The organism is Streptomyces sp. NPDC002092, from assembly GCF_053593775.1.
The window spans coordinates 113,250-164,908 of record NZ_JBSFDG010000021.1; the positions used below are offsets into that span (position 1 = coordinate 113,250).

Below are 51,659 nucleotides of genomic sequence, written 5' to 3' on the forward strand. Positions count from 1 at the left end.
ATGCAGGGCCGTTTCATTCTCGGCCCGCGCCTGGCGGAGCTGGCTGCGGCCGCCGGCGAGGACCGTCTCCTCGCGACCGCGGGCCCGGTGCTCACGCATCTGCGGGACGTCACGGGCGAGAGCGCCCAGCTCTACCGCCGCCAGGGCGACATGCGCATCTGCGTCGCCGCGGCGGAGCGCCTGTCCGGACTTCGGGACACCGTCCCGGTCGGCTCGACGCTCACGATGAAGGCCGGTTCCTCGGCGCAGATCCTGATGGCCTGGGAGGAGCCCGAGCGCCTGCACCGGGGCCTGCAGGGCGCCCGCTTCACGGCCACCGCCCTCTCGGGGGTACGACGCCGCGGCTGGGCCCAGTCCATCGGCGAGCGGGAACCGGGCGTCGCGTCCGTCTCCGCGCCCGTACGCGGCCCGTCCAACCGCGTGGTGGCCGCCGTATCGGTCTCCGGCCCCATCGAGCGCCTGACGCGCCACCCGGGCCGTATGCACGCCCAGGCGGTCATCGACGCCGCCGCCCGCCTCTCCGAGGCGCTGCGCCGCACCGGCTGACACCCGGGACCATGGGGAGACGTCAGCAGGGAGAGCCCGCCTCAACGCCGCGGCAGGCCCTCCCCGCTCCCCCGATCCCCCCTGGTCACCCGGTCTTCTCGGCCGCCGCCTCCTGCGGCGAGCGGAAGGCGAGCCGGTCCTTCGCGTACCGGCCCCGCTTCTCCAGCGGGATCTGTCCATGCGCGGCCGCGAGGCCGAAGGCCGGCATGTCCCCGTAGATCGCCTCGTACGAGCCCTCCGGCACGACGTACGTCTCGTGCCAGATCCCCACCTGCCCGCGCAGCTTCCCGCTGCGCTCCTTGCGGTTGATCGCGGCCCACGCCGTGTGGTGGAAGGCGTCCGGCGCGGTCGCGTAGGCGTACAGCTTCTCCTTGGACTCCCAGTACTGCACGACGCAGTACGTGCGGGGCGAGGCCGACAGCAGGACGCGGCTGAGCAGGCCCCGCGCGGGATCTTTCGCCAGCTCCCGCAGCATGCGGAACATCCCGAGCAGTACCGGCAGCCACAGATGGACGGCCCAGAAGCGGTTGATGCGCATACCGATCAGCAGGACGACGACATCGCCCTTCGCGTCGGCCGTCGTACGGGACACCATGGCCATTTCCCCCCTCGTTGGCGAGCAGCGCTATCCGACTGGCAATGATTGGATAGTGCCGGTATCCGAGAAGGGGCGCAAGACATGCGGCTCGCCGAACTGAGCAGACACAGCGGTGTGTCCGCCGCGACGATCAAGTACTACCTGCGCGAAGGCCTGTTGATGCCCGGCCGCCAGATCAACGCGACCACCGCCGAGTACGACGAGGAGCACCTGCGGCGGCTGCGGCTGGTGCGCGCGATGATCCAGATCGGCCGGGTGCCGGTGGCGACGGTCCGGGAGGTGCTGGAGCATGTGGACGACGACTCCCTGCCCCGTACCATCCGCCTGGGCGCGGCGCTCTGGGCGCTGCCGCAGGTGCCGGAGCCGGACGAGGACGACGAGTACGTCCGGGCCGCGCACCAGGAGGTCGACGTGCTGCTGGACCGGCTCGGCTGGGAGAACGCCAAGCGGCTCGCGACCATCTCCCCCGCGTACCGCTCGCTGGTGGTGGCGGTGGCCGCCTTCCGCCGGCTCGGCTATGGCTGGGGGGCCGAACAACTCGTACCGTACGCCGAGTTGATGCACCGGACAGCCGTACTCGACCTGGACCTCATGGAGACGCACCCGTCCCAGGCGGAGCAGACCGAGTTCGCCGTCCTGGGGGCGATCCTCAATGAACCGGCGATGCGGGCGCTGCACCGGCTGGCCCAGGAGGAGGAGTCGTCGCGGCGGTACGGCTTCGAATGAGCCCCGGGCACGACAAAGGCCCTCCGCCGAAGCGAAGGGCCTTCATGACGTACCCCCGACCGGATTCGAACCGGCGCTACCGCCTTGAGAGGGCGGCGTGCTAGGCCGCTACACAACGGGGGCGAGGATCTTGCGAGCGTTGGTACTGCACCGCAGATCCGAGCTGGTCTACCTGGACTCGAACCAAGACTAACTGAACCAGAATCAGTCGTGCTGCCAATTACACCATAGACCAATGTGGTTTAGACCAGTTTGTACCCCCGACCGGATTCGAACCGGCGCTACCGCCTTGAGAGGGCGGCGTGCTAGGCCGCTACACAACGGGGGCCCTAGCGATCCCGAGTTGTTCGAGATCAGTACCCCCGACCGGATTCGAACCGGCGCTACTGCCTTGAGAGGGCAGCGTGCTAGGCCGCTACACAACGGGGGCTTAGCGGATGACATCCGCAGTGCGGATGAGCTCCGCGAGCTGGCCTACCTGGACTCGAACCAAGACTAACTGAACCAGAATCAGTCGTGCTGCCAATTACACCATAGGCCACTGGAACGCAAGCCCCTGCGGGGATCTTGTTCTAGTTCGCTCCTCCGGTTCCCGGCCTTTCGGCCCGCTCTCCGGCGGCGCAGGAAGAACATTACCCGAAGGTGGACGGGGCTCCAAAACGGGTATCGGCGCCGAGGACCGCAGGGAGTTCGGCGAGGGAGACGATCCGGTGCGGGCCCGTGGGTGCATCACCGCCGGCCTGCAGGCCGTTGCGGTCGATCCACACCGACAGCAGCCCGGCGTCGGCGGCACCGCGCCCGTCGATCTGAGGGTGGTCGCCGACGTACGCGACCTGGTGCGGTGCGAGTTCCAGGGCCTCGCAGGCTGCCAGGAAGGCACCGGCCTCGGGCTTGGAGACGCCGAGTTCGGCAGCGCACAGGATGACCTCGAAGCGGTCGTGCACACCGAGGGTGCGCAGCTTGCGGTCCTGGACGGTGAGGCTGGAGTTGGACAGCACCGCGTGCCGGTGGCTGGCGGCGAGGGCGTCCAGGGCGGGCAGGACGTCCGGGAAGAGGGCCCAGGCGGCCTCGTAGTGCGCCATGTAGCGCCGGAACCAGGCGTCGGCCCCGGCGTCGGTGAGCTGCTCGCCGAGGAACACCCGTACGCGGTCGCGGCGCTGACCTTCGAAGGTCACCTCGCCCGCCGAGAACCGCGCCCACTGCTGGTCGGTGATCTCCCGCCAGTGGGCGATCGCCTGCTCCACGGTGGCGTACCCACCGAGCAGCCCCTCGGCGGCGAGATGCGCGCCCATGCCGACGCGGTCCGCGGTGGTGTAGTCGAAGAGGGTGTCGTCTACGTCCCAGACCACGGCGCGGATGCTCATGATCCGACGGTAGCCCCCGGCGCCGTGACGTGTCTCTCCGTTGACCGGGGTGGGTGCAGGGGAGGCGCGGGCGGCAGGAGGGCGGCTCCCCGACGGAAGCCGCCCTCCTGTGAGTTCACCGGGCCGGTGTCACCCTGCGGTGAGCCTGACCAGCGCCGCGTCGATGCGGGCCAGGGTCTTCTCCTTGCCCAGGATCTCCAGGGACTCGAACAGGGGCAGGCCGACCGTGCGGCCGGTGACGGCGACGCGGACCGGGGCCTGGGCCTTGCCGAGCTTGAGGCCGTAGGTCTCGCCGGCGGCCAGGACGGCCTCCTTGAGGGACTCGGGGGAAGTCCAGTCGGCCGACTCCAGCTTTTCGCGGGCCGTGCGGAGCAGGGCGTCCGAGCCCTCCTTCATCGCCTTCGTCCAGGACGGCTCGTCGAGGACCGGCTCGGCGAGGAACAGGAAGTCCACGTTGTCCGTGATCTCCGAGAGCACCTTCAGACGGGTCTGCGCGTGCGGGGCGACCGCCTGCCACTTGGCCTCGTCGAAGTCCTCCGGCGCCCAGGGGGCGAAGGGGGCCCTGAGCCAGGGGGCGCAGCGCTCCGTGAAGTCCTTCACATCCAGCAGGCGGATGTGGTCGGCGTTGATCGCCTCGCACTTCTTGAGGTCGAAGCGGGCCGGGTTGGGGTTCACGTCCGCGATGTCGAAGGCCGCCACCATCTCCTCGATGGTGAAGATGTCCTGGTCCGCGGAGAGCGACCAGCCCAGCAGGGACAGGTAGTTGAGCAGGCCCTCCGGGAGGAAGCCGCGCTCGCGGTAGAGGTTCAGCGAGGACTGCGGGTCACGCTTGGACAGCTTCTTGTTGCCCTCGCCCATCACGTACGGCAGGTGGCCGAACTGCGGGATCTCCTTGGCGACGCCCAGCTCGATGAGCGCCTTGTAGAGGGCGATCTGGCGGGGCGTGGAGGACAGCAGGTCCTCGCCGCGCAGGACGTGGGTGATCTCCATCAGTGCGTCGTCGACCGGGTTGACGAGCGTGTACAGCGGGGCGCCGTTCGCGCGGACGATGCCGTAGTCCGGGACGTTCTCCGGCGTGAAGGTCAGCTCGCCGCGGACCAGGTCGGTGAAGGTGATCGTCTCGTCGGGCATCCGGAAGCGGACGATCGGGGTGCGGCCCTGGGCCTTGTACTCCTCGACCCGCGCGGCCGTGAGGTCGCGGCAGTGGCCGTCGTAGCCGGACGGCTTGCCTGCGGCGCGGGCGGCCTCGCGGCGGGTGTCCAGCTCCTCCTGGGAGCAGTAGCAGTGGTACGCGTGCCCGGCGGCGAGGAGCCTCTGCGCCACGTCGGCGTAGAGGTCCATGCGCTGCGACTGGCGGTACGGCGCGTGCGGGCCGCCGACCTCGGGGCCCTCGTCCCAGTCGAAACCCAGCCAGCGCATCGAGTCGAGCAGCTGGTTGTACGACTCCTCGGAGTCGCGGGCGGCGTCGGTGTCCTCGATGCGGAAGACCAGAGTGCCCTGGTGGTGCCGGGCGAACGCCCAGTTGAACAGGGCGGTGCGGACCAGGCCCACATGAGGGTTACCGGTGGGCGAGGGGCAGAAACGGACGCGTACGGGGGAGCCGGGTGCGCTAGCCACGCTTGACAACCTTGTTGGTGAGAGTGCCGATGCCTTCGATGGTGACGGCGACCTCGTCGCCGACGGTGAGCGGCCCGACGCCTGCCGGGGTGCCCGTGAGGATCACGTCGCCGGGGAGCAGCGTCATGGCCTCGGAGATGTTGACGATCAGATCCTCGATGGGGTGGATCATCTCGCTGGTGCGGCCGAGCTGGCGTTGTTCGCCGTTGACCGTGAGCTGGACGGTCAGGTCGGACGCGGTGGCGAGGTCGATGCCGGTCTCCACCCAGGGGCCGAGCGGGCAGGAGGTGTCGAAGCCCTTGGCCCGGGCCCACTGCTTCTCGCGCTTCTGCACATCGCGGGCGGTGACGTCGTTGGCGCAGGTGTAGCCGAAGATCACGTCGGCCACGCGCTCGCGCGGGACCTCGCGGCACATACGGCCGATGACGACGGCCAGTTCGGCCTCGTGGTGCAGGTCCTCGGAGAAGGACGGGTACTGGATCTCGTCACCGGGGCCGATCACCGAGGTGGAGGGCTTGAAGAAGGCGAACGGGGCGTCGGGCACCTCGTGGCCCAGTTCGCGCGCGTGCTCCGCGTAGTTGCGGCCGAAGGCCACGACCTTGTTCGGGAGCACCGGCGGGAGCAGCCTGACCTTGCTGACCGGCACCTTCGTCCCGGAGAGCTCGAAGTCCGCGAACGGGATGCCCTTGATGATGTCGAGGACGAGCTCGTCCGGCTTGTCGCCCTCGACCGCGCCGAAGGCGACGTTCCCGTCGATGGAGAACCTGGCGATGCGCACGGGATCCTGCGCCCCTCACTTGAGCCGGCTGGAGTCTGACGCTCCAGGCTAACGCGGTGAGGGGGCTGCACTTCGCGCATTTGATCCGTGTGCGGCCGCGGTGAGTGATCTACGGCCGGTGTGCGTACTACTGCGCGACGGAGGCCGTGGCGGGGGCCTCCATCAGGATGGTGCGGCGCGGATTGGCCGTCTGGGACGGGAGGTCGACGGAGTGCTCCGGCTGCTGCGGCGTCTGCAGTGCGTCGGCGTCCTCGAGGTGCGCCAGCGTGGTGCGCCGCGGGTTGGCTATGTTGCGGAACATCATCGTCGTCTTCACTGTTGTACGTGACCTTGTCGTCTACGGGCGCCCGGCCGGGACCTCGGGCCCCTCGCGCAGGCGCGGTTGTCGAAGTGTTACGTCCTGTAAAGCGTCAGGCTAAACATGCAATTCCCTCCCCGAGAGGTGGAGAGCCCATGATCAGCATGTGAGTTTGCTCACGACGTGACAGGCAAAACGGTCAATTCAGGCTTGTGGGCGACCTCTACGAAACGGACATTGACCCCCTGAAGCCATCATTCCGCTCCTGATCATGGCGACTGGGACACCGCTCCCACCTGGGCGACTCGCTCGCATAAGTCCGTTATGGACGCAATCACTTTCTACGTCCGGTAATCCCGCACTCACGTGCAGTCACGTGCCTCACGGCATAGTGCTCGGCCCTTGTTGGAGATCCGGCACTGTGCTGGAATTCCACGGACCGCCGCAGGATCGAGCCGGCGCACAGGGGGCGCGACGAGCGTCGCGTGCGGCGAGAAGGGGGAGCCAGCGCCGGTCACTTCACGACCCAGGGGGCGCATTCAGGGCGCCGCCTAAAACGCCGACACCGTGTCTTTCCGTTCACGCGGAGGGGCGCCTGGTCCAGAGGTTGCGACGCTAGTGCAGGGACGTTTCAAGAGGGATGGCAGTGCTTCGGCGGAGCCGGAGCCGCACGGCGGGACTGGCCCCAATGCCGGCAGTCCCTCCCCCCAGCACGCCCAGAACCCGGGCCCGGCACCGTCCGGCGACGGCCAAGAGCGCTCCGGGCGCTCCGGCGCGTCGGCACCTCCCGGGTCCCCCGGCTCCGCCGCTCCGGCGGTCAAGCCGCCCAGCGGTCCGAGCGGTCCGGGGTCCCGTGTGGCCCTGCGCAACTGGCGCATCTCCACGCGCCTGGTGTCGCTGCTCGCGCTTCCCGTGGTGGCGGCCACCTCGCTGGGCGCCCTGCGCATCAGCGACAACGTGAACGAAATCCAGCAGCTCGACAACATGAAGCTGCTGACGGACATGACCAAGCAGGCCACCGAGCTGGCCGACGCGCTCCAGAAGGAGCGCGACCTGTCCTCCGGTCCGCTGGCGCACGGCTCCAAGGCGAGCGACTACACGGTCAAGGGCTACCGGGACAAGACGGACCGGGCCAAGACCAACTTCATCGACTCCGCCGAGCAGATCGACACGTCCAGCAAGGACGGCTCGCTCCAGGGCGTCCGCGAGAGCCTCGTCGGCGTGGTCGGCGACCTCGAACAGCTGTCGAAGATCCGCTCCAGCGCCTACCAGGCCAAGAACAACTCGACCCAGACCGTCGAGGCCTACCACCGCCTGGTCACGCACCTGCTGAGCCTCTCCCAGGACATGGCCGAGGCCACCAGCAACCCCGAGATGATCCAGCGCACCCGTGCCCTGGCCTCCTTCTCCTCCGCCAAGGAGTACGCGTCGATGCAGCGCGCCGTCCTGGCGGCGGCGCTCCCCGCGAACAACACCACGGTCGGCGACCTGTCGGAGAACGACCGGCTCTACGCGCAGTCGGCGCTGGAGAGCCAGAAGTCCGAGCTGCGCAGCTTCCGGAGCATCTACGGCACCGACAAGGCCACCGCTCTCCTCAAGCCCATCGAGGAGAACAACACGACGATCACGGCCAGCGACAAGTACGCCAGCCGTGCCCTCGCCTCCCAGAACGCCCTGGACGACCTGCCGAAGCGCTCGTACCAGGACTGGGTGGACGACAGCTCGACCAAGATCGAGCAGATGAAGAAGATCGAGCACACGCTGCTCGAGGACATGGAGCAGAAGGCCCGCGAGCTGCGTTCCGCCTCCGAGCGTGAGGCGATCATCTCCGGTGCGCTGATCCTGCTCGTGCTCGGTGTCTCCCTCGTCGGCGCCTTCGTCATCGCGCGCTCCATGATCCGCTCGCTGCGCCGCCTGCAGGAGACCGCCAACAAGGTCGCCCAGGACCGGCTGCCCGAGCTGGTCAAGCAGCTGTCGGAGTCGGACCCGCAGGACGTCGACACCTCCGTCGAGTCGGTCGGTGTGCACTCCCGGGACGAGATCGGCCAGGTGGCCGCGGCCTTCGACGACGTGCACCGCGAGGCGGTCCGCCTCGCCGCCGAGCAGGCCCTGCTGCGGGGCAACGTCAACGCGATGTTCACCAACCTCTCGCGCCGCTCCCAGGGCCTCATCCAGCGTCAGCTGTCGCTGATCTCCGAGCTCGAGTCCCGTGAGGCCGACCCGGACCAGCTGTCCTCGCTGTTCAAGCTGGACCACCTCGCGACGCGTATGCGCCGTAACGGTGAGAACCTCCTCGTCCTCGCCGGTGAGGAGCCCGGCCGCCGCTGGACCCGCCCGGTCCCGCTGGTCGACGTGCTCCGCGCCGCCGCCTCCGAGGTGGAGCAGTACGAGCGCATCGAACTGGCCGCCGTGCCGACCACCGAGGTCGCCGGCCGCGTGGTCAACGACCTCGTGCACCTGCTCGCCGAGCTGCTCGAGAACGCGACCTCCTTCTCCTCGCCGCAGACCAAGGTCAAGGTCACCGGTCACGCGCTGCCCGACGGCCGCGTCCTGATCGAGATCCACGACACCGGCATCGGCCTCTCCCCCGAGGACCTCGCGGCGATCAACGAGCGGCTCGCCTCGCCGCCCACCGTGGACGTCTCCGTCTCCCGCCGCATGGGTCTGTTCGTGGTCGGCCGGCTGTCCCAGCGGCACGGCATCCGCATCCAGCTGCGCCCGTCCGACTCCGGTGGTACGACCGCGCTGGTCATGCTGCCCGTCGATGTCGCCCAGGGCGGCAAGAAGCCGCAGCCCAAGCCGGGTCAGGGCGCCGGTGGCTCCGGTGGTCCCGCCGCCGCGCAGGCCGCCGCGGGTGTGGCCGCCGCACGGCGTCAGGCCGGTGCCGGTGCGCCCGGTGGTGGCGCCCTCGGTGCCGGTGCTCCCTCCGGTGGTGGTCTGCTCGGTGCCGGTCAGGGCCCGCGGGCCGCGCTGCCGGGTGCCGGCGACGGCCGTCCGGGTGCGCCCGGCGGAGCGCGTGGACCGCAGTCCCCGGCAGCCCCGCAGCAGGGCCGGCCCGCTCCCGCGGGTGCGGGCGGCTTCGGTCAGGCGCCGGGTGCGCCGCAGGGTCTGCAGGCCGCGGGCATGAGTCAGGACAGCTTCGGCGGCGCTCGCGGCGCCTCCCCCAACGTCGAACAGACTCGGCCGGGGGCCCCATCGCCGCAGTCCTCCAACAACGCCGACGCGGGCAACGAGCAGGGCCGCGGCCGGCGTGGCCGTCAGCCGCAGCTGCCGGGCCGTGGCGGTCCGCGTGCCGAGCTGCCGGGCGGCAACCCGCAGTCCAGGCCGAGCTGGAGCGACGAGAACGCGCAGCCGCCGGTGCCGCGGGCCTCGCTCGACACCCCGCGCGGCCACGACGAGACCTCCCGGATGCCGCGCATCGACGCGACGTCCGAGATGCCGGCCATCCCGCGGTCCGACGACCGTCAGGGCCCCGGTTCCACCTCGGAATTCGCCCGCCCCGACTTCGGTGCTCCGGCGCCGGGCAACCCGCAGCACACCGGCCAGTTCGCCGCCCAGGACTTCGGGGCGCAGCAGCCGGGCAGCAACGGTTCGCAGAACACGGGCCAGTTCGTCCGCTCGGACGTCTTCGGCGCTCCGTCCGGCCAGAACGGGCGAGGCGGCCAGAACAACCCGAACCACCAGAACAACCCGAACAACCCCGCCAACACGGGCCAGTTCGCGAGCCCGCAGGCGTACGACGGCAGCTCGACGGGCCAGTTCGCCACCCCGGGCTACGACAACGGCTCCACCGGGCAGTTCGAGCGTCCGGCCGGCGACTTCGGTGCTCCGCGGCAGCCGGCTCCCCAGCGTCCGCAGCAGCGTCCTGTCCGCCAGGAGCCCGAGGCACTGCCGCCGGCGCCGGGTCCGGGCGACGGCCGTACGCCGCTGTACGACACGCTGGAGACCAACTGGTTCCACGGCCAGCAGGGCGGTCAGCAGAGCAACGGCTCCGCACCGGCCCCGCAGCAGCCGCAGGCTCCGGCCGCTCCCGCGGCCCCGCAGCACTCCGCGGCTTCACAGCGTCCCGCCACCTCTTCCTGGCGCACCTCGCCGAACGACGATCTCGTCCGGCAGGCAGAGCGTGTCAGGCAGCCGGCGGCGGGCGGCGTCACCACCTCCGGCCTGCCGCGCCGGGTGCCCCGGGCGAACCTCGTTCCGGGCACGGCTCAGCAGCAACAGCACCAAGCCGGTCCGCAGGTCTCGCGTGCGCCTGACGACGTACGCGGCCGGCTGACCAATCTCCGTCGGGGCATCGCGCAGGGTCGCCAGGCCGGTACCGGCCAGACCGGCAGTTTCCCGAGCCCCACTCACCAGCAGGAGCGTTAGTTGAGCCAGATGAGCCAAGCGGCACAGAACCTCAACTGGTTGATCACCAACTTCGTGGACAACACCCCGGGTGTGTCCCACACCGTCGTCGTGTCCGCCGACGGTCTCCTTCTGGCGATGTCGGAAGGCTTCCCCCGTGACCGCGCCGATCAGCTGGCGGCCGTCGCATCCGGGCTGACCTCGCTGACGGCCGGGGCCTCCCGGATCTTCGAGGGCGGCAACGTGGCGCAGACGGTCGTCGAGATGGAGCGGGGTTTTCTCTTCCTGATGTCCGTCTCGGACGGCTCGTCCCTGGCCGTGCTCGCGCACCCCGAGTGCGACATCGGCCTGGTGGGCTACGAGATGGCGCTGCTCGTCGACCGGGCAGGTGCGGTCCTCACGCCGGATCTCCGCGCCGAACTACAGGGCAGTCTGCTCCACTGACCCGCCCAGGATCCACCCCCGTCACCACATCACCGTCCGGCCGCCACAATCCCCCCACGGCCAATAAGACGGCCAGCCCGACCGACTTGCTGTCCCGCCCGGAGGATTCATGACCCCGCCCACCGCCTCTCATGATCCGTACGCGGAGCCGTACGAGGACGAGGGCGACCAGCCACTGGTACGTCCGTACGCGATGACCGGTGGCCGGACCCGGCCCCGCTATCAGCTGGCCATCGAGGCGCTGATCAGCACCACGGCCGACCCCGCAGCACTCATGGGGCTACTCCCGGAGCACCAGCGCATCTGCCACCTGTGCCGTGAGGTGAAGTCGGTCGCAGAGGTGTCGGCGCTTTTGTCCATGCCGCTGGGCGTGGCCCGGATCCTTGTCGCGGACCTGGCCGAGGCCGGGCTCGTCGCCATCCACCAGCCTGGTGGCGACGAGACGACCGGTGCGCCGGACGTGACCCTGCTCGAAAGGGTGCTCAGTGGACTTCGCAAGCTCTGAACCGAGTCGTGCCACCACCTCCGCCAAGATCGTGGTGGCGGGCGGCTTCGGCGTGGGCAAGACCACGTTCGTCGGCGCCGTCTCGGAGATCAACCCGCTGCGCACCGAGGCCGTCATGACCTCCGCTTCAGCGGGCATCGACGACCTCACCCACACCGGGGACAAGACCACCACCACGGTGGCCATGGACTTCGGCCGTATCACCCTGGACCAGGACCTGATCCTGTACCTCTTCGGTACGCCGGGTCAGGACCGGTTCTGGTTCATGTGGGACGACCTGGTACGCGGTGCGATCGGCGCGGTGGTGCTCGTGGACACCCGGCGCCTGGCGGACTGCTTCCCCGCGGTCGACTACTTCGAGAACAGCGGCCTGCCCTTCGTCGTCGCGCTGAACGGCTTCGACGGGCACCAGCCGTATGCTCCCGAGGAGGTGCGCGAGGCGCTGCAGATCGGTCCGGACACCCCGATCATCACGACGGACGCCCGGCACCGCGCGGATGCCAAGAGTGCGCTGATCACGCTGGTCGAGCACGCTCTCATGGCACGGCTGAGGTAACACCCAAATCAGCCATGCCATACGGCAGTTGTCGTAGACGCATCGGAGCCGGCTGTGGCCTTTGACACGGTCGGCCCCGGTGTTCATAACGTTTCGGCAGAGGAATCGGGTGGCACGGCCACGCGTCGTTGCCAAACGGTCTCACTGCGCTCACATCAGCCCCGTCTTTTGGCGGGGCTCGTTCTTTATGACCGTTTTATCTGGGGCTTACATCACACGGAATCCTCGCTTTCCACTGTTTGGAAGAGCGCAGGTCGTCGTGCTGGAATGCCTGAACTGCCCAATAGTCAAAGACGTACTCGGTAGTACTGCGTACTCAATGGCGTACTGGGCTCTGAGACACTGCGGCACAACGTTGGTGCCCGCCGCCGAGAGGTTGTTGGTCGAGTGAGGCGAAGCAAGAACGGTCCCGAGCCGTCGGCCCGGGGCAACTTCACCCCGCCGCCGCGCGGAGCGGCGCCCGCCCCTGTGCCCGGTTCGGAACCGACGGCCGTACCCGCTCCGAGCGGCGGTCGTTTCTCCCCCCGCAACTGGCGGGTGCCGACCCGGCTGAACGCGATCCTGCTCATACCCGTGACGGTCGGGCTCGTCATGGGCGGCTTCCAGGTGAAGAGCTCGATCGACACCTGGCAGGAGGCACAGGACGCGGAGAACACCGCACGACTGGTGCGGGCCTCGCTGACCTATGCCAACGCGGTGAACAACGAGCGCGACATCACCGCGGCACCGCTGCTCAAGGGCAAGAGCGCGACCGCCAAGGACAAGGCGACCGTCGACGCGGCCCGCAAGGCCACCAACGACGCAGCCGACGCCTTCGACGCGGCGGCGCAGCACATGCCGCAGAAGTCCGGCCTGCTGCGCCGCCTCAAGCTGTTCCGCCAGGCCGAGCCGCAGCTGGCCACCCTGCGCGCGACCGCGTACTCCTCCAAGGTCCACGGAGTGCAGACCGAGGAGGGCTACGTCGCCGTCGCCCACCCCCTGATGGAGTTCGCCAACGAGCTGGGCCTGGGCACGGGCAACATCACCAGCTACGGCCGGACCGTCTACGCCATCTCGCTCACCCAGGCCGCCCTGTCCCTGGAGCGGTCGATCGGCATGCATCTGCTGATCGCGCCCGGCCCCAAGAAGGACGACCTCGCCAAGCAGCGCGTCGCCCTCTCCTCCTACGCCTACCTCGAAGGCATCGCCATCGAGGAGTACAAGGCGGGCGGCACCGAGGCGGACGCGCAGAAGCTCGTCGACCTCGAGACGAAGGCCAAGGCCGAGGGCGTCGCCCAGGCCAAGCAGGCCGCCGCGCAGGCAGCCGCCAACAACCAGGCGTACGTGCCGCCGCCGTCCGACCCGACCGCCATGGTCACGGCCCTGTCGTCGCTGCAGTCCACCGACACCGCCGACCGCGCCGTGCTCGCCGCGAAGGGCATCACCGCCGAGAACTGGTGGGGGGTCACCACCCTCCGGGCCGACGTGTACCGCAAGATCCAGGCGGACATGGCCGACAAGGCCGTGAACGAGGCCTCGAACATCGCCGACAACGCCAAGCGTGACGCCCTGATCACGGGTGCCGCCGTCATTGTCGCCCTGCTTCTCGCGTTCATCCTGGCCGGTGCCGTGGCCCGCCAGATGTCCCGCTCGATGCGCCAGCTGCGCAACGCCGCCTTCGGCATCGCCGAGCAGCGGCTGCCGATGCTGGTCGACCAGCTCTCGCGCACCGACCCGGGCCGTGTCGACACCCGCGTACAGCCCATCCCGATCAACACCCGCGACGAGATCGGCGAGGTCGCCCGCGCCTTCGACCAGGTCCACCGCGAGGCGGTCCGGCTCGCCGCCGAGCAGGCCCTGCTGCGGGGCAACATCAACGCGATCTTCACCAACCTCTCGCGCCGCAACCAGTCGCTGATCGAGGGCCAGCTGACCCTGATCACCGACCTGGAGAACAACGAGGCCGACCCGGACCAGCTGGAGAACCTCTTCCGCCTGGACCACCTCGCGACCCGTATGCGCCGCAACGGCGAGAACCTCCTGGTCCTCGCCGGCGAGGAGCCCGGCCGCCGCTGGGACCAGCCGGTCCCGCTCATCGACGTGGTGCGCGCCGCCTCCTCCGAGGTGGAGCAGTACGAGCGCATCGAGCTGTCGGGCGTGCCGGAGGCCGAGATCCACGGCCGCGCGGTCACCGACCTCGTGCACCTGCTCGCGGAGCTGCTGGAGAACGCGACGACGTTCTCCTCCCCGCAGACCAAGGTCCGCGTCACCGCGACCCGGCTGCCCGACGGCCGCATCATGATCGAGATCCACGACAAGGGCATCGGCCTGACCGCCGAGGACTTCGCGGACATCAACCACAAGCTCGCGAACCCGCCCACCGTCGACGCGGCGATATCCCAGCGCATGGGCCTGTTCGTGGTCGGCCGGCTGTCCGACCGGCACGGCATCCGGGTCCAGCTGCGCCCCTCCGGCGAGCAGGCCGGCACCACCTCGCTGGTCATGCTGCCGGACGCGATCACCCACGGCGGTGGCGGCGAGCAGCAGCAGCCGCGCGACGAGTTCACGGTCTCGCAGATCATCCCGGAGCAGAGCTACCAGGGTGAGGACTTCAACAACGGCCTGCCGATGCGCACGGCCGCGGAGCTCGGCTTCGACGACACCCGCTACGCCGACGTCCCGGACGACATACGCGAGCTGGACCCCGTCGGCCGCTCGCTGATGCGCGAGGAGCGCCGTGCGGCCCTGGAGGCCCAGGCGCAGGACCAGCCGGCCCAGGAGTCCCCCGAGAGCCCCTACGCCGACGCGTTCGACCAGCCGTCCTACGACAACGGCCTCGGCGGCTTCCCCGAGCAGCAGCCCGGCGGCTACGACCCGCGCCCGGCCTACGACGAGCCGCAGCAGACTCCGTACGAGGAGCAGCAGCGCCCCGCGTATGACGAGCCGGCGCCGCGCCCGTCGTACGACGAGCCGTACTACGCGCCGAACGGCGGGCTTCCGCACAACGACACGTTCTCGTCAAACGGCGGCTACCCCGAGCCCTCCTATGCGGAACCCGTCCGCGAGGAGCGCGCCTCCGCCCCGGAGTCCTTCCCGGCCTTCCAGGAGCGCCGCCAGCAGGACGACTGGCCGCAGCAGGACGGCTACCAGAACGGCTACTCGTCCGAGTACGCTCCGGAAGCGGAATCTGCGCAGGCCGCTGACGTGAGCGAGCGTGACCGCGTAGGCTTCGACCGTCCGGGACCGGCCTCTTCCGCCGCCCACGCGCTGACCGACGCCGGACTGCCCCGCCGGGGATCGTTCGCGGGAGGTGCGAACGGCACGAGCGGTGCGAGCGGTCCGAACGGCGCGCGGCACGTGAGCCAGGATGCGCCGGCCCCCAAGCCGGAGAGCAACGGCGACGGCACCCGCGACTGGCGTTCGGCGAACGACGAGCGCTGGCAGCAGGCCTCCGCGCTCCGGAAGCCCAAGGCGGGCGGGGTCACCTCCTCCGGCCTGCCGCGGCGGGTGCCCAAGGCCAACCTGGTCGAGGGAGCCGCCGAGACCACCCCCCAGGGCGGCCCACAGGTCTCCCGCGCCCCGGAGGACGTCCGGGGCCGGCTGAGCAACCTGCGTCGGGGCGTCCAGCGCGGACGCAACGCGAGCAGTGAAACGAACGGTCAGGGCTTCGGTCCTGACAGCACCTACAACCAGGAGCGTTAGTGTGAGCCCGATGAGCCAGGCGGCACAGAACCTGAACTGGTTGATCACCAACTTCGTGGACAACACCCCGGGGGTGTCCCACACCGTGGTGGTCTCCGCCGATGGACTCCTTCTGGCGATGTCCGAAGGGTTTCCGCGCGACCGCGCCGACCAGCTGGCGGCCGTCGCGTCGGGTCTGACCTCGCTGACCGCGGGTGCCTCGCGCATCTTCGAGGGCGGAAGCGTGAACCAGACGGTTGTGGAGATGGAGCGGGGATTCCTCTTCATCATGTCCGTATCCGACGGTTCCTCGCTCGCGGTGCTGGCCCACCCCGAGGCGGACATCGGCCTCATCGGGTACGAGATGGCTCTTCTGGTGGACCGTGCCGGTACGGTCCTCACACCGGATCTTCGTGCGGAGCTCCAGGGCAGCCTGCTCAACTGACAAACAGACGGTGCGTTTTGGCGTCCCGGGGCCGTAAGGTTTCGGGACGCGGCTCCACAGGCATTGGGTGCCCGGCACGGTCGGAGGAGGAGAAGAGAGTGGCAACACCCCCAGGCGGTTCGAATTCGGGCAACTGGTCGTACGGCCCTGCCCAGGGCCAGGGCGGCGGTTCCCAGAACCCGAACCGCTACAACTTCCCCTCCACCCCGAGCCAGCGGCGTCAGCACCCGTATGCGCCCCAGGGTCCGCAAGGCCCCGGGCCTTCACCGTACGACCAGCCGCCGGCGCCGCGTATCCAGCCCGTGCAGCCGCAGCGACGCGCTCCCGAGCCGGCGCCCGCAGGGTCGTCGAACAATCCCCTGGTGCGTCCGTACGCCATGACCGGCGGCCGGACCCGCCCGCGCTACCAGCTCGCCATCGAGGCGCTGGTGCACACCACCGCGCAGCCGCACCAGATGCAGGGCCAGCTGCCCGAGCATCAGCGGATCTGCAACCTCTGCCGCGAGATCAAGTCGGTGGCGGAAATCTCCGCCCTCCTGACGATCCCTCTCGGCGTGGCCAGGATCCTCGTCGCCGACTTGGCGGAGGCGGGACTGGTCGCCATCCATCAGCCCGGCGGCGACGAGAACGCCGGCGGCCAGCCAGACGTGACACTGCTCGAAAGGGTGCTCAGTGGACTTCGCAAGCTCTAGCGGCGGTCCTTCCCGCTCCACCACCTCGGCGAAGATCGTGGTGGCGGGTGGCTTCGGCGTGGGCAAGACCACGTTCGTCGGGGCCGTCTCGGAGATCAACCCGCTGCGTACCGAGGCCGTCATGACGTCTGCTTCGGCAGGCATCGACGACCTCACCCACACCGGGGACAAGACCACCACCACGGTGGCCATGGACTTCGGCCGTATCACCCTGGACCAGGACCTGATCCTGTACCTGTTCGGCACCCCCGGTCAGGACCGGTTCTGGTTCATGTGGGACGACCTGGTGCGCGGTGCGATCGGTGCCATCGTCCTGGTTGACACCAGGCGCCTTGCCGACTGCTTCCCGGCGGTCGACTACTTCGAGAACTCCGGTCTGCCGTTCGTGATCGCGCTGAACGGGTTCGACGGGAATCAGCCGTACAACCCGGACGAGGTCCGTGAGGCGCTGCAGATCGGGCCTGACACGCCGATCATCACCACCGATGCCCGGCACCGGGCGGATGCGAAGTCGGCGCTGATCACGCTTGTGGAGCATGCGTTGATGGCTCGCTTGCGGTAAGTATTTCCTTTGCGGCTACCGGGCTGCCCCGGACGGTTGTCGGCCGTCTGCGGGCAGTCTGTGGTTTGTCGCGCAGTTCCTCGCGCCCCTGAAAAGCAAAAGCACGCTGAAGGGCCCCTCTCTGCGAGAGGGGCCCTTCAGCGTGCTTACCGGCTCAGTGCCAGCTGTGCGGGGCCCTGAAGCCGGGCTCCCGCTCCAGGCGGCGCCAGCCGGCCTTGGGGCGGGTGTGGGGCTGGGCCTCGGAGGGGGCGGCCGCGGCGCGGGCCAGGAGGACGGCCGTGATGGCGGCGACTTCCTCGGGCTCGGCGTGGCCCTTCTCGACACGAATGTCAGGGGTGTTCATAGGTCTCAGTCTCCGTGAGAGAGGTTTCCGCGAGGGTGTCGCGGAGGGTCCGCTGGGTTACTGCGGGGGGTTGCCGTGCTTGCGGGACGGCAGATCGGCGTGCTTGGTCTGCAGCATCGCCAGGGAGCGGATGAGGATCTCGCGGGTTTCGGTCGGGTCGATGACGTCGTCGACAAGGCCGCGCTCGGCCGCGTAGTACGGGTGCATCAGCTCGGACTTGTACTCCTTGACCATGCGGGCCCGCATGGCCTCGGGGTCCTCGGCCTCTGCGATCTGTCGCCGGAAGATGACGTTGGCGGCCCCTTCGGCGCCCATCACGGCGATCTCGTTCGTCGGCCAGGCATAGGTGAGGTCGGCACCGATGGACTGGCTGTCCATGACGATGTAGGCACCTCCGTACGCCTTGCGCAGGATCAGCGAAATCCTCGGCACGGTCGCGTTGCAGTAGGCGTAGAGGAGCTTCGCGCCGTGGCGGATGATTCCGCCGTGCTCCTGGTCGACACCGGGGAGGAACCCCGGGACGTCCAGGAAGGTGACGATCGGGATGTTAAAAGCGTCACACATCTGGACGAAACGCGCAGCTTTTTCGGATGCCTCGATGTCCAGGACGCCGGCGAGGGTCTGCGGCTGGTTGGCGACGATGCCGACGACCTGGCCGTCCAGGCGGCCCAGCGCGCAGATGATGTTGCGGGCCCAGCGCTCGTGGACCTCCAGGTACTCGCCGTCGTCGACGATCTCCTCGATCACCTTGGCCATGTCGTACGGCCGGTTGCCGTCCGCCGGGACCAGGTCGAGCAGCACGTCGCTGCGGCGGTCCACGGCGTCCGTGGACTCCACCCGCGGCGGGTTCTCCCGGTTGTTCTGCGGGAGGAGGGAGAGCAGGTAGCGGACCTCGGCGATGCAGGTCTCTTCGTCGTCGTAGGCGAAGTGGCAGACGCCGGAGGTCTCCGCGTGCACGTCCGCGCCGCCCAGCCCGTTCTGGGTGATCTCCTCGCCCGTCACCGCCTTGACCACGTCAGGGCCGGTGATGAACATCTGCGAGGTGTCGCGGACCATGAAGACGAAGTCCGTCAGGGCCGGCGAGTACGCGGCGCCGCCGGCGCAGGGGCCGAGCATCACCGAGATCTGCGGGATGACGCCGGACGCCTTGGTGTTGCGCTGGAAGATGCCGCCGTAGCCGGCGAGCGCCGAGACGCCCTCCTGGATACGGGCGCCCGCGCCGTCGTTCAACGAGACCAGCGGGGCACCGGCCGCGATGGCCATGTCCATGATCTTGTGGATCTTGGTGGCGTGGGCCTCGCCCAGCGCGCCACCGAAGATGCGGAAGTCATGGGCGTAGACGAAGACCGTGCGGCCCTCCACCGTTCCCCAGCCGGTGATCACACCGTCCGTGTACGGCTTCTTCGCCTCCAGGCCGAAGCCGACCGCACGGTGCCTGCGCAGCTGTTCGACCTCCTGGAAGGAGCCCGGGTCGAGGAGCAGCTCGATGCGCTCCCGGCCGGTCAGCTTGCCCTTGGCGTGCTGCGCCTCGGTCGCCTTCTCGCTCGGGCCGGCCAGTGCCTGCGCACGGATCTCGTGCAGTTCGGCCACTCGCCCGCGCGCGTCCGTCGGCTCACCCGGCGCCTCATCCAAAACGGTCATGTAGTGACCTTACGAAGCCCACCCGAGAAAGCGAGCCGTCGACTCCGTACAGTCTCCGGCCCGTTTTCCTGGTGCCACTGAACAGAACCCCGGCGGCATGCAGGCCTTCCGACTGCTCAGAGGGCCTGCGGCTTGTAGGAGTCACACAAAGCCGTCAGCTGAGAGCCAGCTCACATCGGTGGGTCGCACATGACACGCCTGGGGTAATCCGGACGGTCGTGCGGCGGCCGGTACCGAGGACTTCGACGGTGTCGTCGGCCCGCACCACCCCCCGCACCGGGTGGTTCCAGGTGATCTCGAACGGCTCACCCGTTCGGGGGGGCTCGCTCACACAGAGGGTAGCGGTGCGGCGGTGACGGCGTACGAGGACGCTCGCGGCCGCGGAGGCGGTCAGCGGGCCCGCTGTGCCGGGCGCCCAGAAGTTGGCGGCCGTCAGGCCGAGGGAGGGGACCTGGACGGCCTGGCGGGTGCTGTCGTTGGCGAGGATCGACAGCCAGTGGCGGTCGGCGGCGCGGGAGGCGACGGCTCGGCGGGAGGCGCCGGGCATGAGCAGGTAGACGTAGGTGGCGTCGGCGGGGTCCGTGCCGTGGTCCAGCCAGAGGGTCTGCCAGCGGCGGGTGGCCCGCTGGGCGGTGCTGCTGGTGTTGATGTCCGACCAGGCGCCGGTGCGGTCCTCGCGGAGGGCGTGCAGGTCGCCGCCGGGGACGACCCAGCCTCCGTGGCCCTCCAGATGGGCCCAGCCCCTCCCCCGTACGAACTCCTGCGTTCCGCCCTCCCCCAGGTTGCGGTTGTCCACGACGGTCTCGACCGGGACGCCGTCGGTGCAGGTGATGCCCGCGCCCAGGCAGATCACCGCGTCCGTGAGGCAGAACCACGACTTGCGGGCCTGGAGCGTCGAGCCGAGGCCCTTGAGGTGCTGGCCGACGGCCGCGTACTCGCCGTCCGTCGTGCCGCCGACCCAGCGCACGTCCGGTTTGGGCGTACCCCACTCGCCGCCCGCCCTGTCGGGCAGCGGAAGGGTGGAGACGGTGGTGCCGGGCAGGCGGTACCAGTCGACGGTGGGCCAGAACCAGTCTGTGTACTGATCGGACCGGCCGCTGCGCCCCTGCGGCCACCAGTAGAGCATTCCGGCGCCCGTGTGCCAGCCGCGCGGGTTCTCGCCGTTGCCGCACTCGTAGTAGGCGATGCGGTCGCTGCACATGGCGATGCCCGCCGTGAAGCCGGATCCGCGGTGGACGGCGCGGTCCATGGCCGGGAAGAGGCGGTGGCCGACGGGTTCGGGGGCGGCCGGGACCGGCGCGGCGGCGACCGTGTGCAGCCGGGCCAGGTCGGCGACGTCGAACTGACGGGACGTCAGGATCGGTGTCACCGTGTCCCGTTCGATCCAGCCCTTGATGTACCCGTACCAGCGGTCCCGTTCGGCTGCGCTCGCCCCGCCGGCCAGCAGGGCGACGGCCGCGATGATGCCCTGCCCGTGGAAGTGGTCGCTGCGCATGACCTGGCGGTCGTCGCTCCTGAGGTAACCCCGGCTGATCCCACGGCCGTTGACGCTGTCCATCACCAACCCGTCGTGGATCAGGGGCGCGTAGGCGTGCTCGACGCTGTCGAGGACGATCTGCCGGTCGGGGTCGGTCACCTCCCACGCCGATCCCGCGAGGAGCGTGAAGAGGCGGCCGAGACCGTCGAGCATGACCTGTCCGTACGTCCCCGAGTACGCGACCCGGGTGTGCTGCACGAACGAGCCGTCCGCATACAGGCCGTCCCCCTTGGTGACGTACGGGAAGACCGGGGAGAGGGCGTCGCGGGCGAGGGCGAGCTTGGCGTCCGCGCGGCCGAGGATGCCGCGCAGCGCGACCGAGCGGCACAGGTCGACCCGGTTGGCGCCGGTGGAGGTGCCGGAGTAGTCGGTGAGCATCGCGTCGGGGATGAAGTGGTCCACGGCGGCGCAGGCCGCTGCCCGCCGGCCCTCGGTGAGGTCGTCGTAGAGGACGGCCGTGATGTCCATCAGCAGGCGGGGGCTGCCGATCTGCCATTCCCACCAGTTGCCGTAGCGGGTGGTGGAGGGGTTGTAGATGGTCGCGGAGAGGTGGTCGAGGCCGCGCAGGACGGCCGCGAGGAGGGCAGGGTCGCCGGTCGAGCCGGTGCCCTGCTGGACGTAGGCCTGGGTCATGGTCCACAGGCGGCCGTAGCTCTGGGTGATGCCGGAGGGCGGGTCGTAGGGGCAGCCGGGCCAGAGTGAGGTGGGGGTGGGGGCCATGGCGGCCCGGGCGGCGCGGGCGAGTTCGCCGGTTTCGGCGAGCCGGGAGGCGTATGGCTCCGCGGTGGGGTCGTAGCCGGTGCCGAGGGCGAGGTCGAGCCAGCGGCGGCGGAGGGCGTCGTAGGGGTCGGGGGCGGCGGCGCGGGCGGGCGGTGCGGCCGTGGCCAGGAGGGCCGCCGCGAGTAAGACGGCTCTGCGGGTGGGTCTCATGGAACCCCTGCGGTGTGTGGTCATGCCATGGGCATCTACCACCTCAGCGTAACCACGCCAACACTTTGCGGATGACGTTGAAACGTGAAGGGAATAGGTCTACGGTCGCTTCCGTTGAGTAGTTCAACGTTCAACATACTCACCCAGGGAGCACTGTCATGGCGAACACCGACCTGACCGCACTGACCGGCGACTACACGATCGACACGGCCCACTCCACCATCGGCTTCACCGTCCGCCACGCCATGGTCACCAACGTCAAGGGCAAGTTCCTCGACTTCAGCGGGTCACTGCACCTGGACGGCGGCAACCCGGCCGCGTCGTCGGCCTCCATCGACGTCAAGATGGAGAGCATCGACACGGGGTCGGCCGACCGCGACGGTCACCTGAAGAGCGCGGACTTCTTCAAGATCGACGAGTTCCCGACGATGACCTTCCGCTCGACCTCGGCTCAGGCCCTCGGCGGCGAGGACTACCGCATCACCGGTGATCTGACGATCCTCGGCACCACCAGGCCGCTCACCATCGACCTCGAGTTCAACGGCGCCGCGAAGGACCCCTTCGGCAACGAGCGCGTCGGCTTCGAGGGCAAGGCGGAGATCCTGCGCTCAGAGTGGGGTCTTACGTGGAACGCGGCGCTGGAGACGGGCGGGGTGCTGGTCTCCGACAAGATCAAGCTGAACTTCGACATCTCTGCGATCAAGAACGCCTGATTCCGTCGCGCCCGAGCAGCTCAGCCGCATACGGCCCGCGCCCCCTGGGGCGCGGGGCCGCTTGCGTCCCGGCCGGCGCAAGACGCGGTCACCGTCGGCAGATCTGCTGCACGGCTCGGTCGATGCCGGCGAGTTGCGCCGCGGTGGGCACGACCGGTGCCCGGCCCTCGCGGCGGGCGTTGCGCACGGTCACGAACAGCAGGGGCGTTCCCTGCGGTGGCAGGGGCAGTTGGCAGTAGACGTTCAGGCGGGTGTGCAGGATGCGGACCTGACCGGGCAGGAGCGGGGCGCCGGACACGGGCAGGGTCTGCAGGAAGCCGTCGTAGCCCTGCCTCGTCCCCGTGAGGGTGACGGGAACGGCGGAGGCGACGCGGAGGGTGATGCCGAGGTCCAGGGTGTAGCGCTGCGGCATCTCCACAGCGGCGATCCGGACAGTGGTGGCGGCGACCGGGTCGGGCGGCGGGCGCGTGGCGACGACGTATCCGAGCAGCACGCCCAGCAGGACCGCGCAGAGCGATGCGACGACCGTCACCCGGACCCGGCGCGACAACGCCCGCCACCGCTCACCGAGCAGCGGCCGATCGTCGCCGAAGCCCTCGACGAGTTCCCGTTCGTCCCCATCGGGCGCGGTCACCACTCCCCAAGAGTAGGAGCGTGCGCGGCCGTTGGACATCGGTCGGAGCAATCTGTGCCGCCGTCGCCCGCCTGCGCGGCACCGGCAGCAGCCACCACGCCGACGCCACCGAGAGCACCGCGCCGACGGCGATGCCCTCCAGGCGGGTCGGCAGCAGGTGCTGGGCGTTCTGGCCGAAGTAGCCGAGGAGGAGGGAGAGGGCGCAGGTCATGCCTGCCGCCCAGTAGGCGTAGCTGAGCGGGCGCAGCCACAGCGCGACCGCGAGGACGGCGAACATCAGGGCCACGGAGGCATGGCCGGTGACGCCGGCCGTCGCCACGCCCGTCGCCAGCAGCGTGCCGACGCAGGCCCCGGCGAGACGCTCGACTCCCTTGCGCAGCACGTCGGTGCGGCCGCGGTTGCCGCTCGCCGCGACGTACGCGGTGAGGACCACCCAGGGCCAGTGGTCGTCGAAGAGCAGGCGGCCGAGGGCGAAGGCGATGGCGACACCGGCCGCCATCTGCAGGGCCATGCGGGTGCTCGGACGGGGGTGGAGACGGGAGCGGCGCGCCGGCTGCTCGGGGACCGGCTCGGCGCGCCAGGGCCCGTACCGGTCCGCCAGCCCGTGGACCAGCCAGACCGAGCAGCACGCCAGCGCCCCGATCAGCGCCGACCAGAACCAGGTCACCAGCCCGCTCTGCGCCTCGGGCGGCAGCGTGGGGCCCGGGACGACCAGGAGGGCGATGAGCGGGAGGGTCAGCAGGGTGCCGGCCTTCGAGGCGGCCGGGCCGTAGCGGCGGATCCAGATGGCGAGCGAGAGGCCCGCGGTGAAGACGGCGGCCCCGATCACGTAGTGGGCGGCGATCAGCCGGCCGAGGAAGATCGACGCACCGGCCGTCACGGGCAGCATCACGAGCGCGGTGAGCCGACGGCGGGTGTCCGCGGTGCGCTGGGTCGAGGACAGGGTGAGCGTCAGGGCCACCGCGAGGACGAGCACGTCGGTGTGCAGTCCGGCGGCGCCCTCCAGCACGAGAGCGGCGGCCCAGCAGAGCAGCATGGCGGTCATCGTCAAGGCTGCTTCGTACGCATTGCGTATCAGTTTTGCGGTCACCTCCCGCATGCTACGGCCATTTACGAGGCTCAGGTAGTAAGCATTTGCGTAATAAATGTTCGCGTACGATCTCCGTCATGGAGCACCTCCCCGAAGCCGCCCGCATCCGCCGCGGTGTCATGCGGCTCAACCGCCGGCTGCGGCACGAGCGCGGCGCCGGGAGCCTCAGCCCCAACCAGCTGACGGTGCTCGGCCATCTGCACCGGAACGGTTCGGCCACGCCCGGCGAGGTCGCCGCAGCCGAGCACCAGCGGCCGCAGTCGCTGACCCGGGTCTTCGCGGAGCTGCAGGCGGAAGGACTGATCGCGCGGGAGCCGGACACGGTCGACCGGCGGCAGTCCGTGCTGTCGCTGACCGCGGAGGGACGGCAGGCGCTGGAGCGGGACATGGCCGACCGGGACGCCTGGCTGTCCGTGGCGCTGGCCTCGCTGAGCCCGACGGAGCGTGGGCTGCTGGAGCTGGCGGCGGCGCTGATGGAGCGGCTGGCGGACGCGGAGGTCTGACGACTCAGAACCCTCCGCCGAAGTCCCCGCCGCCCCCGAAGTCCCCTCCCCCGCCGTCACCGAAGCCGCCCCCGAAGTCACCCGGGTCGAAGTCCGCGCCGGAGGTGTCTCCGCCCTCGTATCCGCCGCCGAAGTCCCCGTAACCGGTGCCGTAGTCGGCCGCGTACGACGGGGTCGCCATCATGCTGCCCAGCAGGGTGCCGACGAGCAGGCCGGGCAGCAGGCCGCCGCCGAAGTAGCCGCCCGCCCAGGGGCCGTAGGCCGGGCCCGCGTCCCAGTACGGGCGGCGGCCGTGGTCGGTGTCGACCTCACGGACGACGGGGTCGCGGCCGTCGGCGAGGCGGGTGGCGTCGGCCGCGCAGACGGGAACCTCGCGCGGGGCGCCGCCCGGAGGAGTCCAGTGGGCGTCGGCGACGGAAGGGCCGTGGCGGGGGTCGAAGAAGCAGGGCGGCCGGCGTTCCGGCATCGGGCGGCCCTCGCGGCGGGCGGCGAGCAGGGCCAGCGAGAAGCGGCCGTCCTCCAGGGCCTGGGTGACCGCGCGGACGTCCTCGGGCTTACGGGCCTCGGCCATGGCCGACTTGGCCTGCTCGTAGGCGTCCAGCGCCCGTTCGTAGTCGGCGCGCATCGCGTCGTCGGCGCCCGCCTCCGCCGGGTGGAAGTCGAGGCGGTCCAGCTCCTCGCCGAAGGCCGTGATGTCCTCGTCGACCACGACCCGCAGCCGGTCCAGTGCCGCCTGCTGCTCCGCGGCCCTGCGGCGCCGGCTCCGCCGTACCAGCGTGTAGGCGCCCGCGCCGCCCGCCACCAGCACCGCGCCCGCGGTGATCAGCGCGGTGTACGACACCCCGCCGCCGGAGGAGGAGCCCCAACTCGACGGGGCGGAGCCTCCCATGTTGGTGACGGCGCTGTTCGTGAAGTCGGTCAGCTGGGTCCTGGCCGACGTGTCGCCCTGGACGCTGCTGACGAGGTTCTGTACGGCGGTGCGCGGCAGGACGGAGGAGTCGGCCCTCGCGTCGAAGCGGTCGCCGAGCCGGATCGCGTACAGGCCCGTGATGCCGGTGGCGGTGCGGAGGTTCCGGAAGAGGTCGGTCGTGGGGTAGCCGGCGGGGAGGACGGCGACGAAGAGCGGTTTGTCGGCGCCCTTGATCTGCTTCGCGAGGGCGTGCGCGTCCGCGGACGACAGCTGGGCGCTCGCCGCCGGGTCGACGTAGACCGGACTCTTGCGCAGGGCCTCGGCGATGGTCGAGACGCTGGTGGCGGCGGAGGCCGGCGGGGAGCCCGCCGACAGTACGGTCAGGGCGGCGAGCAGCAGGGCCAGGAGCAGCCCCGGGAGGCTTCGGGTCCGTACGACGGCCTTCATGGTTCGAAGCTACCCGAAGCCTCCCAAAACTGGTCATCCGTTCAGGTGAAAGAGACGGGTGATGTCCTCCTCAGGTGGCCCGGTAGGCCGTGATCAGCTTCTCCACGGCCGCCCCGTACCGTCCGGTGAGCGAGAGATGGTCCGCGTCGGCGAAGGGTTTCGCCACCGCCTCCGTGATGTCCGTGCCCGCCTTCTGCTGGACGATCAGCCGGGCCTTGGTGACGAGCGCGCGGCCGGTCTCGTCCGCGCCCTTCTTCTCGGCGACGGCGGCGGCCACCGCGAGCGCCTTCAGCGTCGCCGCGCCTCCCTCCGGCGCCTTGGCCAGGGTGGTCAGACCCCAGCCGTACGGGAACTGCGCGTCGTATGCCGTGTCACCGACGTTGATCGGCAGCTGCGCCTCGGACCTGGGCCAGGTGACCGGGAGTCGGCCGGTGAAGGGGCGTTTGCCGTACAGCACGTCGGCCACCCCGTCGCCCTCCGTGCCCGGCAGCCAGGAGGCGACCAGGCCGTCGATCTCGCCGAGCCGGTCACCGATCAGCTGGGGGCGCCCGGAGACGATCAGCACCGCGCACTTCATGGCCGCGCACACCTTGTCGACGGCGGCCTTGTCGGCGGCGGAGAGTTGCAGATCGTGCCCGTTGCCGACGTCACCGACACCCTCGGCGTACGGGGTCTCGCCGACGACGACCACGCCGACGTCGTAGCCGGCCGTGGGCGCGGAGGCGTCCTTGGAGTAGGTGACGTCTCCGTCCTTGCGCATCCCGGCGAGGATCGTCGTGCCCTGGGTGTGGGTGCCGGACGCGCCCTGCCAGGTGACGGTCCAGCCGCCGGTCTGGTTGCCGAGGTCGTCGGCGTTGGACCCGGCGACGTAGACCTTCTGGTTCTTCTTCAGCGGCAGCACGCCGTTCGCGTTCTTCAGCAGGACCTGCGACTCGGCGGCCGCCTGCCGCGCCACGGCCCGGTGGGCGGCGGATCCGATCGCCGGGGCGCCGCTCGTGTCGGCGTACGGCTTCTCGAAGAGCCCCAGCCGGAACTTCTGCGTGAGGATGCGCGATGCGGCGTCGTCGATCCGCTGTTCGCTGATGCGGCCGGCCTGCACCTCGGCGACGAGCTGCGCGGTGAAGTCCTTGTACGAGTACGGAACCATCATCATGTCGACACCCGCGTTGACGGCTGTGCGCACGTGGGAGGAGTAGTCGCCGGGGAGCTGGTTGATCGCGTCCCAGTCGCTGATCACGAAGCCGTCGAAGCCCATACGGCCCTTGAGCACGCCGTTGATCATGTCGGCGCGGGCGTGCATCTTCACCGGGCCTTGTCCGTCGCCGAGGATGTCGAGGGAGGAGTACGAGGGCATGACCGTGCCGATGCCGCGGTCGACGGCCGTCTGGTACGGCGCCAGGTGGACGGCCTCCAACTGCTGCCGGGTGACCTTGGTGACACCCTGGTCGATGGTGTACGTGCCGGTCGTGGACGAGCCGTACCCGGTGCCGCCGTCGCCGACGAAGTGCTTGGCGGTGGCGAGGACCTTGTCGTTGTCCTTCAGGTCCCGGCCGTCCGCGCGGCCTTGGAGGCCCTGGATGATCGTCTCCATGGACTCGACGAGGGCCGGGTCCTCGCCGAAGGACTCGTAGGAGCGGCCCCAGCGTTCGTCGCGGGAGACGCAGAGGCAGGGGGCGAAGTCCCAGGGGACGCCGGTGGCGCGGACCTCGGACGCGGTCACCGCGCCCGTCCGCCGGGCGAGCCGGGGATCGCGGCTGGCGCCGAGGCCGATGTTGTGCGGCATGATCGTGGCGCCGACCAGGTTGTTGTGGCCGTGGACCGCGTCGACGCCGTAGATCAGCGGGATCTGGAACCGGGTTGCCTGTGCGCGGAGTTGGAAGCCGTCGATCATTTTCGCCCAGCCGGCGGGCGTGTTGGGCGTGGGGGTGGAGCCGCCGCCGGACAGGAGCGAGCCGAGGGCGTACGTCGCGATGTCGCCGCCGTCCCCGACGGCCCCGCGCTCGCCCTGGGTCATCTGGCCGGCCTTCTCCGCCAGGGACATACGGGAGAGGAGGTCGGCGACGCGCTTCCTGACCGGCAACTTGCCGTCCAGATACGGCAGTCCGTGGGCGTCGATCACCACCTGCGGGGTCTCGGTGGGAGGCTTGGCGCCGGTGACCGTGAGCTTGAGCGGGATCGTCTCGGCGGACTCGGGCGACTTGTCGCGCAGGGTCGGTACGTGGATGGTCCGCGTCGCCCCGGAGGCCGTACCGGCGGGGAAGGTGAGGGTTCCGGTGACCGGTGTGTAGTCCTTGCCGGGGGCCGCGGTGCCGCCCGTGGTCTCGTACGTGACGGTGACCGGGTCCGCAACTGGGGTGGAGCCGGTGGTGGCGAGGTTGACCTTGACCGTGGCCGTACCGCCCTCCTTCACCGGGTAGACGGCGGAGTCGGTCGTGACGCTCGCCCGTAGCGACTGGTCGGCCTTTCCGTACAACTCGACGTCGTCCATGGCGAATCGGCCCTTGACGCCGACGGGGAGGGTGACGGAGTAGCCCCACATCTGTGTCAGGCCGAGGACGTGGTCGATGCCGCCGACGGGCTGGTAGTCGGTCCGGTAGACGAAGTCGGTGAAGGGGAGCTCGACCTGTTTCCAGCCGGTGAAGTCGTCGGTGAAGGAGGTCGTCCAGAGTTCGGAGGCCTCGCCGTTCGCGCCGCCGTCCTTGATCTCGAAGGCGATCTTCTTGTTGTCGTCCTGGCCGTCCCACCAGAAGCGGATGCCCTTGTGGGCGGACCAGTCGTGGGCGGGTTCGTTCGCGGCGAAGTCGTGGGTGAAGCCGCCGTAGCCGCTGATGTCGTAAGTGCCGGTGAGTACTTTTTCGCCCTCGGGGGCGTCGGATCTGGTGGTCAGTTGCAGCGTGGGCGGATCGTCGCTGTCGCCGCCCCAGGTGAAGATGCCCTCCGCGGGCTGGGAGGCGAAGGGGACCTCGCCCTCGAAGCGGTCGACGGGCGTGGGGGCCGGGGCGTCGACCGCCCGGGCGACGGCGAAGGGTAACAGGGCGGTGAGCAAGGCGGTTGAGACGAGCAGGGCGGTTCTTCGCATGACCTTCCCTCAACTCTCTTGTTCTTCTTACGACTTAGTTCACCTCATAAGAAACTCGCACCAGACAGCTTTGCCAGGATCTCGCTCTCGCACACCCCAGTCGTCGGCGAGTGCGGCAACGAGCAGCAGTCCTCGGCCATGTTCCGACTCCAGGCCCGGTCCTGGGCCGTCGGTGCGGATCTCGCCCGGACCGCTGTCCTGCACCTCGATGCGGAGGATTTCGGCGGTGTCGAGGCCCAGATCCAACCGGAAGCAGCGGCCCGGCGGGACGCCGTGCAGGAGGGCGTTGGTGGCGAGTTCGCTCACGCAGAGCAGTACGTCGTCGCACCGCCGGGTCAGGCCCCAGTCGGCGAGGGTGATGCGGGTGAGGTCACGGGCCACGGCCACGTTTCTGCGGTCGCGGGGGTAGAGGGCGGTGCGGGCGCGGAGGAGTTGGGGATGGGCGTTCATGGGGCGACTGTCACAGGGAGTGACTATCGTTGGGCAGTGAGTGAGGTCGTAGTTTTGATTCCTACGACCTCACTACGAGGAATTCCGATGCGTACGGGGGAAGAGGTCGGCCATGTCGAAGAAGGTCACTGCGTGGCAGGTGGTTGGTGCACTCATGGCGCACTTCCGGAGGGAAAACCGTCTGACGCAGGAGCAGTTCGCCGAGATGGCGAGCATTCACGTCGACACGGTGGGGTCGATCGAGCAGGGAAGGCTGGCTCTCCAGCCGGATCGCGCGGAACAGTTCGACGAACTGCTGGAGACCAAAGGGGCGTTGGCGCTGCTTGTGGCGCGGATGCCGGTGCGGGAGAAGGTGGTGCAGTTCGCGCAGGGGTACGTGGATCACGAACAGGAGGCGCTGAGCATCCTGTCGTACCAGAGTCTGATGGTTCACGGACTGCTTCAGACCAGGGCATACTGTCGCGCCGCCTTCGACGCCCGCTACCCCGCTCTCGGCAACGAGACGGCCGAGCAATGGGTGAACGCCCGCATGGAGCGGCAGTTGGTCTTGGAGCAGGAGCGGCCTCCCGTATGCCATTTCGTCCTGGAGGAGAGCATCCTCAAGCGCCAAGTCGGAGGACCGGAAGTGATGCGGGAGCAGTACCGGCGGATCCTGGAATGCACGGAACCCGTCCACATGAGCTTTCAGATCATGCCCATGGACCGGATGCCCCACGCTGGACTCGCCGGACCCATGACCCTGCTGAAAACCCGCGAGCATGCGGACCTCGTCTACCTGGAGGTACAGCGCGCCAGCTTCCTGGTCGACGACCCCAACGAGGTCAATGACTATCAGCTGAAGTATGGAATGCTGCGGTCACAGGCGCTCTCGCCGGATGAGAGCGTGCGCCTCGTCGAGGGATTGCTAGGAGACCGATGAGCACCGCACTGCAGTGGTTCAAGTCCAGCTACAGCAGCAATGAGGGCGGCGAATGCATCGAGGTCGCCACGCAACCCTCCGCCGTCCACATCCGCGACTCCAAGAACACCGGCCCCAACCTCACCGTGTCGCCCCGCACTTGGGCGGCCTTCGTCGGGCTTGCTCGGCAGGAGTGGCACGGGGCCTAGCGGGGGTCTTCGCGGACGAAGGCCCCCGCACGTCCGACGGAGTCACTCCGCGGGCTCCACCCCGGCCCGCAGCAGTCCGTAGGTGTAGGCGTCCTCCAGTGCCTGCCAGGACGCGGCGATCACGTTCTCCGCGACGCCGACCGTGGACCACTCGCCGGAGCCGTCCGACGTCGAGATGAGGACCCGGGTCGTGGACTGCGTGCCGTGGACGCCCTCCAGGATGCGGACCTTGTAGTCGACCAGGTCGAGCTTGGCGAGCTGGGGGTAGATCTTCTCCAGCGCCACGCGCAGGGCGCGGTCGAGGGCGTTGACCGGGCCGTTGCCCTCCGCGGTGGCGACGATGCGCTCGCCCTTGGCGTAGAGCTTGACGGTGGCCTCGTTGGCGTGGGTGCCGTCGGGGCGGTCCTCGACGATGGCCCGCCAGGACTCGACCTCGAAGTAGCGCAGCGGCCTGCCCTGGACCTCGGCGCGCAGGAGCAGTTCGAAGCTCGCGTCGGCCGCCTCGTAGGTGTATCCCTTGAGCTCGCGCTCCTTGACCCGCTCGACGACCCGGCCGACCAGCTCACGGTCGCCGCCCAGGTCGACGCCGAGCTCCTTGCCCTTGAGCTCGATCGAGGCGCGGCCCGCCATGTCGGACACGAGCATCCGCATGGTGTTGCCGACCAGCTCGGGGTCGATGTGCTGGTACAGGTCCGGGTCGACCTTGATCGCGGAGGCGTGCAGTCCGGCCTTGTGGGCGAAGGCCGAGACACCGACGTACGGCTGGTGCGTGGAGGGGGTGAGGTTGACGACCTCGGCGATGGCGTGCGAGATCCGGGTCATCTCGCGCAGTGCGCCTTCGGGCAGGACCTGCTTGCCGTACTTGAGCTCCAGGGCGGCGACGACCGGGAAGAGGTTGGCGTTGCCGACGCGCTCGCCGTAGCCGTTGGCCGTGCACTGGACGTGGGTGGCGCCGGCGTCGACGGCGGCAAGGGTGTTGGCGACCGCGCAGCCGGTGTCGTCCTGGGCGTGGATGCCGAGCCGGGCGCCGGTGTCGGCGAGGACGGTGGAGACGACGGCCTGGACCTGGGCGGGGAGCATGCCGCCGTTGGTGTCGCAGAGGATGACGACGGACGCGCCGGCCTCCGACGCGGCCCGTACGACGGCCTTCGCGTACTCCGGGTTGGCGCGGTAGCCGTCGAAGAAGTGCTCGCAGTCGACGAAGACCCGACGGCCCTGCTCACGCAGGTACGAGACCGTGTCGCGGACCATCTCCAGGTTCTCGTCCAGCGTGGTCCGCAGGGCCAGCTCCACATGCCGGTCGTGAGACTTCGCGACCAGGGTGATCACCTCGGCGCCCGAGTCCAGGAGCGCCTTGACCTGCGGGTCCTCGCTCGCCTTGGCACCGGCGCGGCGGGTGGCGCCGAAGGCGACGAGCTGGGCGTGCCGGAAGTCGATCTCCTGCCGGGCGCGGGCGAAGAACTCGGTGTCCCGCGGGTTGGCGCCGGGCCAGCCGCCCTCGATGAAGCCCACGCCGAAGTCGTCCAGGTGCCGTGCGATGGCCAGCTTGTCCGCGACGGTGAGGTTGATTCCCTCGCGCTGCGCGCCGTCGCGCAGGGTGGTGTCGAAGACGTGGAACGAATCGTCGAGCTCGCTGGTTGCGGTCATGGTGTCAAGGCTCCTGCTGTTGGATCCCGTCGGATCACGGTCGTTACCGGAATGACCGGCTCCACCGTCCTCAATGATCCCTCGCGCTTTGCTCCCGGCTGAAGGTGGGCCAGAAAAGCGAAAAACCCCTCGCGGGTGCGAGAGGTCTGCGCGCGGGTCGAGGACGACGGTGTCCACCCGTACCTGGTCGTACGTGGCGGTCACTGCGGACCGGCGCGCCTGCTGCCAATAATCATGGCGAACGAGAGCACGGGGGCAGTCTGGCACAACCCGCCCCCGTGTTCACTGTCCGTCTCAGGATGCGAGCACTGTGCTGATCACGGCAGGTCCGCGAGCAGGCTCTCGTCGAGGAACTCCCGTACATGGCCGAGAACTTGCGCCCGGTCCGTGCCGCGCAGCCCGATCGCCACATGGATGGAGAAGCCGTCCAGCAGGGCCCGCAGCCGGGTCGCGTACCGGTCGGGGTCGACGCGGCGGAACTCCCCCCGCGACACCCCCTCCGCGATCAGCGCCACCAGGTCGCGGTGCCAGACGCCCTCGATGGCGGCCTGCCGGTCGCGGGCGGCCTCGTCGGCGTTCTGCGAGCGGTTCCAGACCTCCAGCCAGAGGGTCCAGTGCGGGTCGCGGTGCCCGTCGGGCACATACAGGTCGACGTAGGCGTCGAGCCGCTCGCGGGCCGTGCCGCCGCGCGCCAGCAGCCGTCCGCGCTCGGCGCCCAGCCGGCCCTCGCTCCACTCCAGGGCCTGCAGCAGCAGCTCGTCCTTGGTGCGGAAGTAGTAGAGGAGATGCCCGCTGCTCATGCCGACCTCACGGCCGAGGGCGGCCATGGTGAGCTTCTCCAGACCGCGCTGGGCGATCATGTCCATGGCGGCAGCGAGGACGTGCTCGCGCGGCGGGGCGGGGGTGCGGCGGGGTGCGCTCATGCGGTGGCCGCGCAGACCAGGACGTTCACCCGTATGTTCTACCTGACTGAGCTGCCCGGCGCGGGCCGTCAGCGGACCTTCGGCTGCTGCTGGGTGATGCAGTGGATGCCGCCGCCGCCCGCGAAGATCGTCCGGGCGTCCACCAGGGTCACCGTCCGCTCCGGGCAGAGCCGCCGGAAGATCCCGGCGGCGATCTCGTCACGCGGGTCGTCGAAGCCGCAGAGCACGACGCCGCCGTTGCAGAGGTAGTGGTTGATGTAGGAGTAGTCGGCCCAGTGGCCGTCGGCCTCCAGCACGGTGGGCGCCGGGACCTCGACGACCTCCAGGCTGCGGCCCCGCGCGTCCGTCTGCGCCCTCAGCAGCCCGATGACCTCCTTGGTCACCTCGTGGTCCGGGTGCGCCGGGTCCGGCTGGGAGTGCGCGACCACGACACCGGGGCGTGCGAACGCGGCGACGATGTCGACATGGCCGAGGGTGCCGAAGCCGTGCGGGGGGTAGTCGCCGGTGAGGCCGCGGGGCAGCCAGATGGCCTTGCGGGTGCCGAGCTGGGCGTGGATCTCCGCCTCGACCTGCTCCTTCGTCCAGCCCGGGTTGCGTTCGGCGCCGAGCTGTACGGTCTCCGTGAGCAGGACCGTCCCCTCGCCGTCGACGTGGATCGCGCCGCCCTCGTTGACCAGCTTCGAGGCGTACGTCTTCGCCCCCGCGAGGTCCGAGACATACGCGGCGATCTTCGCGTCGTGCTCCCAGCGGGCCCAGCCCTGAGCGCCCCAGCCGTTGAACGTCCAGTCGACGGCGGCGAGTTCACGCCCGTTCGTGAGGAACGTGGGCCCGATGTCCCGCATCCACGCGTCGTCCAGCTCACGCTCGACCGTGTCGACGTCCGGGCCCAGCAGTGCCTGCGCGTGCGCCGACTGCCCCGGCCCGCACACCACCGTCACCGGCTCGAAGCGGCGGACCGCACGGGCGACCGACGCCCAGGCCGCGCGCGAGGCGGCGAGGTCCTCCGGGTCGTCGAAGGTCGTGTTGGGGCCCGGCCACGCCATCCAGGTGCGCTCGTGCGGGGTCCACTCGGCGGGCATGCGGAAGCCGTCGGCGGCAGGGGTCATGGCGAGTCCTTCGCTGAAAAAGACGTAACACTTTCCGCAAATCTGTTACAGAAAGTAGAGGCGGTTGAGGGAGACGGAGTCGGCCGGCTGCGAGCGGACCGGCTCGCCGTCGAGGGTGACCAGACCCGTGCGCTGATCGACGTCCACCGCTCCGGTACGGGAGTTGAGCCGCAGGTCGGCCGGTCCGATGCCGCGGGTGCCGCGCACGGCGACCCTTCTGCGCCGGGTCGGCATGGTGTCGTTGCCCTGGTCCAGGGCGGCTTGGGCGACGAAGGCGACGGAGATCTCGGCGGGTGTCGCGCCGTGCGCCCCGAACTGCGGTCCGAGGACCAGCGGTTCACAGGTGTCGGTCGCCGCGTTCGGGTCGCCGACCACGCCGTACGCCGGGAAGCCGGACTTGAGGACGAGCTGCGGCTTCGCCCCGAAGTACTCCGGCCGCCACAGCACGATGTCGGCGAGCTTGCCGACCTCGATCGATCCGACCTCGTGCGAGAGCCCGTGCGCGATCGCCGGGTTGATGGTCAGCTTGGCCATGTACCGCAGGACGCGCTCGTTGTCGTGCTCGTCCGGGGCGCCGAACTCGGCCTTCATCTTCCCGGCCATGGCGAAGGTACGGCGGACGGTCTCACCGGCCCGCCCCATGCCCTGCGCGTCGGACGAGGTGATGCCGATGGCGCCCAGGTCGTGCAGCACGTCCTCGGCGCCCATGGTCCCGGCGCGGATGCGGTCGCGGGCCATGGCGGCGTCGCCGGGCAGGTCCGTCTTCAGGTCGTGGACGGAGACGATCATGCCGTAGTGCTCGGCGACGGCGTCCCGACCGAAGGGGAGGGTGGGGTTGGTGGAGGAGCCGATGACGTTCGGGACACCCGCCATCTTCAGGACGTTGGGGACGTGCCCGCCGCCGCACCCCTCGATGTGGAAGGCGTGGATGGTCCGGCCCTCCAGCACCCGCAGGGTGTCCTCCACCGACAGGCATTCGTTCAACCCGTCGCTGTGCAGGGCGACTTGGACATCGTGCTCCTCGGCGACGCGCAACGCCGTGTCCAGGGCACGCGTGTGGGCGCCCATGTCCTCGTGCACCTTGAAGCCGCTCGCGCCGCCCTCGGCCAAGGCCTCCACCAGGGGCGCGGAGTGCGAGGACGAACCGCGGCCCAGGAAGCCGATGTTGACCGGCCAGGCGTCGAAGGCGTTGAACGCGTGCCGCAGCGCCCACGGCGAGTTGACGCCGACCCCCCACACGGGCCCGAACTCCTGCCCGATGATCGTGGTCACGCCGGACGCCAGCGAGGCCTCCATGACCCGCGGCGACAGCAGATGGACGTGGGTGTCGACGGCCCCGGCGGTGGCGATGAGCCCCTCACCGGACACGATCGACGTGCCCGTGCCGACGACGACGTCGACCCCGTCGAGGGTGTCGGGGTTCCCGGCGCGTCCGATCGAGCAGATCCGCCCCTCGCGGATGCCGATCGACACCTTCCGGATCCCCTGCACGGCATCGATCACCACCACGTTGCTGATGACGACGTCACAGGTCTCCCGGACGGCCGCCGCCTTGAGGTGCAGCCCGTCACGGGCGGTCTTGCCGAAGCCGGCGAGGAACTCGTCGCCGTACCGCTGGGAGTCGGACTCCACGCGGACGGTCAGCCCGGAGTCACCGAGCCGGACCCGGTCGCCGGCCCGGGGCCCATGGGTGGCGGCATAGGCACGAGGGTCGATGCTCGCGTAGGAATCGTTGCTCATCGGTCTGCTCCCAGATATCCGCAGGCGGCGGCCGTGCGCAGGGCCTCTTCCTTCGCCCCCGGCGCGTCCAGCGCACCGTCGACGAGCCCCGCGAACCCGATCGCGACCCGCTCGCCCCCGATCGGCACCAGAGCGACCTCGACGCTCTCCCCCGGCCCGAACCGCACCGACGACCCGGCGGGCACGGCGAGCCGCATCCCATAGGCCTGTTCCCGTACGAAGTCGAGGCGCGGGTTGGCCTCGAAGAAGTGGAAGTGGGAGGTGACGGATACCGGCACGGTGGCGGTGTTGGTCACCGTCAGCCGCACGGCCGCCGCGGGCTCGGCATGCTCAGGTCCGGGCAGCAGCGCGCCCGGCGCCTGCTCCCCCAGCCCGCCCCCGCCGATCGGATCGCTCACCACCGCGAGCCGCGAACCGTCGTCGAAGACGGCCTCCACATGCACCTCGGTGACGACGTCCGCGACGCCGGGCAGCACATCGGCCGGGCCGAGCACGGACCGGGCGCGTTCGATGGCCTCGGCGAGCCTGGCGCCGTCGCGGGCGGCCTCGCAGACGGTGTCCGCTATGAGCGCGGTGGCCTCGGGCACGTTGAGCCGAAGGCCCCTGGCTCGCCGCGCCCGGGCCAGCTCGGCGGCCCCGAAGAGCAGCAGCCGGTCGCGTTCGGTCGGTGTCAGCCGCATGTCCATCCCTCCATTTAGAGCGACACTCTAAACATGGAAACGCTTAGGGGGAAGGCCTTGACGCCTACATCGTCAGGAGTCACATTGAGTGCCGCTCTAACCAACCGAAAGGGCCGCCATGCCGATCTCGATAGAACAGCGCGGAGTGGACACCGTCCCCGACGAGGAACGCACCAGCGGGCCCCGCGACCTCGTCTCGATCCTGCTGGGCTCCAACCTCTGTCTGGGCGTGATCATCTTCGGTTGGCTGCCGCCGTCGTTCGGCCTGGACTGGTGGTCGTCGCTCAGCTCGATCGTGGTCGGCACGCTGGCGGGCACGGCGCTGACGGCACCCCTGGCCCTGATCTCCCTGCGCACCGCGACGAACCTCTCCACCTCCTCCGGCGCCCAGTTCGGCGTGCGCGGCCGGCTGGTGGGCTCGGTGGTCGGTCTGCTCCTCGCCCTCGGCTACACGGCGCTGACCGTGTGGATCGGCGGGGACGTGATGGTGGGCGTGCTGCGCCGACTGTTCGGGCTGCCGGTGGACGGAGTGGCGTACGCCCTGGTCTACGCGGTCCTCGCCGGCGCGACGGTCGCGGGCGCGGTGTACGGGTACCGGGTGCTGCTGGCCATGTCCCGGGTCCTGGCGATCGGCATGACGGCGCTGCTGGCACTGGGCGTCCTCGCCTATGCCCCGCACTTCACCACGTCGCCGATCCCGGAGACGGGCGGCTATCTGCTGGGCGGCTACTGGCCGACCTGGTTCCTGGCGACGGTGGCCGCGGGCCTGTCCGGCCCGATCGCCTTCATCACCCTCCTCGGCGATTACACCCGCTACATCTCCCCGGCCCGCCACTCCTCCCGCCGGGTCCTGCACGCGACCTGGCTCGGCCTGATCCTGGGCCTGCTGGTCCCGCAGCTCTTCGGCACCTTCACGGCGTACGCGGCCCGCGCGGCGGCGGACTACGCGGGCCCGCTGGTGACGGCGTCCCCCGCCTGGTACCTGATCCCGCTCCTGCTCTCCGCCTCCGCGGGCTCGGTCGGCAACGCGGGTCTGATGCTGTACTCCATGGGCCTCGACCTGGACGCGATCCTGCCGCGGGCGTCGCGCGCCCGCGCCACGTACACCGTCGCGATCGCCGCCACGGCCTGCGTCTTCGTCGGCCACTACACCTGGAGCGCCCAGTCGGCGATGACGTCCTTCGTCCTCCTGCTGACGGCCATCGGCACCCCGTGGGCGGTCATCACCCTCATCGGCTTCATGCGCTGCCGCGGGGTGTACGACGCGGACGCCCTGCAGGTCTTCAACCGCCGCGCCCGGGGCGGGATCTACTGGTACCGGGCGGGCTGGAACGTACGGGCCACGGTGTCCTGGGCGGTGGGCGCCGGATTCGGCCTGCTGGGGGTGTCACTGCCGTCGTACCAGGGCCCACTGCTGTCGCTGACGGGCGGGGTGGACTGCAGCTTCGTGTTGTCGGGGCTTGTGGGTGGCGTGGTGTATCTGCTGCTGCAGCTGAGGGTGCTTTCTCAGCCCGGGTCAGCCACTCCAGCCCGTCCGGCGTTTGAGGACGAGGCCGTCCAGGCCGAAACGGGGGGCCTGGGGGGCAGAGCCCCCCAGTAGGGCCCCTAGGCCAGAGGGTGCATCCAACCGTGCACATCCTCCGCCGTCCCGCGCTGAATGTTCAGCAGCGCCTCGCGGAGCTTGAGCGTGACCTCACCCGGCTCGCCGCCCGCCTGCTGCCACTCCGCGCTCTCGCGCTTCACCGTGCCGACCGGAGTGATCACGGCGGCGGTACCGCAGGCGAAGACCTCGGTCAGCGTCCCGTTCTCGGCGTCGCGCTGCCACTGGTCGATGGAGACCCGGCCCTCCTCGGACTCGTAGCCGAGGTCGCGGGCGACGGTCAGCAGCGAGTCACGGGTGACGCCCTCCAGGATGGAGCCTGTCAGCGACGGCGTGATGATCTTGTCGCCGTAGACGAAGTACAGGTTCATGCCGCCGAGTTCCTCGACCCACTTGTGCTCGACCGCGTCGAGGTAGCAGACCTGGTCGCAGCCCTTGGCGGCGGCCTCGGCCTGGGCGAGCAGGGAGGCCGCGTAGTTGCCGCCCGTCTTCGCGTCGCCCATGCCGCCGGGGACGGCGCGGACGCGGTCCTCGGAGAGCCAGATGGAGACCGGCTTGACGCCGCCGGGGAAGTAGGCGCCGGCCGGGGAGGCGATGACCAGGAAGAGGTACTCGTTGGCGGGCTTCACGCCCAGGCCGACCTCGGTCGCGATCATGAACGGGCGCAGATAGAGGGACTCCTCGCCGCCGTGCGCGGGCACCCATGCCTTGTCCTGCTGGACGAGGACGTCACAGGCCTCGATGAAGGTCTCGACCGGAAGCTCGGGCATGCCGAGGCGGTGCGCGGAGCGCTGGAAGCGGCGGGCGTTCATCTCGGGGCGGAAGGTGGCGACCGAGCCGTCCGGGCGGCGGTAGGCCTTGAGGCCCTCGAAGATCTCCTGGGCGTAGTGCAGGGTCATGTTCGCCGGGTCGAGCGAGAGCGGGCCGTACGGGACGAGCTGGCCGTCGTGCCAGCCGCGGCCCTCGGTCCACTTGATCGTCACCATGTGGTCGGTGAAGTGGCGGCCGAACCCGGGGTTCGCCAGGATCGCCTCTCGCTCCGCGTCGGAGAGCGGCGAGGCCGAGGGCTTGAGCTCGATCGTGGGCGTCGTCATGAGTGGTTGTCCTTCACCGGTTGTGTGTGACGGGCCGCGCTCACGTCCGTACGGCCGGTGGCCAGTGCTAGGACGTCCGAGCATTCCCTCAATCCGCGGCTCCGCGTTCGATTATCGCAAGGCGGGGACCGTGGAAGAAACGGCGTGAAATGCGGCCCAGAGGATGATGGTGGCACCCGGCGGGGACACAGCGGAAGCCGCCGGGTGCTGATGCGACCCGGCGGCTTCTGGGGATCCCCCCGCTCGAGCGAAGTCGAGAGTGGGGGAGGTTCGAGGAGCGGCGGGGTCAGCCGGCTACTCGTACGGCCAGCGCGTCGCCGATCTCCGACGTGGAGCGGGCGGGCTTGCCAGTGCGCTCGGCGAGGTCGGCGGAGACCGCCTCGTCGATACGGGCGGCCTCGGCCTCGTAGCCGAGGTGGCGCAGGAGCAGCGCGACGGACAGGACCGTGGCGGAGGGGTCGGCCTTGCCCTGGCCCGCGATGTCGGGCGCCGAGCCGTGCACGGGCTCGAACATCGAGGGGAACTCGCCGGACGGGTTGATGTTCCCGCTCGCGGCGACGCCGATGCCGCCGGAGACGGCCGCGGCGAGGTCGGTGATGATGTCGCCGAAGAGGTTGTCGGTGACGATCACGTCGAACCGGCCCGGGTCGGTGACCAGGTAGATGGTCGCCGCGTCGACGTGGATGTAGTCGGTGGTGACCTCGGGGAACTCCTTCGCCACCTTGTTGAAGATGTTCGTCCACAGGTGGCCCGCGAAGGTCAGCACGTTGTTCTTGTGGACCAGCGTGAGCTTCTTGCGGGGGCGGGCCTGGGCGCGGGCGAAGGCGTCGCGGACCACGCGCTCGACACCGAAGGCCGTGTTCACGGAGACCTCGGTGGCGACCTCGTGCTCGGTGCCCTTGCGGATGGTGCCGCCGTTGCCGGTGTACGGGCCCTCGGTGCCCTCGCGGACCACGACGAAGTCGATGCTCGGCTCGCCGGCCAGCGGGGTGGCGACACCCGGCAGGAGCTTCGACGGACGCAGGTTGACGTGGTGGTCGAAGGCGAAGCGGAGCTTGAGCAGGAAGCCGCGCTCCAGGACGCCGGAGGGGACGCTCGGGTCACCGATGGCGCCGAGCAGAATGGCGTCGTGCTTCTTCAGCGCGTCGAGGTCGGCGTCGGTGAGGGTCTCACCGGTGGCGTGGTAGCGCTGGGCGCCGAAGTCGTACTCCTTGGTCTCCAGCTTCACATCCTGCGGAAGGACGGCGGAGAGGACCTTCAGACCTTCGGCCACGACCTCCTGGCCGATGCCGTCACCGGGAATCACTGCGAGATTGATGCTGCGAGACATGTCGGCACCCTACTCCGCGTCCCATGGAATGACACCGGCAGTCCGCCATACGGACATCCGATCGGGCGGTGGCGCAGTGGCGATGCCCTCCATTCACCCCTACGTATGGCGGGCGTTGGGATTCGCTGGGAAATTCCCTCCCATGGAGATACCCGACTGCGGCATCCCGCCGCTGCTCGCAAGCCGGATGAGCATGGCCGAGCAGTACGAGTACCTGCGTACGAAGCTGATCCGGCGCCGCACGCTGGTGACGGCGGGCGCGGTGGCGGCGGGCGGAGTGCTGAGCGGCTGCGGCGGCGGATCGGGAGGGCAGGGCACGAGGACCTCGGCGCCCGGAACCCCGGCGGTGCACGGCTCGGTGGTCTCCCCCTTCGGCCGGCATCTCGCCTTCGGCGCCGACCCGAGGTCGCAGCTGCGGATCTCCTGGCAGGTCCCGCTCGCGGTGCGGAAGCCGTACGTCCGCATCGGGCTGACCCCCGAGGATCTGGGCCGGAAGATCGAGGCCGAGGTCCGCGATCTGCACACTCCGGGTGTGACGGGCGTGCGTCCGGCGCTGGAGCAGTACTACCTGCACGTGGCCCTCGACGGCCTGCGCCCCGGCACGACGTACTACTACGGCGTGGGGCACGAAGGCTTCGATCCGGCGGACGCGAAGCACCGCTCGACGATCGGCACCCTCCGCACGGCGCCGGCCTCCCCGGAGAAGTTCGTGTTCACGGCCTTCGGCGACCAAGGCGTCAGCCGGGCAGCGGCCGCCAACGACCACGTCATCCTGCGCCAGAAGCCCGCCTTCCATCTGCACGCGGGTGACATCTGCTACGCCGACACCAATGGCCGGGGGGAGAAGTCGGACGGCTACGACCCGGCGTTCTGGGACCTGTTCCTCAAGCAGAACGAGCCGGTGGCGAGGTCGGTGCCGTGGATGGTGACGACCGGCAACCACGACATGGAGGCCTGGTACTCACCGGAGGGCTACGGCGGCCAGCTGGCCCGCTTCTCCCTCCCGGAGGGCGGCTTCGACGCCCGCACGGCGCCCGGGGTGTACGCGTTCACCTACGGCAACGTCGGCTTCGTGGCGCTGGACGCGAACGACGTGTCGTACGAGATCCCCGCCAACTTCGGCTACAGCGGAGGCAGGCAGACGAAGTGGCTGGACGAGAAGCTGGCCGAGCTGCGGGCGGCCAAGGACGTCGACTTCATCGTAGTCTTCTTCCACCACTGCGCCTACTCCACGTCGACGCACGCCTCCGACGGCGGGGTACGGGCGGAGTGGCTGCCGCTGTTCGCCAGGCACCAGGTGGACCTGGTGATCAACGGGCACAACCATGTGTACGAGCGGACGGACGCCATCAGGAACGGCGGCGTCGGCAGGCCCGTGCCCATCGGCGCCTCGACCGACCCGACACGGGACGGGATCGTGTACGTCACGGCGGGCGGCGGCGGCCGTGATCTGTACGGCTTCCCGGCGGGCGTGAAGGAGAGCTACGAGGGACACGTCACGCACCACGACTCCGTCGGCACTTTCCAGTGGGCGAAGTCGAAGGCCTCCGCGGCGGAGACCGTGGAGTGGTCGCGGGTGCGCTACCGGGGCTTCTCCCTGCTCAGGGTGGAGGCGGAGAGCGGTGCCCGGCCCGCCCTGAAGGTGTCCGCGCTCACGGACAGCGGCGAGCGCATCGATCACTTCGAGGTGCGGCGCGGCGCGTGAGTCCGCGCCGCACCTCATGCGGGTGCGGCTCCCGGCTCAGTGGTGATGCCCGGCTCAGTGGCCGGTCGAACCACCGTTGTCCCTGCGGTCCAGGGCGCGCTGGAGGGCGGCTGCGGCGTTCTTGCGGTCGGACTCGCTCGTACGGGAGAGGTGACGGACTCGGCGGCGTGCGGTCGTCTCGGCCATGGGAAATCGACTCCTTCGACATCCGGGAGTGCGGAAAGGGGTTACGAGACGCCGGATGGGGCGGGGAGCGGTGCCGCAGGGGTTGCCTGCACGGGGCACGCTCACGACCGCCATTCGCTTGGTCGAGCGAGACGTTCGGCTCCTACAAAAGTAAGCGAGCGGGCCCGGTCTGTCTCCACAATTACTCGGACTTCCTACTATCTGAGACGGTGGATCGGGCCACACCCTTCTGAGCTGGGGTTTCGCCCACACGGCTGATCCTGGGCACGGCGTGCGACAACGGCCGCCGGTGGCGGGAACGGTGAGGTCATGAGCGACAAGGCCAAGGCACTTCTCGAGGGCGGCCCGCAGGATCTGCCCGAGCGGATCGTCCCGATCGCGACCCCCGGAGCGGACCTGAAGATCGAGCTGCGCAACGGCTACGAGCACTTCAGGCAGACCACCCGCCAGGCGGAGACGCCGGAGGGCACCCTCCCGGTGTACGAGTGGTGGGAGCGCACGGAACTCCCCGGCTAGCTCCGGGGTCGCAGCGCCGCGGCCGGGGTTCCCGCGTGCCGTCGACCAACTCCCGCCAGCATGCCAGCCGTTCGGGGCGCTCGCCGGGGCGCGTGAGGAGGGTTTCCCGGGGTTCAACGCCAGCTGCGCACCCCACGAGCGACCCAGCAGGGCCATCCGTCCAAGCCCGAAGTGCCGCCGTACGGCCTCGAGATCGGAGACGAAGCGGTCGCCCACAGGCCCGGGCCGCCGTGGCATAGCACCAGAGGGTCGCCGCTGCCCGACCGTGCCGCCCACAGACGTATGCCGTCGTCGGCCACCACGGTCGGGCTCTCGTGCTGCGTCGCCGTCATGAGGGGCGGTCTGCCCCGGTGACGGGTCAGCCCATGTGCGGGTACGTGTAGTCGGTCGGCGGGACCAGCGTCTCCTTGATGGCGCGGGTCAGGGTCCAGCGCTGCAGGTTCTGCGGGGCGCCGGCCTTGTCGTTGGTGCCGGAGGCGCGGCCGCCGCCGAAGGGCTGCTGGCCGACGACGGCGCCGGTCGACTTGTCGTTGATGTAGAAGTTGCCCGCCGCGTAGCGGAGCTTCTCCATCGTGTACGCCGCAGCAGCGCGGTCGTTGGCGATGACCGAGCCGGTCAGCGCGTAGTCGGACACCGACTCCATCTGGGTCAGCATCTCCTCGTACTTGTCGTCCTCGTAGACGTACACGGCGAGGAACGGGCCGAAGTACTCGGTGCGGAAGACCTCGTTCTCCGGGTCGTCGCACTCGACGACGGTCGGGCGGACGAACCAGCCGACCGAGTCGTCGTAGCTGCCGCCCGCGACGATCGTGCAGGCCGGGTCGGACTTCGCGCGGTCGATGGCGGCCTTGTTCTTGGCGAAGGAGCGCTCGTCGATGACGGCGCCGATGAAGTTGGCGAGGTCGGTGACGTCGCCCATGGTCAGGTAGTCGACCTCGGCGGCGAACTCCTCCTTGAAGCCGGAGTTCCAGATGGACGCCGGGATGTAGGCGCGGGAGGTCGCACTGCACTTCTGGCCCTGGTACTCGAAGGCACCGCGGGTGAGCGCCGTCTTCAGGACCGCGCGGTCGGCGCTGGGGTGGGCGACCAGGAAGTCCTTGCCGCCGGTCTCGCCGACCAGGCGCGGGTAGGAGCGGTACTTCTCGATGTTGTTGCCGACCGTCTTCCACAGGTACTGGAAGGTCTTGGTCGAGCCGGTGAAGTGGATGCCCGCGAGGTCACGGTGTTCGAGGGCCACCTTGGAGACCTCGATGCCGTCACCGGTGACGAGGTTGATGACGCCCTTGGGCAGACCCGCCTCCTCCAGCAGCTGCATCAGCAGGACGGCCGCGTGGGTCTGGGTCGGGGACGGCTTCCAGACGACGACGTTGCCCATGAGCGCGGGCGCGGTCGGCAGATTGCCCGCGATCGCGGTGAAGTTGAACGGGGTGATCGCGTAGACGAAGCCCTCCAGCGGACGGTGGTCCAGGCGGTTCCAGACGCCCGTGGAGTTGGCCGGGGGCTGCTCGGCCAGGATCTGGCGGGCGTAGGCGACGTTGAAGCGCCAGAAGTCGATCAGCTCGCAGGGACAGTCGATCTCGGCCTGCTGGGCGGTCTTCGACTGGCCGAGCATGGTGGACGCAGCGAGGGTCTCGCGCCACGGCCCGGACAGCAGCTCGGCGGCGCGCAGGATGATCGCGGCACGGTCGTCGAAGGACATCGCACGCCAGGCGGGCGCGGCGGCGAGGGCCGCGTCGATGGCGTCCTGGGCGTCCTGCTGGGTGGCGTTGGCGTACGTGCCCAGGCGGGCCTTGTGGTTGTGCGGCTGCACGACGTCGAACCGCTCACCGCCGCCCATCCGCTTCTCGCCGCCGATCGTCATCGGCAGGTCGACCGGGTTCTCGGCCAGCTCCTTGAGCTTGGCCTCGAGCCGGGCACGCTCGGGCGAGCCGGGGGCGTAGCCGTGCACCGGCTCGTTGACGGGGGTGGGGACCTGGGTCACAGCGTCCATGGGATCCGTAACTCCTTGATGTTGAGCGGGTGTTGCGAGCGGGGTGCGGGCTCAGCCCTTGCTGATCATGCTTCGCACGAAGAACCGCAGGTTGGCGGGCTTCTCCGCCAGGCGCCGCATGAAGTAGCCGTACCAGTCGGTGCCGTAGGCGGTGTACACGCGCATGCGGTGGCCCTCGGCGGCCAGCCGCAGGTGCTCGTCGCTGCGGATGCCGTACAGCATCTGGAACTCGTACTCGTCGAGCTTGCGCCCGGCCCTGCGGGCGAGTTCCTGCGCGATGGAGATGAGGCGAGGGTCGTGGGACCCGATCATCGGATACCCCTCGCCCTCCATCAGGGTCCTCAGGACCCGGACGTACGCCTTGTCGATCTCCTGCTTCTGCTGGTACGCGACCTCGGCGGGCTCCTTGTACGCGCCCTTCACCAGCCGCACCCGGCTGCCGGCCGCGGCGAGGCGGCGGGCGTCGGCCTCGGTGCGGAACAGGTAGGCCTGGATGACGCAACCGGTCTGCGGGAAGTCCTTCCGCAGCTCCTCGTGGATGGCGAACATCGAGTCGAGGGTGGTGTGGTCCTCGGCGTCGAGCGTGACCGTCGTACCGATGGCCGCGGCCGCCTCGACGACGGGCCGGACATTGGCGAGGGCCAGCTCGTGGCCGCCGTCCAGCGCCTGCCCGAACATCGACAGCTTCACCGACATCTCGACCCGCCCGCCGAGGCCCAGGTCGCTCAGCCGGTCGACCAGCGTCAGGTAGGCGTCGCGGGCCGCGGCGGCCTGCTCGGGGGTGGTGATGTCCTCGCCGACGACGTCCATCGTCAGCTCCAGGCCGCGGCCGGTGAGGTCCTTGATGATCGGCAGGATGTCGTCGACGGACTCACCGGGGATGAAGCGGTCGACGACCTGCTTGGTCACCGGGGCCGCCGAGATCAGGCGTCGCATCCGGTCGCTGCGCGACGCGGCAAGAATCACGGGACCCAGCACGGGGCACCTCCACAAACCAGCAGATAGAACCACCGTGAAACCTAAGGATCCCTCCGATCCTCAGCCATCGACAGCTGTCACGCATCCGTGCCGCAGATCTCAGACAGATGTATGAAGCGGGCCCGGAAATGCGGGAGAATGCCCGAGTGACGTCCGAAGTCTTCAGCCATGCGGGTGACTACCAGGAGCTGGTCGACGAGATCTCCGAGCTCCTCGGCGTCCCCGCGACCCTGGAGAACCGGGACTTCGAGCTGATCGCCTTCGGTGCGTACGACAGTGAGGGCGATCTCGACGCCTCCGCGCTGGACCCGGTGCGCACCCGCTCGATCCTGACGCGGCGCTCCACGTCCGCGGTCCGTTCGTGGTTCGAGGGCTTCGGCATCACCCGGGCGACCGGCCCGGTCCACATCCCGCCGACGCCCGAGGCGGGCGTCTACCGGGGACGCATCTGCCTTCCGGTACGCCATCGGGGTGTCGTCCTCGGCTATGTCTGGCTGCTGGACTCCGACCCGGGCCCGACCGAGCGGCAGCTGAGCGCGGCCATGGACGTGGCGGCCCGCATCGGCGCGCTGCTGGCGGACGAGGCGCAGCACGGCGCCGACCTCACCCGGGAGCTGCGGGCCGTGCTCACCGCCGAGCGCGGCTGGCCGCAGGACATGGCGGTGGCGGAACTGCGCACCGCGCTGGGCTCCCGCGCGGACGGCCCGCACACGGTGGTCTGCGTGACCCCCTGGCCGTCCGCCGACCCGGACGACGCCCCTTCCGTCCGTACGGTGCCGGGGGCGACGGCGCTGTGCACGGTGCCGTGGGGTGCGGCCTCCCACTCCCTCGCCCTGCTGGTACGGCTGCGCTCGGCGGACGTCCTGACACCGGCCACCTCGGCGGCGGGGCGGCTGCTGGAGCGGGCGCGCCAGATGGAAGGGGGCGCCACGGCGGCGTGCGGCATCGCGGCCGCGCGCGCCGGGCTCGCGGAACTGGCGACGGCCTGGCACGAGGCCCTGGCGGCGGCGCGGGCCGCGCTGGCGGAGCCCCGGCTCGGTCCGGTCGCCGAGTGGGCGCACATCGGCCCGTTCCGCCTGCTGACCGCGCTCCCGCCGGAAGTCGCCCACGACCCTGCCGTACGCACCCTGTTGTCCCCCGCCTACCGCGAACTCGCCCGCACCGCCGAGATCTACCTCGACTGCGCGGGCCAGGCCGCCCGCACGGCCGCCGAGCTGGGCATCCACCGCCAGACCCTGTACTACCGCCTGTCCCGAGTGGAAAAGCTGACGGGCCTCGACCTGGACGACGGCGAGGACCGGCTGCTCCTGCACATGGCGTTGAAGGGCGCAAGGCTGTAGCCATACGCGTGACCAGCCGCCAGGGGTCAGCTCTCCTTGACGCCCGCGGCCACGCGGCGCAGGCCCTCGGTGAGCTGCGCCGCGTCCGTCGCCGTGTCGGGATTGAAGAGCCACTGCACCATGAGCCCCTGGAGGAGCGTCTGGTAGAACCGCCCCTCGGTGTCGATGGCCTCCTTGCCCTGCGCCTCCTCCGGGATGTCGTTGAACAGGGGCAGGAGCCCCGAGCGGCCCTGCTCCTCCGCCTCGACCAGCATCCGGCGTACCTCCGGCATGCGATCGCCCTGAAGGATCAGCTCGAAGCTCAGCATCCAGATCGCACGCGATTCGCCGACCGCCTCGACGATGTTCGTCCACACCGCCTGGAAACGCTCCAGCGACCCGGCGGGCGTCGACTTCTCAGCCTCCCCGTCTCCGCCGGGCTCGAACCGATGCCCCGTGGCCTCGATCAGCGAGACGTACGCCTGCACCAGCAGCGCGTCCTTCGACCCGTAGTGGTAGCCGATCGACGCCAGGTTCGTCCCCGACTCCTTGACGATGTCCCGCGCGGTCGTACGCAGGAATCCCTTCTCCAGCAGGCAGCGCTTGGCGCCTTCGAGCAGATCCTCACGGTGTCCCATGCCCCCACCCTACTCCGATCCATACAACCGTCCTAGGCGCATGACTTATACAATCGTTCTAGACATTCGTTTAAGACGCCCGTACAGTCGCTGTCATGACGAACCCGACGAGCACCACCACAACCCCGCCCGGCCACCTGGCCGGCCGCCGCGAATGGACCGCAGTGGGCGTGCTGATGCTCCCGTTGCTGCTGGTCTCGATGGACGTCTCGGTCCTGTACTTCGCCATCCCGGCCATCAGCGCCGACCTGCAGCCGAGCGGCACCCAGCAGCTGTGGATCTTCGACATCTACGCCTTCGTCCTGGCCGGCCTGCTGATGACGATGGGCTCCCTGGGCGACCGCATCGGCCGCCGCAAGCTCCTCCTGATCGGCGCGGCGGCCTTCGGCATCGCGTCGCTCACCGCGGCCTACGCGAACAGCGCCGAGACCCTGATCGCGGCCCGCGCGGTCCTCGGCGTCGGCGGCGCGACCCTGATGCCGTCGACGATGGCGCTGATCCGCACGATGTTCACCGACCCGGCCCAGCGTGCGAAGGCGATCGGCCTGTGGTCCGGTGTGATGACGGCCGGCATCGCGCTCGGCTCGGTGCTGAGCGGTGTCCTCGTCCAGTACTTCTGGTGGGGCTCGGTCTTCCTGGTCAACCTGCCCGCGATGGCGCTGCTGCTGATCCTGGGCCCGTTCCTGCTGCCCGAGTCGCGCGACCCCGCCCCCGGCCGCTTCGACTGGCTGAGCGTCCCCCTGTCGATGGCCGCGGTGCTCCCCGTCATCTACGGCCTCAAGGAGATCCCCTCGCAGGGCTGGCACGTCCAGTACGTCGTCTCGATCACCGTCGGCCTGCTCTTCGCGACCGCCTTCGTCCACCGCCAGCGCACCGCGGCCTCACCGATGATCTCGCCGGCCCTGTTCCGCGGCCGCGGCTTCGCGCCCTCGGTCGTCCTCAACCTCATCGGCTCGTTCGCCATCATGGGCTCGGCGTACTTCACCACGCAGTACCTGCAGTCGGTGCTCGACAAGAGCGCCATGGAAGCCGCCCTGTGGGCACTGCTCCCCTCGGTGCCGATCGGCATGGCGGCGCCGCTGGCCGCCTCCCTGGTGCAGAAGGGTGTCGACCGGGCCTATGTGGTCACCGCGGGCTTCGCGATCGGCGCGGCCGGCTACGCACTCCTGGCCTTCGCGGACACGGACTCCCTCTGGCTGGTCCTTCTCGCCTGCGGCGTGCTCGCCTCGGGAGTCGTCATGGTCATCTCCCAGATCACGGACCTGGCGCTGAGCAGCGCCCCGGTGGAACGGGCGGGCTCGGCGTCCTCCCTGATGGAGACCGGCGCGGAGTTCGGCGGCGCGCTCGGGATGGCGATCCTCGGCTCCATCGGTACGGCCCTCTACCGCCACGAGATCCCTGCCTCGGCCCCCGCTCCGGCCCACGAAACACTGGGCGGCGCACTGGCGGTGGCCGCTCGGCTCCCGGGGCGCGCGGGAGACGCCCTGGCGACGACGGCCCGCGAGGCGTTCACCGGCGGAATGCACGGCGCGGCCATCGCCGGGACGGTGGTCCTGCTGGGGGCGGCGGCGCTGGCGGCGAGGGCGCTGCGGGGGATCCGCGTCAGCGACAAGTAGGGCAACGCGAAGGGGCCGGGCCGACTCACGTCGGCCCGGCCCCTTCGCGTGGTGATCTGTCAGACCAGGTTCACCGAACGGGCGAACGTCGCCCCGATCTCCGCCTCGACCTCGACCAGCACCGCGGGCGGCACCGTGTCGTCGACGGTCAGCACGGCCAGCGCCTCGCCACCGGCCACGGCACGCGAGACCTGCATACCGGCGATGTTGATCCCCGCCTCGCCGAAGATGCGGCCCACCGTGCCGACGACACCGGGACGGTCCTCGTACCGCAGCACGACCATGTGGTCGGCCAGGGCGAGGTCGACGTCGTACTCGCCCACGGCCACGATCTTCTGCAGGTGCTTCGGACCGGCCAGCGTGCCGGAGACCGACACCTCCTCGCCGGTGCCGAGCGTGCCGCGCACGGTGACGACGTTGCGGTGGTCGGCCGACTCCGAGCTGGTCGTCAGGCGCACCTCGACGCCGCGCTCCTGCGCGAACAGCGGGGCGTTGACGTACGACACCGTCTCGGCGACGACGTCCTCGAAGACACCCTTGAGGGCGGACAGCTCCAGCACCTTCACATCGTGCTGGGTGATCTCGCCGTACACCTCGACGTCCAGGCGGACCGCGACCTCACCGGCGAGCGCGGTGAAGATACGGCCGAGGCGCTCGGCGAGCGGCAGGCCCGGCTTGACGTCCTCGGCGATGACACCGCCCTGGACGTTGACCGCGTCCGGCACGAGCTCACCGGCGAGGGCAAGGCGCACCGAGCGGGCGACGGCGATACCGGCCTTCTCCTGCGCCTCGTCGGTGGAGGCGCCCAGGTGCGGGGTGGCGACGACCTGGTCGAACTCGAACAGCGGGGAGTCCGTGCAGGGCTCCTTGGCGTACACGTCGAGACCGGCACCGGCGACCCGGCCCTCCTTGAGGGCGGAGTACAGCGCCTCCTCGTCGACGATCCCGCCGCGTGCGGCGTTGACGATGCGCGCGCTCGGCTTGACCTTGCGCAGCGCCTCGTCACCGATGAGGCCCACGGTCTCAGGGGTCTTGGGCAGGTGGACGGTGATGAAGTCGGAGACCTCGAGCAGCTCGTCGAGGGACAGCACCTTGACGCCCATCTGCGCGGCGCGCGCGGGCTGGATGTACGGGTCGTAGGCGACGACCTTCATGCCGAACCCGGACATGCGCTGGGCGACCAGCGCACCGATCCGGCCGAGACCGACGACACCGAGGGTCTTCTCGGCGAGCTCGACACCCGTGTACTTGCTGCGCTTCCACTCGCCGTTCTTCAGCGCGGCGTTGGCCTGCGGGATGTGGCGGGCGGTGGCGACGATGAGACCGCAGGCCAGCTCGGCGGCGGTCACGATGTTCGAGGTGGGGGCGTTGACGACCATCACGCCGGCCTTGGTGGCGGCGGAGACGTCCACGTTGTCCAGGCCGACGCCGGCTCGTGCGACGACCTTCAGCTTGTTCGCGGCGGCGATCGCCTCGGCGTCCACCTTGGTGGCGGAGCGGATCAGGATCGCGTCGACGTCGGCGATGGCGGGGAGCAGTTCGGCTCGGTCCGCTCCGTTGCAGTGCCGGATCTCGAAGTCGGGGCCAAGCGCGTCCACGGTCGCGGGCGACAGCTCTTCAGCGATGAGTACGACGGGTTTCGAGCTCACGTGAGTCCTCACAAGTCCAATGCGGACGGCCGTCCCGACGGCCGCAGGCGGTGGAGGTTGGCTAGCCGCGTGGAAGACGCACGACGCTGTGGGCCTGACGCGTATGTAGTACGGCAGTGTAGTGGCGCGGCGAGGATCGTCTTACGCCTCATAGGAAGGATCACCCGGACGGGAATCTACATTTTGTACGGGGTCCGGGGCGGAGCCCCGTGGCGGCGCCTTCGGTTGCGGGCGCCGCCACGGGACACGGAGGTCACGCCTCCTCGTCGACCCAGCTCATCAGCTTGCGCAGCTGCTTGCCGGTGGTCTCCAGCAGGTGCTCGGAGTCGGCCGTCTTGTACTCGTTGTACTTCTTCAGACCGCCGTGGTACTCGGCCATCCACTCACGCGCGAAGGTGCCGTCCTGGATCTCGGCGAGGA

At 70.0% G+C, this 51,659-nt stretch carries 44 protein-coding genes, 5 tRNA genes and 1 pseudogene (1 of these 50 only partly in view); 19 read left to right on the forward strand and 31 right to left on the reverse strand.

The annotated features are described in order from the left end of the window. A protein-coding gene (ndgR, locus tag ACWCRD_RS37585) for an IclR family transcriptional regulator NdgR (protein ID WP_015036427.1) crosses the window boundary here: on the forward strand, positions 1 to 546 show its 3' portion. It extends 171 nt beyond the left edge of the window; the window shows 546 of its 717 coding nt (coding positions 172–717); its start codon lies off the left edge, out of view; the stop codon is at positions 544 to 546. 85 nt (positions 547 to 631) lie between these two features. Here ndgR and ACWCRD_RS37590 read toward each other — a convergent pair whose 3' ends face one another. After that, the gene (locus ACWCRD_RS37590) at positions 632 to 1,141 is read right to left on the reverse strand and encodes a DUF4188 domain-containing protein (protein WP_450970215.1); all 510 of its coding nucleotides are present in this window, start codon (positions 1,139 to 1,141) and stop codon (positions 632 to 634) included. Between the two features lie 84 nt (positions 1,142 to 1,225). Here ACWCRD_RS37590 and ACWCRD_RS37595 point away from each other — a divergent pair, with 84 nt between their 5' ends. Continuing rightward, positions 1,226 to 1,870 (forward strand): MerR family transcriptional regulator, encoded by a 645-nt coding sequence (locus tag ACWCRD_RS37595; RefSeq protein WP_450970182.1) that lies wholly within the window; start codon positions 1,226 to 1,228, stop codon positions 1,868 to 1,870. A 50-nt stretch (positions 1,871 to 1,920) separates the two neighbouring features. Here ACWCRD_RS37595 and ACWCRD_RS37600 read toward each other — a convergent pair. The 9 genes from ACWCRD_RS37600 to ACWCRD_RS37640 form a co-directional block, all read right to left on the reverse strand. After that, a tRNA-Glu gene (locus ACWCRD_RS37600) sits at positions 1,921 to 1,993 on the reverse strand. A 40-nt stretch (positions 1,994 to 2,033) separates the two neighbouring features. After that, positions 2,034 to 2,105: transfer RNA gene (locus ACWCRD_RS37605), tRNA-Gln, on the reverse strand. 20 nt (positions 2,106 to 2,125) lie between these two features. Then, positions 2,126 to 2,198: transfer RNA gene (locus ACWCRD_RS37610), tRNA-Glu, on the reverse strand. A gap of 29 nt (positions 2,199 to 2,227) precedes the next feature. Further along, positions 2,228 to 2,300, reverse strand: a tRNA-Glu gene (locus ACWCRD_RS37615). 39 nt (positions 2,301 to 2,339) lie between these two features. Beyond that, positions 2,340 to 2,411 (reverse strand) — tRNA-Gln (locus ACWCRD_RS37620). Between the two features lie 91 nt (positions 2,412 to 2,502). Next, positions 2,503 to 3,234: an HAD family hydrolase gene (locus tag ACWCRD_RS37625; RefSeq protein WP_450970183.1), complete on the reverse strand. Its 732-nt coding sequence runs from the start codon at positions 3,232 to 3,234 to the stop codon at positions 2,503 to 2,505. A 129-nt stretch (positions 3,235 to 3,363) separates the two neighbouring features. Further along, on the reverse strand, positions 3,364 to 4,851 hold the full coding sequence (gene gltX / locus ACWCRD_RS37630; protein ID WP_450970184.1) for a glutamate--tRNA ligase: 1,488 nt from the start codon (positions 4,849 to 4,851) through the stop codon (positions 3,364 to 3,366). After that, positions 4,844 to 5,629 (reverse strand): fumarylacetoacetate hydrolase family protein, encoded by a 786-nt coding sequence (locus ACWCRD_RS37635; protein ID WP_450970185.1) that lies wholly within the window; start codon positions 5,627 to 5,629, stop codon positions 4,844 to 4,846. The genes gltX and ACWCRD_RS37635 overlap by 8 nt, the downstream gene beginning before the upstream one ends. Before the next feature lie 127 nt (positions 5,630 to 5,756). After that, the gene (locus ACWCRD_RS37640) at positions 5,757 to 5,945 is read right to left on the reverse strand and encodes a hypothetical protein (protein ID WP_390699003.1); all 189 of its coding nucleotides are present in this window, start codon (positions 5,943 to 5,945) and stop codon (positions 5,757 to 5,759) included. A gap of 600 nt (positions 5,946 to 6,545) precedes the next feature. Here ACWCRD_RS37640 and ACWCRD_RS37645 point away from each other — a divergent pair. From ACWCRD_RS37645 to ACWCRD_RS37680, 8 genes are all read left to right on the forward strand, one after another. Beyond that, positions 6,546 to 10,295, forward strand: coding sequence for a nitrate- and nitrite sensing domain-containing protein (locus ACWCRD_RS37645; protein ID WP_450970186.1), 3,750 nt, complete (start codon positions 6,546 to 6,548; stop codon positions 10,293 to 10,295). A gap of 9 nt (positions 10,296 to 10,304) precedes the next feature. After that, a complete protein-coding gene (locus ACWCRD_RS37650; RefSeq protein ID WP_003973453.1) occupies positions 10,305 to 10,718 on the forward strand; it encodes a roadblock/LC7 domain-containing protein in 414 nt (137 codons plus the stop codon). A 109-nt stretch (positions 10,719 to 10,827) separates the two neighbouring features. Then, entirely contained in the window at positions 10,828 to 11,223 is a 396-nt protein-coding gene (locus ACWCRD_RS37655; RefSeq protein WP_030943001.1) for a DUF742 domain-containing protein, read from the forward strand. Next, a complete protein-coding gene (locus tag ACWCRD_RS37660; RefSeq protein ID WP_115905688.1) occupies positions 11,204 to 11,779 on the forward strand; it encodes a GTP-binding protein in 576 nt (191 codons plus the stop codon). The genes ACWCRD_RS37655 and ACWCRD_RS37660 overlap by 20 nt, the downstream gene beginning before the upstream one ends. A gap of 387 nt (positions 11,780 to 12,166) precedes the next feature. After that, positions 12,167 to 15,460, forward strand: a complete 3,294-nt coding sequence (locus tag ACWCRD_RS37665) for a nitrate- and nitrite sensing domain-containing protein (RefSeq protein WP_450970187.1) — start codon at positions 12,167 to 12,169, stop codon at positions 15,458 to 15,460. A 10-nt stretch (positions 15,461 to 15,470) separates the two neighbouring features. Continuing rightward, positions 15,471 to 15,884: a roadblock/LC7 domain-containing protein gene (locus ACWCRD_RS37670; protein WP_005479603.1), complete on the forward strand. Its 414-nt coding sequence runs from the start codon at positions 15,471 to 15,473 to the stop codon at positions 15,882 to 15,884. A gap of 98 nt (positions 15,885 to 15,982) precedes the next feature. Then, positions 15,983 to 16,576 carry a DUF742 domain-containing protein gene (locus ACWCRD_RS37675; protein WP_030942992.1) on the forward strand — a complete coding sequence of 198 codons (594 nt, stop codon included), beginning with the start codon at positions 15,983 to 15,985 and terminating at the stop codon, positions 16,574 to 16,576. Next, entirely contained in the window at positions 16,557 to 17,138 is a 582-nt protein-coding gene (locus tag ACWCRD_RS37680; RefSeq protein ID WP_026248371.1) for a GTP-binding protein, read from the forward strand. Before ACWCRD_RS37675 ends, ACWCRD_RS37680 begins: the two co-directional genes overlap by 20 nt. A gap of 154 nt (positions 17,139 to 17,292) precedes the next feature. Here ACWCRD_RS37680 and ACWCRD_RS37685 read toward each other — a convergent pair whose 3' ends face one another. The 3 genes from ACWCRD_RS37685 to ACWCRD_RS37695 all read right to left on the reverse strand — a co-directional run bounded on the left by ACWCRD_RS37685 (position 17,293) and on the right by ACWCRD_RS37695 (position 21,589). Next, complete coding sequence (locus ACWCRD_RS37685) at positions 17,293 to 17,481, reverse strand: acyl-CoA carboxylase subunit epsilon (protein WP_344404892.1); 189 nt, start codon at positions 17,479 to 17,481, stop codon at positions 17,293 to 17,295. Between the two features lie 57 nt (positions 17,482 to 17,538). Continuing rightward, the gene (locus ACWCRD_RS37690) at positions 17,539 to 19,122 is read right to left on the reverse strand and encodes an acyl-CoA carboxylase subunit beta (RefSeq protein WP_450970188.1); all 1,584 of its coding nucleotides are present in this window, start codon (positions 19,120 to 19,122) and stop codon (positions 17,539 to 17,541) included. A 154-nt stretch (positions 19,123 to 19,276) separates the two neighbouring features. After that, complete coding sequence (locus tag ACWCRD_RS37695) at positions 19,277 to 21,589, reverse strand: polysaccharide lyase 8 family protein (protein ID WP_450970189.1); 2,313 nt, start codon at positions 21,587 to 21,589, stop codon at positions 19,277 to 19,279. A 158-nt stretch (positions 21,590 to 21,747) separates the two neighbouring features. Between ACWCRD_RS37695 and ACWCRD_RS37700 the strand changes: the two genes are divergently transcribed. After that, positions 21,748 to 22,302, forward strand: a complete 555-nt coding sequence (locus ACWCRD_RS37700; RefSeq protein WP_450970190.1) for a YceI family protein — start codon at positions 21,748 to 21,750, stop codon at positions 22,300 to 22,302. A gap of 88 nt (positions 22,303 to 22,390) precedes the next feature. Here ACWCRD_RS37700 and ACWCRD_RS37705 read toward each other — a convergent pair whose 3' ends face one another. Together ACWCRD_RS37705 and ACWCRD_RS37710 are read right to left on the reverse strand one after the other, a co-directional pair. After that, complete coding sequence (locus ACWCRD_RS37705; RefSeq protein ID WP_450970191.1) at positions 22,391 to 22,936, reverse strand: hypothetical protein; 546 nt, start codon at positions 22,934 to 22,936, stop codon at positions 22,391 to 22,393. Then, positions 22,866 to 24,026: an FUSC family protein gene (locus ACWCRD_RS37710; RefSeq protein ID WP_450970192.1), complete on the reverse strand. Its 1,161-nt coding sequence runs from the start codon at positions 24,024 to 24,026 to the stop codon at positions 22,866 to 22,868. Before ACWCRD_RS37710 ends, ACWCRD_RS37705 begins: the two co-directional genes overlap by 71 nt. Positions 24,027 to 24,103: 77 nt before the next feature. Here ACWCRD_RS37710 and ACWCRD_RS37715 point away from each other — a divergent pair, with 77 nt between their 5' ends. Then, positions 24,104 to 24,529 (forward strand): MarR family winged helix-turn-helix transcriptional regulator, encoded by a 426-nt coding sequence (locus tag ACWCRD_RS37715; RefSeq protein WP_450970193.1) that lies wholly within the window; start codon positions 24,104 to 24,106, stop codon positions 24,527 to 24,529. A gap of 4 nt (positions 24,530 to 24,533) precedes the next feature. On the opposite strand, the gene ACWCRD_RS37720 is transcribed toward ACWCRD_RS37715, so the two are convergent. From ACWCRD_RS37720 to ACWCRD_RS37730, 3 genes are all read right to left on the reverse strand, one after another. Further along, positions 24,534 to 25,886, reverse strand: coding sequence for a hypothetical protein (locus ACWCRD_RS37720; RefSeq protein ID WP_450970194.1), 1,353 nt, complete (start codon positions 25,884 to 25,886; stop codon positions 24,534 to 24,536). Between the two features lie 70 nt (positions 25,887 to 25,956). After that, positions 25,957 to 28,965 (reverse strand): glycoside hydrolase family 3 protein, encoded by a 3,009-nt coding sequence (locus tag ACWCRD_RS37725; protein WP_450970195.1) that lies wholly within the window; start codon positions 28,963 to 28,965, stop codon positions 25,957 to 25,959. 39 nt (positions 28,966 to 29,004) lie between these two features. Further along, a complete protein-coding gene (locus tag ACWCRD_RS37730) occupies positions 29,005 to 29,415 on the reverse strand; it encodes an ATP-binding protein (RefSeq protein ID WP_450970196.1) in 411 nt (136 codons plus the stop codon). Between the two features lie 112 nt (positions 29,416 to 29,527). Between ACWCRD_RS37730 and ACWCRD_RS37735 the strand changes: the two genes are divergently transcribed. Beyond that, a complete protein-coding gene (locus tag ACWCRD_RS37735) occupies positions 29,528 to 30,334 on the forward strand; it encodes a helix-turn-helix domain-containing protein (RefSeq protein WP_450970197.1) in 807 nt (268 codons plus the stop codon). After that, positions 30,331 to 30,522, forward strand: a complete 192-nt coding sequence (locus tag ACWCRD_RS37740; RefSeq protein ID WP_450970198.1) for a DUF397 domain-containing protein — start codon at positions 30,331 to 30,333, stop codon at positions 30,520 to 30,522. The genes ACWCRD_RS37735 and ACWCRD_RS37740 overlap by 4 nt, the downstream gene beginning before the upstream one ends. 42 nt (positions 30,523 to 30,564) lie before the next feature. On the opposite strand, the gene cimA is transcribed toward ACWCRD_RS37740, so the two are convergent. The 5 genes from cimA to ureA all read right to left on the reverse strand — a co-directional run bounded on the left by cimA (position 30,565) and on the right by ureA (position 36,618). Then, a complete protein-coding gene (cimA, locus tag ACWCRD_RS37745; RefSeq protein ID WP_450970199.1) occupies positions 30,565 to 32,169 on the reverse strand; it encodes a citramalate synthase in 1,605 nt (534 codons plus the stop codon). 317 nt (positions 32,170 to 32,486) lie between these two features. Then, entirely contained in the window at positions 32,487 to 33,092 is a 606-nt protein-coding gene (locus ACWCRD_RS37750; RefSeq protein ID WP_450970200.1) for a TetR/AcrR family transcriptional regulator, read from the reverse strand. A gap of 68 nt (positions 33,093 to 33,160) precedes the next feature. Continuing rightward, positions 33,161 to 34,198, reverse strand: a complete 1,038-nt coding sequence (locus ACWCRD_RS37755; RefSeq protein ID WP_450970201.1) for an agmatine deiminase family protein — start codon at positions 34,196 to 34,198, stop codon at positions 33,161 to 33,163. Between the two features lie 45 nt (positions 34,199 to 34,243). Beyond that, positions 34,244 to 35,938 (reverse strand): urease subunit alpha, encoded by a 1,695-nt coding sequence (locus tag ACWCRD_RS37760; RefSeq protein WP_450970202.1) that lies wholly within the window; start codon positions 35,936 to 35,938, stop codon positions 34,244 to 34,246. After that, on the reverse strand, positions 35,935 to 36,618 hold the full coding sequence (ureA, locus tag ACWCRD_RS37765; protein WP_450970203.1) for an urease subunit gamma: 684 nt from the start codon (positions 36,616 to 36,618) through the stop codon (positions 35,935 to 35,937). The genes ACWCRD_RS37760 and ureA overlap by 4 nt, the downstream gene beginning before the upstream one ends. Before the next feature lie 124 nt (positions 36,619 to 36,742). On the opposite strand from ureA, the gene ACWCRD_RS37770 reads away from it, so the two are divergent. Next, positions 36,743 to 38,218 (forward strand): cytosine permease, encoded by a 1,476-nt coding sequence (locus tag ACWCRD_RS37770; RefSeq protein WP_450970216.1) that lies wholly within the window; start codon positions 36,743 to 36,745, stop codon positions 38,216 to 38,218. Positions 38,219 to 38,223: 5 nt separating this feature from the next. Here ACWCRD_RS37770 and ACWCRD_RS37775 read toward each other — a convergent pair whose 3' ends face one another. Then, the gene (locus ACWCRD_RS37775) at positions 38,224 to 39,312 is read right to left on the reverse strand and encodes a branched-chain amino acid aminotransferase (protein WP_450970204.1); all 1,089 of its coding nucleotides are present in this window, start codon (positions 39,310 to 39,312) and stop codon (positions 38,224 to 38,226) included. A gap of 286 nt (positions 39,313 to 39,598) precedes the next feature. Then, entirely contained in the window at positions 39,599 to 40,642 is a 1,044-nt protein-coding gene (locus ACWCRD_RS37780; RefSeq protein WP_115905713.1) for a 3-isopropylmalate dehydrogenase, read from the reverse strand. Between the two features lie 142 nt (positions 40,643 to 40,784). Between ACWCRD_RS37780 and ACWCRD_RS37785 the strand changes: the two genes are divergently transcribed. Continuing rightward, entirely contained in the window at positions 40,785 to 42,347 is a 1,563-nt protein-coding gene (locus tag ACWCRD_RS37785) for a purple acid phosphatase family protein (RefSeq protein ID WP_450970205.1), read from the forward strand. A gap of 54 nt (positions 42,348 to 42,401) precedes the next feature. On the opposite strand, the gene ACWCRD_RS37790 is transcribed toward ACWCRD_RS37785, so the two are convergent. After that, complete coding sequence (locus ACWCRD_RS37790; protein WP_115905715.1) at positions 42,402 to 42,533, reverse strand: hypothetical protein; 132 nt, start codon at positions 42,531 to 42,533, stop codon at positions 42,402 to 42,404. 309 nt (positions 42,534 to 42,842) lie between these two features. Between ACWCRD_RS37790 and ACWCRD_RS37795 the strand changes: the two genes are divergently transcribed. Next, complete coding sequence (locus ACWCRD_RS37795; protein ID WP_450970206.1) at positions 42,843 to 43,049, forward strand: DUF5988 family protein; 207 nt, start codon at positions 42,843 to 42,845, stop codon at positions 43,047 to 43,049. A gap of 358 nt (positions 43,050 to 43,407) precedes the next feature. Here ACWCRD_RS37795 and pruA read toward each other — a convergent pair whose 3' ends face one another. Both pruA and ACWCRD_RS37805 read right to left on the reverse strand, forming a co-directional pair. Beyond that, the gene (gene pruA, locus ACWCRD_RS37800) at positions 43,408 to 45,039 is read right to left on the reverse strand and encodes an L-glutamate gamma-semialdehyde dehydrogenase (protein ID WP_450970207.1); all 1,632 of its coding nucleotides are present in this window, start codon (positions 45,037 to 45,039) and stop codon (positions 43,408 to 43,410) included. Positions 45,040 to 45,090: 51 nt separating this feature from the next. Beyond that, complete coding sequence (locus tag ACWCRD_RS37805) at positions 45,091 to 46,017, reverse strand: proline dehydrogenase family protein (RefSeq protein ID WP_450970208.1); 927 nt, start codon at positions 46,015 to 46,017, stop codon at positions 45,091 to 45,093. A gap of 128 nt (positions 46,018 to 46,145) precedes the next feature. Here ACWCRD_RS37805 and ACWCRD_RS37810 point away from each other — a divergent pair, with 128 nt between their 5' ends. After that, positions 46,146 to 47,357, forward strand: coding sequence for a PucR family transcriptional regulator (locus ACWCRD_RS37810; RefSeq protein WP_450970209.1), 1,212 nt, complete (start codon positions 46,146 to 46,148; stop codon positions 47,355 to 47,357). Between the two features lie 26 nt (positions 47,358 to 47,383). Here the strand turns inward: ACWCRD_RS37810 and ACWCRD_RS37815 are convergent, their stop codons facing one another. Further along, positions 47,384 to 47,974 (reverse strand): TetR/AcrR family transcriptional regulator, encoded by a 591-nt coding sequence (locus tag ACWCRD_RS37815; protein ID WP_450970210.1) that lies wholly within the window; start codon positions 47,972 to 47,974, stop codon positions 47,384 to 47,386. Positions 47,975 to 48,069: 95 nt separating this feature from the next. Here ACWCRD_RS37815 and ACWCRD_RS37820 point away from each other — a divergent pair, with 95 nt between their 5' ends. Further along, the gene (locus ACWCRD_RS37820; RefSeq protein ID WP_450970211.1) at positions 48,070 to 49,590 is read left to right on the forward strand and encodes an MFS transporter; all 1,521 of its coding nucleotides are present in this window, start codon (positions 48,070 to 48,072) and stop codon (positions 49,588 to 49,590) included. Between the two features lie 59 nt (positions 49,591 to 49,649). Here ACWCRD_RS37820 and serA read toward each other — a convergent pair whose 3' ends face one another. After that, positions 49,650 to 51,239, reverse strand: coding sequence for a phosphoglycerate dehydrogenase (gene serA, locus ACWCRD_RS37825; protein WP_450970212.1), 1,590 nt, complete (start codon positions 51,237 to 51,239; stop codon positions 49,650 to 49,652). Between the two features lie 253 nt (positions 51,240 to 51,492). Then, positions 51,493 to 51,659: pseudogene (locus tag ACWCRD_RS37830) on the reverse strand (ketol-acid reductoisomerase); the annotation flags it as partial.

Coding starts and splice junctions, on each gene's coding strand:
- ACWCRD_RS37740 (WP_450970198.1), top strand. CDS start 30,331: ATGAGCACCGCACTGCAGTGGTTCAAGTCCAGCTACAGCAGCAATGAG.
- ACWCRD_RS37810 (WP_450970209.1), top strand. CDS start 46,146: ATGCGGGAGAATGCCCGAGTGACGTCCGAAGTCTTCAGCCATGCGGGT.
- ACWCRD_RS37725 (WP_450970195.1), bottom strand. CDS start 28,965: ATGCGAAGAACCGCCCTGCTCGTCTCAACCGCCTTGCTCACCGCCCTG.
- ACWCRD_RS37670 (WP_005479603.1), top strand. CDS start 15,471: ATGAGCCAGGCGGCACAGAACCTGAACTGGTTGATCACCAACTTCGTG.
- ACWCRD_RS37730 (WP_450970196.1), bottom strand. CDS start 29,415: ATGAACGCCCATCCCCAACTCCTCCGCGCCCGCACCGCCCTCTACCCC.
- ACWCRD_RS37655 (WP_030943001.1), top strand. CDS start 10,828: ATGACCCCGCCCACCGCCTCTCATGATCCGTACGCGGAGCCGTACGAG.
- ACWCRD_RS37790 (WP_115905715.1), bottom strand. CDS start 42,533: ATGGCCGAGACGACCGCACGCCGCCGAGTCCGTCACCTCTCCCGTACG.
- ACWCRD_RS37695 (WP_450970189.1), bottom strand. CDS start 21,589: ATGAGACCCACCCGCAGAGCCGTCTTACTCGCGGCGGCCCTCCTGGCC.
- ACWCRD_RS37775 (WP_450970204.1), bottom strand. CDS start 39,312: ATGACGACGCCCACGATCGAGCTCAAGCCCTCGGCCTCGCCGCTCTCC.
- ACWCRD_RS37595 (WP_450970182.1), top strand. CDS start 1,226: ATGCGGCTCGCCGAACTGAGCAGACACAGCGGTGTGTCCGCCGCGACG.
- ACWCRD_RS37735 (WP_450970197.1), top strand. CDS start 29,528: ATGTCGAAGAAGGTCACTGCGTGGCAGGTGGTTGGTGCACTCATGGCG.
- ACWCRD_RS37755 (WP_450970201.1), bottom strand. CDS start 34,198: ATGACCCCTGCCGCCGACGGCTTCCGCATGCCCGCCGAGTGGACCCCG.
- ACWCRD_RS37720 (WP_450970194.1), bottom strand. CDS start 25,886: ATGAAGGCCGTCGTACGGACCCGAAGCCTCCCGGGGCTGCTCCTGGCC.
- ACWCRD_RS37780 (WP_115905713.1), bottom strand. CDS start 40,642: ATGTCTCGCAGCATCAATCTCGCAGTGATTCCCGGTGACGGCATCGGC.
- pruA (WP_450970207.1), bottom strand. CDS start 45,039: ATGGACGCTGTGACCCAGGTCCCCACCCCCGTCAACGAGCCGGTGCAC.
- ACWCRD_RS37700 (WP_450970190.1), top strand. CDS start 21,748: ATGGCGAACACCGACCTGACCGCACTGACCGGCGACTACACGATCGAC.
- ACWCRD_RS37785 (WP_450970205.1), top strand. CDS start 40,785: ATGGAGATACCCGACTGCGGCATCCCGCCGCTGCTCGCAAGCCGGATG.
- cimA (WP_450970199.1), bottom strand. CDS start 32,169: ATGACCGCAACCAGCGAGCTCGACGATTCGTTCCACGTCTTCGACACC.
- ACWCRD_RS37650 (WP_003973453.1), top strand. CDS start 10,305: ATGAGCCAAGCGGCACAGAACCTCAACTGGTTGATCACCAACTTCGTG.
- ACWCRD_RS37590 (WP_450970215.1), bottom strand. CDS start 1,141: ATGGTGTCCCGTACGACGGCCGACGCGAAGGGCGATGTCGTCGTCCTG.
- ACWCRD_RS37795 (WP_450970206.1), top strand. CDS start 42,843: ATGAGCGACAAGGCCAAGGCACTTCTCGAGGGCGGCCCGCAGGATCTG.
- ACWCRD_RS37750 (WP_450970200.1), bottom strand. CDS start 33,092: ATGAGCGCACCCCGCCGCACCCCCGCCCCGCCGCGCGAGCACGTCCTC.
- ureA (WP_450970203.1), bottom strand. CDS start 36,618: ATGCGGCTGACACCGACCGAACGCGACCGGCTGCTGCTCTTCGGGGCC.
- ACWCRD_RS37715 (WP_450970193.1), top strand. CDS start 24,104: ATGGAGCACCTCCCCGAAGCCGCCCGCATCCGCCGCGGTGTCATGCGG.
- ACWCRD_RS37815 (WP_450970210.1), bottom strand. CDS start 47,974: ATGGGACACCGTGAGGATCTGCTCGAAGGCGCCAAGCGCTGCCTGCTG.
- ACWCRD_RS37760 (WP_450970202.1), bottom strand. CDS start 35,938: ATGAGCAACGATTCCTACGCGAGCATCGACCCTCGTGCCTATGCCGCC.
- ACWCRD_RS37820 (WP_450970211.1), top strand. CDS start 48,070: ATGACGAACCCGACGAGCACCACCACAACCCCGCCCGGCCACCTGGCC.
- ACWCRD_RS37690 (WP_450970188.1), bottom strand. CDS start 19,122: ATGACCGTTTTGGATGAGGCGCCGGGTGAGCCGACGGACGCGCGCGGG.
- ACWCRD_RS37625 (WP_450970183.1), bottom strand. CDS start 3,234: ATGAGCATCCGCGCCGTGGTCTGGGACGTAGACGACACCCTCTTCGAC.
- ACWCRD_RS37685 (WP_344404892.1), bottom strand. CDS start 17,481: ATGAACACCCCTGACATTCGTGTCGAGAAGGGCCACGCCGAGCCCGAG.